The sequence below is a fragment of the Enterobacter cloacae complex sp. P17RS genome, assembly GCF_014895885.1.
GTDB classification, from domain to species: Bacteria; Pseudomonadota; Gammaproteobacteria; order Enterobacterales; family Enterobacteriaceae; genus Enterobacter; species Enterobacter bugandensis.
The window spans coordinates 56938-114608 of record NZ_JADBQK010000024.1; the positions used below are offsets into that span (position 1 = coordinate 56938).

Genomic DNA, 57671 nt, shown 5'->3' on the forward strand with positions numbered 1-57671 from the left:
TTCCGCATTCAGGCCCCATCCGTGCAGCAGCACAAGATGGCAATTTCCTGTCCCTACGGTCTGCCACCACAGCGTCTTCATCAGTTACTGTTCTCTTTTTTCACATGGAGGTTGCACATGCTAACAGTGCCTGGCTTGTGCTGGCTATGCAAAATGCCGCTTGCCCTCAGCGCGTGGGGCGTCTGTTCCGTCTGCACGCGTTCGCTGGAAAGGCATATCACAACCTGCCCGCAATGTGGTTTACCGGCGGCGAGCCGCGATTTGCCCTGCGGCCGCTGCCTGAAAAAATCCCCGCCGTGGAGCGCGCTGGTGGCCGTGGATGATTATGTTCCGCCGCTGAGCGGGCTTATTCACGCCCTGAAGTTTTCCGGCCAGAGTTCGCTGGCGCAGCCCCTTGCCCGCCTGCTTTTGCTGGCCGTTTTACAGGCGCGACGAACCCGCGCTTTGCCGAAAATCGACATGGTGGTGAATGTCCCCTTATACCGACGCCGGCACTGGCGGCGCGGCTATAATCAAAGCGACCTGCTCTGCCGCCCGCTCGCCCGGTGGCTGGGTTGTCGCTACGATGCCAGCGCGCTTACTCGCGTTCATGCCACCGCCATCCAGCATCAGCTCAACGCCCGGCTTCGCAAAAGGAACCTGAAAAACGCCTTTCGCCTTGAATTGCCGGTCCACGGCCTCCATATCGCCATCGTGGATGACGTCGTCACCACAGGCAGTACCGTTGCTGAACTTTCCCGACTGCTTTTGCAAAGCGGCGCCGCGTCGGTTCAGGTATGGTGTCTGTGCCGTACCTTGTAGCCCTTCTTCAATGGGCGTATGATTATACCCAGGTAATTTAGTCAACTATTAGGCCAAAGCTATGATCCGTATTTCCGATTCTGCACAAGCGCACTTTGCCAAACTGCTGGCAAATCAGGAAGAAGGGACGCAGATCCGCGTGTTTGTGATCAATCCAGGCACTCCGAATGCAGAATGTGGTGTCTCTTATTGTCCTCCGGACGCTGTGGAAGCAACTGACACTGCCCTTAAATTTGAACAGCTCACCGCTTACGTCGATGAACTGAGCGCGCCGTATCTTGAAGATGCGGAAATCGACTTTGTCACCGACCAGCTGGGTTCTCAGCTGACCCTGAAAGCGCCAAACGCCAAAATGCGTAAAGTCTCTGACGATGCGCCACTGATGGAGCGCGTTGAGTATCTGCTGCAGTCCCAGATCAACCCACAACTGGCCGGCCACGGCGGTCGCGTTTCCCTGATGGAAATCACGGAAGACGGCCTGGCGATCCTGCAGTTTGGCGGCGGCTGTAACGGTTGCTCCATGGTCGACGTGACCCTGAAAGAAGGGATCGAGAAGCAGCTGCTGAACGAATTCCCGGAACTGAAAGGCGTGCGCGACCTGACAGAGCACCAGCGTGGCGAGCACTCTTACTACTAATTCAGTACCCGTCTGTATTGCCCGGTGGCGCTGCGCTTACCGGGCCTGACTCCCTTGCCTTCCCCCTCTATATGTTGACCTGCGTCTCATAATTCAAATTTTGCCTCACCGGGTGATTCTCAACCACGATATGTTACCCGTATCATTCTCGTGGGCACTCAACACCCTTATAACAGCCGACTAAACTTAACTGTTTCGCAGGCATCAGTATGAGTGCCGTTAACCACTCTGTTCCCAGTTGGGACAACCGGAATTTGTCGTTGAAACAATGACGTTACCCATAACAATTCAAAGGCCAGGTAAATCATGCCATTAGTCATCGTTGCTATCGGTGTTGTGTTATTACTGCTCTTGATGATCCGCTTCAAAATGAACGGATTTATCGCTCTGGTTCTGGTGGCACTTGCAGTCGGTCTGATGCAGGGGATGCCGCTGGTTAAAGTTATCAGCTCTATCAAAGCCGGTGTCGGCGGCACGCTCGGCAGCCTGGCGCTGATCATGGGCTTCGGTGCCATGCTCGGTAAAATGCTGGCGGACTGCGGGGGCGCGCAGCGTATTGCCACCACGCTTATCGAAAAGTTTGGCAAGAAGAACATCCAGTGGGCGGTGGTGTTAACCGGTTTTACTGTCGGTTTCGCGCTGTTCTATGAAGTGGGCTTCGTGCTGATGCTGCCGCTGGTGTTCACCATCGCCGCCGCGGCCAACATCCCGCTGCTGTTCGTGGGTGTGCCAATGGCTGCTGCGCTGTCCGTGACCCACGGCTTCCTGCCGCCGCACCCGGGTCCAACCGCCATCGCCACCATCTTCCACGCCGATATGGGTAAAACCCTGCTGTTCGGTACGATTCTGGCGATCCCGACCGTAATTCTGGCAGGCCCGGTGTATGCCCGCTTCCTGAAAGGCATTGATAAGCCTATTCCGGAAGGCCTGTACAGCGCCAAAACCTTCACTGAAGAAGAGATGCCAGGCTTTGGCGTCAGCGTCTGGACCTCGCTGGTACCGGTGATCCTGATGGCAATGCGCGCCGTGGCGGAGATGATCCTGCCGAAAGGCCACGCTTTCCTGGCCGTTGCCGAGTTCCTCGGCGACCCGGTGATGGCAACGCTGATTGCGGTATTGATTGCGATGTTCACCTTCGGCCTGAACCGTGGCCGCTCCATGGATCAGATCAACGACACGCTGACCTCGTCCATCAAAATCATTGCCATGATGCTGCTGATTATCGGCGGTGGCGGTGCGTTCAAGCAGGTGCTGGTCGACAGCGGCGTGGACAAATACATCGCTTCCATGATGCATGAAACCAATATCTCTCCAATCCTGATGGCGTGGTCTATTGCTGCCGTGCTGCGTATCGCGCTGGGTTCTGCAACCGTTGCGGCGATTACAGCGGGCGGTATCGTTGCGCCGCTGATTGCCACCACGGGCGTCAGCCCTGAGCTGATGGTTATTGCGGTAGGCTCCGGCAGCGTGATTTTCTCTCACGTGAACGATCCGGGCTTCTGGCTGTTCAAGGAGTACTTCAACCTGACCATCGGTGAGACCATCAAGTCCTGGTCAATGCTGGAAACCATTATTTCGGTCTGCGGCCTGGTAGGGTGTCTGCTGTTGAATATGGCTCTCTGACTCTCCTGCTCGATCGGTTCCCTCTCCCCTTTGGGGAGAGGGCTAGGGTGAGGGGCAAATTACGACTTCTTACCCACCGCCTTTCTGCGCTTATCCAAATCTTTAATCAGCCTGTTCACCCCGTCATCGGCAAACATCGTCTCAAGCGTTGTGGACAGCTTGCGGCGCCAGTTCTTGTACTGATAGCTGGTGCCCGGAACGTTCACCGGCTCCGCCATATCAATCCAGTCTTCCGGCTGCAGGCCGAGCAAAGCGCTGTTGCTGTCGGCAATATAGCGTTGCAGGCCACGGTTGAGCGTTGGGGTCATTGCCATCAGCGACGCCTTATGTCCGGCACGCTTGGGCAGACAGCCATGCTTGTGCAGCGCGTCCAGCAGCCCCTGCTTCGCCAGCTCGCGGTCCTGATACAGTCCGCGCAGAACCTCTTCATCTGGATAGAGGCCCAGCGTTTTGCCGAGAGTCAGATCGCCGCTTTCCCAGTAGCCTCTGAGCGTAGGAAGATCATGCGTCGTCGCGACTGCCATTGACTGTTCAGGGTACGCTTTCGGCGCGCGGAAGGTTTTCTCATGGTCGTTTTCAAAATAGAGCACTTTGTAGGAATAAACCCCGCTGTCGCGGAGCTTGCTGACAATTTCCACCGGTACGGTACCGAGATCTTCACCGATCACCATGCACTGATGACGTTTACTCTCCAGCGCCAGGATCGACAGCAGATCGTCAACCGGATACTGCACGTACGCCCCGTGATCCGCCGTTTCACCGTACGGGATCCACCACAGGCGCAGCACGGACATCACGTGGTCAATGCGCAGCGCCCCGCAGTTCTGCATGTTCGCGCGCAGCAGGTCGATAAACGGCTCGTAGGCGCGCGCCGCCATCACGTGCGGATCCATCGGCGGCAGGCCCCAGTTCTGACCGAGCGGGCCGAGGATATCCGGCGGCGCGCCGACGGACGCTTTCAGGCAGTAAAGCTCACGGTCACACCAGGTTTCTGCGCCGCCTTCCGCCACGCCCACTGCCAGATCGCGATACAGGCCGATCGGCATCTTATAGCCCTGGCTCACCTGCCAGCAGGCGGCAAACTGGCTGTACGCCAGCCATTGCAGCCACAGGTAGAAGTCCACCTCGTCGGCATGATTTTTACAGAAGGCTTTGACTTCAGGGGTATCCACGGTCTGATACGCTTCCGGCCAGACCGGCCAGCCCCAGCGCATTTCGTCCTCTTTCACCTGATACGCGTGCAGCGCATCAAATGCCGCCTGCCAGTAGAGGCTTTCACCTTCCTGCATCACGAACTGGCGGAAGGCCGCCATCTGCTCGTCGTCGCGCTTCGCAAAGCCTTTCCACGCCAGGCGCAGAGCCGCCATTTTCAGCGCGGTCACGGAGGCATAATCTACCCAGTCCGCATCGCGGGCCTGCTTCAGCAGCTGCTGGGTGGTCTCAAGCTTCCACCACGCCTGCGCCTCTTTGCTGTTTTTGAAATCGTCTAACGCGTTAACGTCGATGTAAATCACGTTCAGCCAGCGTCGGGAAGACGGGCTGTACGGGCTCGCGCTTTCCGGGTTGGCCGGATAGAGAGCGTGGATCGGGTTGAGGCCGATAAACGCGCCGCCGCGCTCGCCCACGGATGCCAGCATGTTCTTCAGATCGCCAAAATCGCCGATCCCCCAGTTGCTGTCTGAACGCAGCGTATAGAGCTGCACGCAGGCGCCCCACAGCTTTTTGCCTTCGAGCAATGCCTGCGGCTCATAGCAGCGTTTTGGCGCGACGATCACCCGGCAGTGAAAACGCTGTTCGTCCTGGGTGAGCGTCAGGCTGTGATAGCCCTCCGGCAGCTTTGCCGGAAGATTTAACGTTTTGCCGCCGGTGGCGTGGCCTTTATGCTGATGCCCCTCTTCGGTGGTGAGCAGCCAGCTATACTCGCCGCGCCCCTCCACCGCAAGCGGCATCTTTTTGCCTGCGGTAAAGACCTTCACATTTGGCACCGGCGCAGCCGACGCGTTCGCGTCGGTTTTATGCATGGCATCCAGCAAACGTCTTTTGGTGTCCGCACCAATAGACTGCGGTTTGCCGTGCGCATTGATGTAACTGAGGCTAATTCCCGCCGCCTGCGCGGCACTGTCCAGACGTTTACTCTCCATCGCGCTTCCTTAGCGTTTTGCCTGCCAGATACGGGCCTGATAATCACGGATTGAGCGGTCAGAGCTGAACATGCCGCAGCGCGCGGTGTTCAGAATGCACGCCCGGGTCCACGCATCCTGGTCGCGGTACAGCACGTCGACCTGTTTCTGCGCTTCAACGTAGGCCGTGAAGTCCGCCATCACCAGGTACGGGTCGCCGCCGTGTTTGTCCATGCTGTGCAGCATCTGGTCAAACGCGTGCTTGTCGCCATCGCTGTATTTGCCGCTTTCCAGCTCCTTCAGCACCGCATCCAGCACTTTGTCTTTTTTACGCCATTTCACCGGGTCGTAGCCTTTGGCCTTGATGGCTTTCACTTCTTCAACAGTATGGCCGAAGATAAAGATGTTCTCTTCACCGACCTTCTCGGCGATTTCGACGTTCGCACCGTCCAGCGTGCCGACGGTCAGCGCGCCGTTGAGCGCCAGCTTCATGTTGCCGGTACCGGATGCTTCTTTCCCTGCGGTCGAGATCTGCTCGGAGATATCCGCCGCCGGGATCAGCATTTCCGCCGCCGAGACGCAGTAATCCGGCAGGAACACGACCTTCAGCTTGTCGCCCACTTTCGGATCGCTGTTGATCGCCGCCGCCACTTTATTGATGGCGAGGATAATGTTTTTCGCCAGGTAGTAGCCCGGCGCCGCTTTCGCCCCGAACAGGAACACGCGCGGCACGCGGTCGGCCTGCGGGTTCTCGCGGATCTCTTTGTACAGCGCCAGAATGTGCAGCAGGTTCAGGTGCTGACGCTTGTACTCGTGCAGGCGTTTGATCTGGATATCGAAAATGGCATTCGGGTTGATCTCAATCCCGGTACGCATTTTCACAAACTCCGCCAGGCGAACCTTGTTCTCCAGCTTGATCGCGCGGTACTGCTCGCGGAATTTCGCATCGTCGGCGTATTTTTCCAGGTTAATCAGCTGGTCCAGATCGTTAGCCCACTCTTTCTTCAGGGTCTTGTCCAGCAGGCCGGCCAGCAGCGGATTGCACTGCTTGATCCAGCGACGCGGCGTAATGCCGTTGGTCACGTTGTGGAATTTGGTCGGCCACAGCTGGTGATATTCCGGGAACAGATCTTTCACCACCAGATCGGAGTGCAGCGCCGCCACGCCGTTAACGGCAAAGCCGCTCACCACGCACATGTTCGCCATACGCACCTGTTTGTCGTGCACCACCGCCAGCTTCGCCCAGACGGCTTTGTCGCCCGGCCAGGTTTTCTCCACCAGCGTTTTGAACTGGTCGTTAATCTTGTTGATGATCTGCATGTGGCGCGGCAGCAGCGTTTTCACCAGCTTCTCATCCCAGCACTCCAGCGCTTCCGGCATCAGGGTGTGGTTGGTATAGGCGAAGGTGCGGCTGGTGATGGCCCAGGCGTCGTCCCAGCTCAGCTGATGCTCGTCAATCAGCACGCGCAGCAGTTCCGGGATGGCAATAGTCGGGTGCGTATCGTTAAGCTGAATGACTTCGAAGTCCGGCAGCTGCGCCAGCTTGCGGCCCGCCAGGTGATGGCGACGCAGAATATCCGCCACGGAGCAGGCGCACTGGAAGTACTGCTGCATCAGGCGCAGCTTTTTGCCCGCCAGATGGTTGTCGTTCGGATAGAGCACTTTCGTCAGCTTCTCGGCGTCGATCCCCTGCTGCTCAGCGCGCAGGAAATCGCCGTCGTTGAATTTGGTCAGGTTGAACGGATGCGCGTGCTTCGCCTGCCACAGACGCAGCGGCTGCGCCACGCCGTTACGGTAGCCGAGCACCGGCAGATCCCAGGCTTCACCGGTAATAGTGAACGCCGGTTCCCAGAGCCCCTGCTTCGTCACTTTCCCGCCGATGCCGACCTGCACGTCCAGCTGCGCGTTGTGGCGGAACCACGGGTAGGTATTGCGATGCCAGTCGTCCGGCGCTTCCATCTGGTGGCCGTCGGCAAACGACTGACGGAACAGGCCGTACTGGTAGTTCAGGCCATAGCCAATCGCCGACTGGCCGACCGTTGCCATAGAGTCAAGGAAACAGGCCGCCAGACGCCCCAGTCCGCCGTTGCCCAGCGCCGGGTCGATCTCTTCTTCCAGCAGGTCGGTCAGGTTAATGTCGTGCTCTTTCAGCACATCACCCACCTCCTGATACCAGCCGAGGTTCAGCAGGTTGTTGCCGGTCAGGCGGCCAATCAGGAACTCCATCGAGATATAGTTAACGTGACGCTGGCCTTTGACGGGCTTCGCCACGGGCTGAGCATCCAGCTGCTCTGCGAGCGCCCCGCTCACCGCCTGCCACCACTGGTGAGGCGTCATCTCGTTTGCAGCATGAAGGCCAAAACGCTGCCACTGACGCGTCAGGGCAGCCTGGAATTGAGCTTTGTTGAAGGTAGGCTGTGACATAGGGGATCGGCATCCTTTAGAAAGAAAACACAAGTTGGCGCTAGTGTGCCTGGCTCATTTCACCTCTTCCTCCTCCCGTGGGGGATTAGACAGGGAGGAGTAGCGGGGATGAGCGTAAAAGTGTGATCGAGGCCACTCTGAGAGCATAGCTGGAGTGTGCCCGGAAGATAAAAAAGTAACCGGGGAGAATGTCAAAGAAATGAAATGCGGTTTTGGATGAAATTAATCCACGCGGAAATGATTGCTTACGGAGAATAATATTTCAGCAATCGGCTCCTGCCTAAGGAGATTATTAATCTCACTCAACTTTACCCGAAGTTTATTAAATTCGACGTCATTATACCTTTCTGAAACCAGTTTCAGCCCAGCCTCGTGACATCCATACAAGCCAGCATTGACGCGGCATCAAAGCCTTTTCAAAAAAGTTCCAGTACTGGCCGGAATGTTTTGTGACAGAGTGCAAATTCAGAGCCACAAAAGCCAGACATAACTTGCAATAGTTCTCTTTCTGACCGACCTTATAGCTATTAATTACGAAGCGCAAAAAAAATAAATTCTCTCGTTCCCCACAGTGAAGTGAAACCTATGTTGATTCCGTCAAAATTAAGTCGCCCGGTTCGTCTTGACCATACAGTGGTCCGCGAGCGTCTGCTGGCTAAACTTTCCGGCGCGCATAATTTCCGACTGGCGCTGGTTACGAGCCCTGCAGGTTATGGAAAAACAACGCTCATTTCACAATGGGCCGCAGGTAAGAGCGATCTTGGCTGGTACTCCCTCGACGAGGGCGATAACCAGCAAGAGCGTTTTGCCAGCTATCTGATTGCCGCTATTCAACAGGCAACCAACGGACACTGCGTCGCCAGCGAGGCAATGGTGCAAAAGCGCCAGTACGCCAGTCTGTCCTCCCTTTTCTCTCAGCTGTTTATCGAACTGGCCGAATGGCATCGCCCGCTGTACGTGGTGATTGATGACTATCATCTGATCACGAACCCGGTTATCCATGAGTCGATGCGCTTCTTCCTGCGCCACCAGCCGGAAAACCTGACCCTGGTCGTGCTGTCACGCAACCTGCCGCAGCTCGGTATTGCCAACCTGCGCGTGCGCGATCAGCTTCTGGAAGTGGGCAGCCAGCAGCTGGCCTTTACCCACCAGGAAGCGAAACAGTTCTTTGACTGCCGCCTGACCTCACCCATTGAGGCCTCCGAAAGCAGCCGCTTGTGTGATGATGTCGCAGGCTGGGCCACGGCGCTACAGCTGATTGCCCTTTCTGCCCGGCAAAACAACAGCCCGACGCACCAGTCTGCGCGCCGTCTGGCCGGCATCAACGCCAGCCATCTTTCGGATTACCTGGTGGATGAGGTGCTGAACAGCGTCGATCCCTCCACCCGCAATTTCCTGCTGAAAAGCTCCCTGCTGCGCTCCATGAACGACGCGCTGATTGTGCGCGTAACAGGCTGTGAGAACGGTCAGCTGCAGCTGGAAGAGATTGAACGTCAGGGCCTGTTCCTGACGCGCATGGACGACCCCGGCGAGTGGTTCAGCTATCACCCGCTGTTTGGCAGCTTCCTGCGCCAGCGCTGCCAGTGGGAGCTGGCAACGGAATTGCCGGAAATCCACCGCGCCGCCGCTGAAAGCTGGATGGCGCAAGGCTTCCCGAGCGAGGCCATTCACCACGCGCTTGCCGCCGGTGACGCCAGCATGCTGCGCGATATCCTGCTTAACCACGCGTGGGGGCTGTTTAACCACAGCGAACTGACGCTGCTGGAAGAGTCGTTGAAAGCCCTGCCGTGGGAGAGCCTGCTGGAGAACCCGCGCCTGGTGCTGCTCCAGGCCTGGCTGATGCAGAGCCAGCACCGCTACAGCGAAGTGAATACCCTGCTGGCGCGCGCCGAGCAGGAGATGGAAAGCGAAATGGATATCACCCTGCACGGCGAATTTAACGCCCTGCGGGCACAGGTCGCGATTAACGACGGCGATGCGGATGAAGCGGAACGGCTGGCGATGATCGCGCTGGATGAACTGCCGCTGGCGAATTTCTACAGCCGGATTGTGGCTACCTCGGTGCACGGCGAAGTGCTGCACTGCAAGGGCGAACTGACGCGCTCCCTTTCGCTGATGCAGCAAACCGAGCAGATGGCGCGCCGCCATGATGTGTGGCACTACGCCCTGTGGAGCCTGATCCAGCAAAGCGAGATTTTATTCGCACAGGGGTTCCTGCAGGCCGCCTGGGAAAATCAGGAAAAAGCGTTCCAGCTGATTCGTGAACAGCACCTGGAACAGCTGCCGATGCACGAGTTCCTGTTGCGTATTCGCGCTCAACTGCTGTGGGCATGGTCGCGTCTGGATGAAGCAGAAAGCTGCGCCCGTCAGGGTGTGAACGTGCTCTCTGGCTTCCAGCCTCAGCAGCAATTGCAGTGTCTGGCCCTGCTGGTGCAGTGCTCGCTGGCGCGTGGCGATCTGGATAACGCCCGCAATCACCTTAACCGTCTGGAAAACCTGCTCGGCAACGGTCAGTACCACAGCGACTGGGTATCGAACGCCGACAAGGTTCGGGTGATTTACTGGCAGATGACGGGGGACAAAAAATCCGCCGCCAACTGGCTGCGCCAGACGCCTAAACCGGAATTTGCCAATAACCACTTCCTGCAAAGCCAGTGGCGCAACATCGCCCGCGTGCAGATCCTGCTGGGTGACTTTGAGCCTGCCGAAATTGTGCTGGAAGAGTTAAACGAAAACGCCCGCAGCCTGCGTCTGATGAGCGACCTGAACCGCAACCTGCTGCTGCTCAACCAGCTTTACTGGCAGGCGGGCCGCAAAAATGACGCCCAGCGCGTGCTGCTGGAAGCCTTGCAGCTGGCGAACCGCACCGGGTTTATTAGCCACTTCGTGATTGAAGGTGAAGTGATGGCGCAGCAGCTGCGCCAGCTGATTCAGCTCAACACGCTGCCGGAGCTGGATCAGCATCGCGCCCAGCGAATCCTGCGCGAGATTAATCAGCACCATCGCCACAAGTTTGCGCATTTCGACGAGAACTTTGTTGAACGCCTGCTGAACCACCCGGAAGTGCCGGAGCTTATTCGCACCAGCCCGCTCACCCAGCGCGAATGGCAGGTGCTGGGACTGATCTATTCCGGATACAGTAACGAGCAGATTGCCGGTGAGCTGGCGGTGGCGGCAACCACCATCAAAACGCACATTCGCAATCTGTATCAGAAGCTGGGCGTGGCGCACCGTCAGGACGCGGTACAGCATGCGCAGCAGCTGTTGAAGATGATGGGGTACGGAGTTTAGTTTTGTGCGGCCTGATGCCCTCACCCCGGCCCTCTCCCACAGGGAGAGGGAGAACGGCTTTTCAACACAACTCTAACTGCAAATTATTATCCTTAATCACCTGCATCACGCCCGCTGGCGGCATCACGTCGGTATAGACCGCATCCACCATGCTGATGCTGCCCATGTTCACCATCGCGTTTCGGCCAAACTTCGAATGGTCCACCACCAGCATCACGTGGCGCGAGTTCTCAATAATCGCGCGCTTGGTGCGCACCTCGTGGTAATCAAACTCCAGCAGCGAGCCATCGCTGTCGATGCCGCTGATCCCCAGGATGCCGAAGTCGAGGCGGAACTGAGAGATAAAGTCGAGGGTCGCTTCGCCAATAATTCCGCCGTCGCGGCTGCGCAGTTCGCCGCCCGCGAGGATGATGCGGAAATCATCTTTCTGCATCAACGTGTTCGCGACGTTCAGGTTGTTGGTCACCACGCGCAGGTTCTCGTGATCCAGCAGCGCATGAGCGACCGCTTCTGGCGTGGTGCCGATGTCAATAAACAGCGTCGCACCGTTCGGGATTTGGCTCGCCACTTTACGCGCAATGCGCTCTTTCTCTGCCGTCTGCGTGGCTTTACGGTCGTGCCAGGAGGTATTGACCGAGCTGGACGGCAGCGCCGCGCCGCCGTGGTGGCGCAAAATACGGTTCTGATCGGCCAGATCGTTCAGGTCACGACGGATGGTTTGCGGGCTGACGGCAAACTGCTCGACCAGCTCTTCGGTGCTGACGTATCCCTGTTTTTTGACCAGTTCGATAATGGCGTCATGACGTTGTGTTTGTTTCATCAATTATCCCTGAGAATTATGTTCGTTTTCGCGCATGGAGCGTGTCGGCAAGCGCCATTGCAAGACCGACGGCGAGGCCGGTGACGTGCGCACCATTGGCGATAGACATACCAAACAGATCAAACCATCCGGCAATTAGCCATATTAACGCAAAGGCTATTAATCCGCGTTGTAAATAGATGCCGCTTTCCGGGTCGCGCTCCCCGCGAAGCCAGACGTAGCCCATCAAAGCGTAGACGACACCCGACAGCCCGCCGAACCACGGGCCGCTGAATTTATGCTGTACATAGCCGCTCAGCAGGGCGCTGATTACGGTGATGACAATCAGCTTGCCGCTGCCGAGCCGCTTCTCAACGATACCGCCGAGATACCACCACCACAGCAGGTTAAAGAGGATATGCATCACCGAGAAATGCATCAGCGCGTGGGTAAAGTAGCGCCAGACGTCAAAATCCAGCGACGGATCATACGGCCACGCCAGCGCGATCATCACGCTCTGGTCGCCCACCACGTTCATAATAATGAAGACAATAATGCAGGCCGCCATCAGCAGCAGCGTAAACGGGCCCGCGCGCTCGCGAATCGTGGCAAGGAAGGGAAAGCGGCTGTAATGCAGTCCGCTGCCGGTCTGCCCGGATTGCCAGCTGGCCGCCAGATAACGCGGGTCGCCGGGGTTCTCAAGGAAACGCGCCAGCTCCTCGTTGACCCGCCCTGCCTGGCTCTCATCGGCCAGCCAGACGTCGGTCTGAGTATGTTGCTGAATGGTCAGAATAACGCCCTGCGTCGCCATATAGTCGACAAACGCCTGGGCGACGCGCGGGTTGGTAAAAGAGGTGATCATCAACATGGGCAGCGGTCGCTTATTTCCACACAAAAGGGGACAGTATAGCGGGATTAGCGCTCAAACGCGTATTCCACTTCTGCCGGGAAATGACGATGCCAGGCATCAAAGCCGCCGTCGACGCTGTATACCGCGTCATAGCCTTGCTGAATCAGATACTGCGCCGCGCCTTTGCTGCTGTTGCCGTGGTAGCACATGACCATAACGGGCGTTTCGAAGTCGTTATCGCGCATAAACGCGCCCAGCGTGTCGTTGGTCAGATGAAACGCGCCCGGCGTGTGGCCCATCGCAAAACTCTGCGGGTCGCGAATGTCCACCAGCACCGCTTTTCCCTGGTGCATCTTCTGGTGGGCTTCTTCTACGTTAATACATTCAAACTGATCCATGGTGTTCTCTTTACAGTGGTCAACGACAAGATTTTACCCCGTAGTGTACGTCCTGGCGGCGGGTAAACGCCATTATGTTATCCATATCACTCTAAATTGTTTTTTTGATGTTACCAAAAGCGCGTTCCTTTGCTATTATGAGCGATATCGAACATTTTTGAGCTTTAACGAAAGTGCATGAGGGTGTTATGGAAACCAAAGATCTGATTGTGATAGGCGGTGGCATCAACGGTGCCGGTATTGCGGTTGATGCCGCAGGACGCGGTTTATCCGTGCTGATGCTGGAAGCTAACGATCTCGCCTGCGCGACGTCGTCCGCCAGCTCCAAGCTGATCCACGGTGGCCTGCGCTACCTGGAACACTACGAATTCCGCCTGGTCAGCGAAGCGCTGGCCGAACGCGAAGTGCTGCTGAAAATGGCCCCGCATCTGGCGATCCCGATGCGCTTCCGCCTGCCGCACCGCCCGCACCTGCGTCCGGCGTGGATGATCCGCATCGGCCTGTTTATGTACGATCATCTGGGCAAACGCACCAGCCTGCCGGGTTCGAACGGTTTGCGTTTTGGCTCAGAATCGGTCCTTAAGCCGGAAATCGTGCGCGGTTTCGAATATTCAGACTGCTGGGTGGACGATGCGCGTCTGGTTCTGGCGAATGCGCAGATGGTCGAGAAGAAAGGCGGCGAGGTGAAAACCCGGACCCGCGCGACCGCCGCCCGTCGTGAAAACGGCCTGTGGATTGTGGAAGCGGAAGACGTGGATACCGGCGAGAAGTTCAGCTGGAAAGCGCGCGGCCTGGTGAACGCCACCGGCCCGTGGGTGAAGCAGTTCTTCGACGACGGCATGCACCTGCCTTCGCCGTACGGCATCCGCCTGATCAAGGGCAGCCACATTGTGGTGCCGCGCGTGCATACCCAGAAGCAGGCTTATATCCTGCAAAACGAAGATAAACGCATCGTGTTTGTGATCCCGTGGATGGACGAATTCTCCATCATCGGGACCACCGACGTGGAGTACAAAGGCGATCCGAAAAACGTTGAGATCGACGAGAGCGAAGTGAACTACCTGTTGAAAGTGTATAACGCACACTTTAAGAAACAGCTGTCGCGCGACGACGTGGTCTGGACCTACTCCGGCGTGCGTCCGCTGTGTGATGACGAATCCGACTCACCGCAGGCCATCACCCGCGACTATACGCTCGATATTCACGACGTTGACGGTCAGGCACCGCTGCTGTCGGTGTTTGGCGGCAAGCTGACTACCTACCGCAAGCTGGCCGAGCACGCGCTGGAAAAACTGGCGCCGTACTACAAAGGTATTGGCCCGGCGTGGACCAAAGAGGCAGTGCTGCCCGGCGGAGATATTGGCGGAAACCGCGACGATTACGCCGCGAAGCTGCGCCGTCGCTTCCCGTTCATTACCGAAGGGATGGCGCGCCACTACGCCCGCACCTACGGCAGCAATACCGAGCTGTTCCTGGGCGACGCGAAATCGCTTGCCGATCTGGGTGAACATTTCGGCCACGAGCTGTACGAGGCCGAGCTGCGCTACCTGGTTGAGCACGAGTGGGTTCGCCGCCTTGAAGATGCCATCTGGCGTCGTACCAAAGAAGGGATGTGGCTTAACGCCGAGCAGCAGTCTCGCGTGGCGCAGTGGCTGCAGCAGCATGCGGGGAAGCGTGAGCTGTCGCTGGCGTCGTGATGTAAAAAAGCCCGGTGGCGCCACCGGGCTTTGTTTTTACAACCGCACCGGATCAATATGCCAGATGTTCTCGGCATACTCCTTGATGGTCCTGTCAGACGAGAAATACCCCATGTTGGCGATGTTGTGCATCGCCGCGCTGGTCCACTTCTCCTGCTGACGGTACAGCTCGTCCACTTTATCCTGGCAGTCCACGTAGCTGCGATAATCCGCCAGCACCTGATAGTGGTCGCCAAAGTTAATCAGCGAATCCACCAGATCGCGATAGCGGCCCGGCTCGTCGGGGCTGAACACACCGGTCGCAATCTGCGTCAGGACCTGACGTAGCTCTTCATCCCCTTCATAGAACTCACGCGGGGAGTAGCCTTTCCTGCGCAGCGCCTCCACTTCTTCGGTGGTATTGCCGAAGATAAAGATATTCTCTTCTCCTACGTGCTCCAGCATCTCGACGTTCGCCCCGTCCAGGGTGCCGATGGTCAGCGCGCCGTTGAGGGCAAACTTCATGTTGCTGGTGCCGGACGCTTCCGTTCCCGCCGTGGAGATCTGCTCGGAGAGATCTGCCGCCGGGATGATCAGCTGCGCCAGGCTGACGCTGTAGTTCGGGATGAATACCACCTTCAGCTTGTCGCCAATCTCCGGATCCTGGTTCACCACCTTCGCCACGTCGTTGATCAGGTGAATAATGTGCTTCGCCATGTAGTAAGCGGAAGCCGCCTTACCGGCGAAGATCTTCACGCGCGGCACCCACTCTGCGGTTGGATCGGCCTTAATGCGGTTGTAGTGGGTGATCACGTGCAGCACATTCATCAGCTGACGCTTGTACTCGTGGATGCGCTTGATCTGCACGTCAAACAGCGCTTTTGGGTTTGCGACCACGTTGAGGTGCATCGCCAGCCAGACCGCCAGACGTTTCTTGTTCAGCAGCTTGGCTTCCCGCACGGCCTTGTTCACCGTCGGGAAATCAATATGTTGCTTAAGTTCGCTCAGCTGGCTCAAATCGGTGCGCCAGGTGCGGCCGATATTCTCATCCAGCACGTCAGAGAGCGGCTGGTTGGCCAGCGCCAGCCAGCGGCGCGGCGTAACGCCGTTGGTGACGTTGCAGAAGCGCGTCGGGAAGATCTTCGCGAAGTCCGCAAACAGGGACTGCACCATCAGGTTCGAGTGCAGCTCGGACACCCCGTTCACCTTGTGGCTGATCACCACCGCCAGCCAGGCCATGCGCACGCGACGACCGTTGGATTCATCAATGATCGAGGCACGGCTCAGCAGCCCGGTATCGTTCGGATACTGCTCCTGCAGCGTCTTGAGGAAGTAGTCGTTGATCTCGAAGATGATTTGCAGGTGGCGCGGCAGAATTTTGCCGAGCATGTCCACCGGCCAGGTCTCCAGCGCTTCGCTCATCAGGGTGTGGTTGGTGTAGGAGAACACCTGGCACGTCACCTCAAACGCGTCGTCCCAGCTGAACTTGTGCTCGTCGATCAGCAGGCGCATCAGCTCGGGAATGGAGAGCACCGGATGGGTGTCGTTAAGGTGAATCGCGGTTTTCTCCGCCAGGTTGGCGTAGGTTTTGTGCAGCTGATGGTGGCGGCTGAGGATGTCCTGAATCGTCGCGGAGACGAGGAAATACTCCTGACGCAGGCGCAGCTCGCGCCCGGAGTAGGTTGAGTCATCCGGATACAGCACGCGGGAGACGTTCTCGGAGTGGTTTTTATCTTCCACCGCCGCAAAGTAGTCGCCCTGGTTAAATTTACCGAGGTTGATTTCGCTGCTCGCCTGGGCATTCCACAGGCGCAGCGTATTGGTCGCATCGGTGTCATAGCCGGGGATGATCTGATCATAGGCCACGGCGAGGATCTCTTCGGTTTCCACCCAGCGGGACTTTTTCCCTTCCTGCTGTATGCGTCCGCCAAAGCGCACCTTGTAGCGCGTGTTGTGGCGCTTGAACTCCCACGGGTTGCCGTATTCCAGCCAGTAGTCCGGGGACTCTTTCTGGCGGCCGTCAACGATGTTCTGCTTGAACATGCCGTAGTCGTAGCGAATACCGTAGCCGCGCCCCGGCAGCGCCAGGGTTGCCAGCGAGTCAAGGAAGCAGGCGGCAAGACGCCCGAGACCACCGTTACCCAGCCCCGGGTCGTTCTCTTCGTCAATCAGCTCTTCTAAATCCAGCCCCATCTCTTCCAGCGCGGTTTTGACGTCGTCGTAGATACCGAGCGACAGCAGCGCGTTGGAGAGGGTGCGGCCAATCAAAAATTCCATCGACAGGTAGTAAACCTGCCGCGTCTCCTGCGAAAGCTGGGCGCGGTTAGAGCGCAGCCAGCGTTCGACCATGCGGTCACGCACCGCAAACAGGGTGGCGTTCAGCCACTCGTGCTTGTTGGCGATGACCGGATCTTTCCCGATGGTAAACATCAGCTTGTAGGCGATGGAGTGCTTTAACGCCTCAACGCTGAGCGTGGGGGAAGAGTAGCTAAATGGAGCGTTCATATCAGTAACTTCGCCTCGTTACATCAAGCGTTGATAAAGGTCGCGGTACGACTGCGCCGCAACGTGCCAGCTAAAGTCCATGGACATCGCCTGACGCTGAACGTAACGCCACAGGGATGGACGGGACCACAAGACGAACGCACGCCGGATCGCCCGAAGCAGCGACCAGGCATTACTGTCCTCAAAAACAAACCCGCTGGCGATGCCGTCCGCCAGGTTTTCGAGAGAGCTATCCGATACCGTATCCGCCAGCCCGCCCGTGCGGCGCACCAGCGGTAGCGTGCCGTATTTCAGGCCGTAGAGCTGCGTCAGGCCGCAGGGTTCGAAACGGCTCGGCACCAGAATCACGTCCGCGCCGCCCATAATGCGGTGCGAGAACGCTTCGTGATAGCCAATCTGCACGCCCACCTGCCCCGGATGTTCCGCGGCGGCGGCGAGGAAACCTTCCTGCAGCACCGGGTCGCCCGCGCCGAGCAGCGCCAGCTGTCCGCCCTGCTCCAGTAAACCGGGCAGCGCCTCCAGCACCAGATCCAGCCCTTTCTGGCTGGTCAGGCGGCTGACCACCGCAAACAGCGGCACCTTGTCGTTGACCTTCAGCCCCATCGCAATTTGCAGCTGCCGTTTGTTTTCGGCTTTATCTTCCACCGAGTCGCGGCCATAGCGCGCGGCCAGCAGGAGATCGGTTTCAGGGCTCCAGATCTGCTCATCCACGCCGTTCAGAATGCCCGACAGGCGGCCTTCACGATGGCGCTGCTGCAGCAGCCCTTCCAGACCGTAGCCAAACTCCGGCTGGGTAATTTCACGCGCGTAGGTGGGGCTCACCGCCGTGATGTGGTCGGCGTAGTACAGCCCGGCCTTCAGGAACGAAATTTGCCCGTTGAACTCCAGCCCGTGCATGTTATAGAACGACCATGGCAGATCGATGTCATTCATATGATGCGCATAGTACATGCCCTGATACGCCAGGTTGTGCACCGTAAACACCGATTTTGCCGGATGCCCTTTTGCCGCCAGATACGCTGGCGTCAGCCCGGCGTGCCAGTCGTGCGCGTGGACCACATCCGGACGCCAGAATGGATCCAGCCCGACGGCCATCTCCGCCCCCACCCAGCCGAGCAGCGCAAAGCGCAGCACGTTGTCGGTATAGGCGAACAGGTTGGTATCGTGATACGGGCTGCCCGGACGGTCGTACAGATGCGGCGCGTCGATCAGGTAGATCCCTACGCCGTTGTAGTGCCCAAACAGCAGGGTGATGCGTCCGGCAAACGTTTCACGGCGGGTCACGACCTTTGCATCAGGTATGCCGCGCCGGATATCCGGGAAGGCGGGCAGCAGGACGCGGGTATCGACTCCACCGGCGATTTGCGCCGCCGGTAATGCACCAAGAACATCCGCCAGGCCGCCCGTTTTTAACAACGGGAACATCTCAGAACATACGTGTAAAACCTGCATCATCGCTCCTGTTTGATCTGCAGCTTCCGCAACATTTCCCGTGTGACTAACACGATCCCCTCTTCAGAACGGTAGAAGCGACGCGCATCTTCTTCCGCGTTTTCACCAATCACCATTCCCTCAGGAATGACGCAGGCGCGGTCGATCACGCAGCGACGCAGACGACACGAACGCCCTACCCAGACATCCGGCAGCAGAACCGCCGAATCGATATTACAGAATGAGTTTATACGCACGCGCGGGAACAGCACGGACTGCACCACCACCGAACCTGAGATGATGCACCCGCCGGAGACCAGCGAGTTCAGGGTCATGCCGTGGCTGCCGGAGCGGTCCTGCACGAACTTCGCCGGCGGCAGGGATTCCATGTGGGTACGAATCGGCCAGTTCTGGTCGTACATATCCAGCTCAGGCGTCACGGACGCCAGATCGAGGTTGGCTTTCCAGTACGCTTCCAGGGTTCCCACATCACGCCAGTAAGGCTCCGCATTCGGGTCGGACTGCACGCAGGACAATGGGAAGGGATGTGCATAGGCCATGCCAGCTTTGGTGATTTTCGGGATGATGTCTTTACCGAAGTCGTGGCTGGAGCTTTCGTCTTTGTCGTCTTCTTCGAGCAGCTCATAAAGATAATCTGCATCAAAGACATAGATCCCCATGCTGGCGAGCGATTTGGTGTCATCGCCCGGCATGGTTGGCGGGTTCGCCGGTTTTTCAACGAAGTCGATAATCTTGTCGTCCGCATCCACGTGCATCACGCCAAACGCCGTCGCCTCGGCAACGGGCACCGGCAGACACGCCACGGTGCAGCGCGCCCCTTTTTCGACGTGGTCGATCAGCATGTGCGAGTAATCCTGCTTGTAGATGTGGTCACCCGCGAGGATCACGATGTATTCCGCGCTGTAGCGGCGAATAATGTCGAGGTTTTGGGTCACCGCATCCGCCGTGCCGCGGTACCAGTTTTCCCCGTGTACGCGCTGCTGCGCCGGGAGCAGATCGACAAACTCGTTCATCTCTTCGCTGAAGAATGACCAGCCGCGCTGAATGTGCTGCACCAGGGTGTGCGACTGATACTGAGTAATGACGCCAATGCGGCGAATGCCAGAGTTCAGGCAGTTTGAGAGCGCAAAGTCGATAATGCGGAACTTACCACCAAAGTGAACGGCCGGCTTGGCGCGCTTGATGGTCAAATCTTTCAGACGGGTACCACGCCCGCCCGCAAGTATCAGGGCAACGGTTTTTAATGGTAGCTGGCGCGCCAACATTAACGGATCGTTCTTCTCTAATCTAACCATGACTAACTCCTTTTTTATCATCTTTGGAATACGCACACTCCGTGCGCAGGCCCGTGCCAGACAGCCATTACTACCGGATTATCCGCTCCGGCAAAGGGGGGAACAGCTCGCCACTCCCCGTCAGGTAAAACAATCTCTGCGACGTCGTCCGTCGCGTTCAGCGTCACCAGCCACTTACCCGAAAGCAGGATTTGCAGGCAGGTGATGCCGTGTTGCCACTCTTGCGCGCTCAACGGCTGCGCGTCTTTATTCAGCCAGCTAACGTTGCCGTCGCCCTCTTCCCACCAGCTGTCGGCGGTAAGGGCGGGGATCTGCTGGCGAAGGTGGATTAGCGCCGCGGTGAAATGGGTCAACCCGCTGTTCGCCTCCCCCCAGTCGAGCCAGGTTAAGGTATTGTCCTGGCAATAGGCGTTGTTATTACCGTGCTGGCTGTGGCCGTGCTCGTCGCCCGCCAGCAGCATCGGTGTGCCCTGAGACAGCAAAAGCGTCGTCAGCAGCGCATGAACGCTGGCGCGTCGCCGCTCGATCACATCCAGACTTCCGCCTAACCCTTCTATACCATGATTGAAGCTATGGTTATTGTTAGTGCCATCGCGATTCTCTTCGCCGTTGGCCTCATTGTGTTTCTGATTGAAACAAACGCAGTCGCGCAGCGTAAAACCGTCATGCGCCGTCACCAGGTTGATGGTGGCCGACGGACGTTTTCCGTCGCGCTTAAAGAGATCGCTGGAGCCGGCAAAGCGTCCGGCGAACTCGCCCAGCGACAAATCGCGCGCCAGCCAGAAGCGGCGGATGGCATCGCGGTAGTGGTCGTTCCACTCGGCAAACAGCGGCGGGAAGTTCCCCACCTGATAACCGCCTTCACCAATGTCCCAGGGTTCCGCAATCAGCTTCACCGTTGAGAGCACCGGGCAGTTTTTTATCGCCTCAAACAGCGGTGCCTGCTGGCTAAATGCTGGAGTGCGCCCCATCACCGGCGCCAGGTCGAAACGAAAACCGTCCACGTGGAACGTCTCTACCCAGTATTTCAGGCATTCGTACGCGTAATGCGTAACGGCCGGATGGCTGAGGTTGAGGGTGTTACCGCACCCGGTCCAGTTCTCGTAATCGCCATCTTCCCTGATCCAATAATAGCTACGGTTATCGATTCCGCGCTGTGAGAGCGTCGGGCCGTCAAGATCGCTTTCCGCACTGTGGTTCAGCACCACGTCCAGAATGACCTCAATGCCCGCGGCGTGGAGCGCCTTCACCGCGTCGCGAAACTCGTCCCGCGCTTTCTCCGGATGCACCGCGTAGCGCGGGTCGAGAGCGAACATCGCCAGCGGGTTGTAGCCCCAGTAGTTGCTTAACCCAAGACGCTGAAGACGCGGCTCGCTGGCGAAATGCGCCACCGGAAGCAGCTCCAGCGCGGTGATGCCCAAATGCTTCAGGTAAGCGACCATGGTCGGATGCCCCAGCGCTTTGTAGGTGCCGCGCATCTCTTTGGGGATCGACGGGTGCAGGTAGGTCAGCCCTTTGACGTGCGCTTCATAGATGACGGTGTTACCCCACGGCGTGCGCGGCGGGGCATCGTCTTCCCAGTCGTAGAGATCGTGCACCACCGCGCTTTTCGGCGCGACGGGCGCGCTGTTGCGGTGGTCCGGTTCGCCGTAGCCGACGTGGAACAGCGGGTCGTCTTTAAACTCGCCGTCCACGCGGCGCGCGCACGGGTCAATCAGCAGTTTCGCCGGGTTAAACCAGTGCCCCTGAGAAGGCTCCCACGGGCCGTGTACGCGGAAACCGTAGTGCATTCCCGGACGCCCGCCGGACAGGTAACCGTGCCAGATGTCTCCCGTGCGGGACGGTAAATCGTAACGGTGCTCGTTACCCTCCCCGTCAAACACGCAGAGCTCCACCCGCTCCGCGTGAGCAGAAAAGAGCGTGAAGTTCACCCCCTTTCCGTCAAAACTCGCGCCGAGCGGTTCGGGTTTACCTGCCGTAAGCTGCGTCATTCTCCCTCCCGCATCAGCCAGATGGTGCCAAGCGGCGGCAGCGTCAGGCTCAGGGAGTTTGGACGCCCGTGGCTTTCAATCGCATCGCTCTGCACCAGCCCGCCGTTACCGGCGTTACTGCCGTGGTAATGCATGGAATCGGTATTCAGGATCTCGCGCCATTTGCCCGGCTGGTTAATGCCGAAGCGGTAGTGTTCGCGCGGCACCGGCGTGAAGTTGCTGGCGACGATAATCTCGTTGCCCGCTTTATCGCGACGTACAAAGACAAACACCGAGCGCTCGTGGTCGTCCACCACCAGCCACTCAAAGCCGTACGGGTCGAAGTCCAGCTCGTGCAGCGCTTTATGGTGGCGGTAGGTCAGGTTCAGGTCGCGCACCAAACGCTGTACGCCGTGGTGCCAGTTGTCGCCGCCCTCCAGCAGATGCCAGTCGAGGCTGGTGTCGTGGTTCCACTCGCGACCCTGGGCGAACTCATTGCCCATAAACAGCAGCTTTTTGCCCGGGAAGGCAAACATCCAGCCGTAGTAGGCGCGCAGGTTGGCAAACTTCTGCCACGCGTCGCCCGGCATGCGGTCGAGAATGGATTTTTTGCCGTGCACCACTTCATCGTGCGACAGCGGCAGCATGAAGTTTTCGGTGTAGTTGTAGAGCAGCCCGAAGGTGAGCTTATCGTGGTGATACTGACGATAAACCGGGTCGAGCTTCATGTAGTCGAGCGTGTCGTGCATCCAGCCCAGGTTCCACTTGTACCAGAACCCCAGGCCACCTGATGACGGAGGGCGGGAGACGCCCGCAAAGTCCGTCGACTCTTCCGCCATGGTCACGGCGCCTTCCACCTGCTCGCCAATGATGCGGTTGGTGTTGCGCAGAAATTCAATCGCTTCGAGGTTTTCACGGCCGCCATACTCGTTCGGGATCCACTCTCCCTCTTTGCGGCTGTAGTCGCGGTAGATCATCGAGGCCACCGCATCCACGCGCAGGGCATCAATGCCGAAGCGTTCGATCCAGTACAGCGCATTCCCCACCAGGTAATTCGACACTTCACGGCGACCGTAGTTGTAGATCAGCGTGTTCCAGTCCTGGTGATAGCCTTCGCGCGGGTCGCTGTGCTCGTACAGCTTCGTGCCGTCGAACTCTGCCAGCGCAAAATCGTCCGACGGGAAATGGCCCGGGACCCAGTCGAGGATCACGTTCAGCCCGGCGGCGTGCGCGGCATCAATGAAATAGCGGAAATCATCGCGCGTGCCGAAGCGCCGCGTGGGCGCATACAGCCCGGTGGGCTGATAGCCCCAGCTGCCGTCGAACGGGTGCTCGTTAACCGGCAGCAGTTCGAGGTGGGTAAAGCCCATCCATTTGGCGTACGGCACCAGCTGGTCGGCGAGCTCCCGGTAGCTGAGCCAGAAGTTGTTATCGGTGTGGCGGCGCCAGGAGCCGAGATGCACTTCGTAAACGGAGATCGGCGCATCAAAGCGGTTGGCCTGCTTGCGCTCCTCGGTCTGAACGACCTTCTCCGGCAGGCCGCAGATCAGCGATGCGGTATCCGGGCGCATCTGCGCCTCGAAGGCGTACGGGTCGGCTTTAATGCGCAGCTTGCCGTGCGCGTCGATCATCTCAAATTTGTAGAGCTGGCCGTTATGCGCCCCGGGGATAAACAGCTCCCAGATGCCCGTCTCACGGCGCAGGCGCATCGGGTGGCGGCGGCCGTCCCAGTAGTTGAACTGCCCAACGACGGAGACGCGCTGGGCGTTTGGCGCCCATACGGCAAAGCGCGTGCCGGTGATACCGTCCATGGTATCCGCGTGGGCACCCAGCGTTTCGTAGGGGCGTAAATGGGTCCCTTCGGACAGCAGCCAGGCATCCATCTCTTTTAAGAGCGGCCCAAAGCTGTAGGGATCGTCAATCAGGTTTTGCTGGCCGTGCCAGATAACGGCGAGCTGATAGCGAAAGGGGTTTTTACGGCGGGGCATGACGCCCGAGAAGAAGCCGCGCGAGTCGAGGCATTCCAGATTACCCACCTTGCGGCCGGTTTTGGGTTCGATAACCCACACTTCTGTCGCATCCGGCAACAGCGCCCGAACTTCCAGTCCGGCCTCTGTACGGTGCATCCCTAGCACAGAAAAGGGGTCAGCAAAATGACCCGCAATAAGCGCATTAATCACGTCTCTCGAAATACGATCGGACATGGTATTCATCCTGTTTTTTTATGTCGCCCTTTTTACGCGCTCCGGGACGACTTTTAATGTGACCTAAACGGTGCAGTTGATCCTCTCTGCTCCGCCCTACCCTCAGGTGAGAAATAAATCTTCCTTAAAGCATAGCCAACGTCGTGGTTCCTCCTGATAAAAAATAAGACATCTGCGTTTTACTCCCTGTAGTACGCAAAAAAAGGGGGTGACAATCACCCCCCGTGTTTAACAAATTATTACGCCAGCTGGCGCAGCATGCGGCGCAGCGGCTCGGCGGCACCCCACAGGAGCTGGTCGCCGACGGTGAACGCGGAGAGATACTCCGGCCCCATGTTCAGCTTGCGCAGGCGGCCAACCGGCGTGGTCAGCGTGCCGGTAACGGCAGCCGGGGTCAGTTCACGCATGGTGATATCGCGATCGTTTGGCACCACTTTCGCCCACGGGTTGTGCGCGGCCAGCAGCTCTTCCACGGTCGGAATAGACACATCTTTTTTCAGTTTAATGGTGAAGGCCTGGCTGTGGCAGCGCAGCGCGCCGATACGCACGCACAGACCGTCAACCGGAATGGTATTCGCGGTGGCGAGGATTTTGTTGGTCTCCGCCTGGCCCTTCCACTCTTCGCGGGTCTGGCCGTTATCCAGCTGTTTGTCGATCCAAGGGATCAGACCGCCGGCCAGCGGTACGCCAAAGTTATCCACCGGCAGCTCGCCGCTGCGGGTCAGCTGAGTGACTTTGCGCTCGATGTCGAGGATGGCGGACGCCGGGTTTGCCAGCTCGGTCGCGACGCTTTGGTGCAGCTGGCCCATCTGGGTCAGCAGCTCGCGCATGTGGCGCGCGCCGCCGCCGGACGCGGCCTGGTAGGTCGCCACGGAGACCCACTCCACCAGGTCCTGCGCGAACAGGCCGCCGAGTGACATCAGCATCAGGCTGACGGTGCAGTTGCCGCCAACAAAGGTTTTCACGCCGTTGTTCAGGCCGTCGGTGATGACGTCCTGGTTAACCGGGTCGAGAATAATGATGGCATCGTCTTTCATGCGCAGTGAAGAGGCCGCGTCAATCCAGTAGCCCTGCCAGCCGCTTTCACGCAGCTTTGGATAGATTTCGTTGGTATAATCGCCGCCCTGGCAGGTCACAATAATGTCGAGTGCCTTCAGCGCTTCCAGATCGTAAGCGTCCTGCAACGTGCCTGTGGTACCACCAAAGGACGGAGCAGCCTGGCCGAGCTGGGAAGTGGAGAAGAAGACCGGGCGGATAGCGTCGAAATCGCGCTCTTCAACCATGCGTTGCATGAGTACAGAGCCGACCATACCGCGCCAGCCGATGAAACCAACGTTTTTCATAGCATTTTTTTCCTGCTGAGGGTGTGTGCTGATTGTGCAAGCCAGTATTGAACTGGGATATGCTTCACATTACAAAATGCTGCCAAAGTCGCAAGCGAAATTAATCGATGATTGCCCGGCAATCAGAAATACAGCTAATTATCATAATAACCATAGAGAGTTTCAGGGATAATTTACATGAGTGAAATCATTTCAGCAGCGGTTTTATTGATCCTGATAATGGATCCACTGGGCAACCTGCCCATCTTCATGTCGGTGCTGAAGCACACCGAGCCGAAGCGCCGCCGGGCGATCATGATCCGCGAGCTGCTTATCGCCCTGCTGGTGATGTTTATCTTCCTGTTTGCCGGTGAAAAAATTCTCGCGTTCCTGAACCTGCGCGCCGAAACGGTTTCCATTTCCGGCGGGATTATTCTCTTCCTGATTGCCATTAAGATGATCTTCCCGAGCGCCGAAGGCAGCAGCAGCGGCCTGCCCGCAGGCGAAGAGCCGTTTATCGTGCCGCTGGCGATTCCCCTCGTCGCGGGGCCAACCATTCTGGCGACGCTGATGCTGCTGTCGCATCAGTATCCGAATCAGATGAGCCATCTGGTGATTGCCCTGCTGATTGCCTGGGGCGGAACATTTATTATTCTGCTGCAGTCGTCGCTGTTCCTGCGCCTGCTGGGTGAGAAAGGGGTGAACGCGCTGGAGCGTCTGATGGGGCTGATTCTGGTAATGATGGCGACGCAGATGTTCCTGGACGGCATCCGGGCGTGGATGAAAGGATGACTTTCTCCCTCTCCCCGTGGGAGAGGGCCGGGGTGAGGGCATCAGGCCGCAGAGGACAGCCCACCTACCCCTTACGAATCAAATACCGGTACGGCAGCGCCTCGGTCTGCTGCGCCACCAGTTCATGCTCCATAAAGGTACAAAAACCGGGAATATCGCGCGTGGTGGCCGGATCGTCAGCAATAATCAGCAGCGTTTCACCGGTCTGCATGTTACGCACGGTCTTACGTACCATCATTACCGGCTCCGGGCAGCGAAGGCCCTGGGCATCAAGGGTGTGGTCTGGGCTGGAAAACAGGTCGGTCATGATCTTCTCGGTCAGATAAAAACGGCAGTAGTTTACGCCCCGGCGCGGGCAATGCAAACCAGGTTAACGATTGCGCAAAAACCAACCATTGCAATGTCCAGCCAAAGCAGTATCATGCTGCGGTTTTTATTGGGTTCCCTCACCCCAACGTATAAAAAGGTCACAATATGACGCAGTTCTCTGAATCACAGCGCGTAAAAGCGTTGTTCTGGCTTTCGCTTTTCCATTTGCTGGTGATCACCTCCAGCAACTACCTGGTGCAGCTCCCGATCTCCATTTTTGGTTTTCATACCACCTGGGGCGCGTTCAGCTTTCCGTTTATTTTCCTCGCCACCGATCTGACCGTGCGTATCTTCGGCGCACCGCTGGCACGCCGCATTATCTTTGCGGTCATGCTTCCGGCGCTGTTCATCTCGTACGTGATCTCCTCCCTGTTTTACATGGGAAGCTGGCAAGGCTTTGAGGCGCTGACACACTTCAACCTGTTTGTCGCCCGTATCGCCGCGGCAAGCTTTATGGCCTACGCGCTGGGGCAGATCCTCGACGTGCACGTGTTTAACCGCCTGCGTCAGAATCACCGCTGGTGGATGGCACCGACCGCGTCCACGCTGTTCGGCAACGTGAGCGATACGCTGGCCTTCTTCTTCATCGCCTTCTGGCGCAGCCCGGATGCCTTTATGGCCGAGCACTGGATGGAGATCGCGCTGGTGGACTACTGCTTCAAGGTGCTCATCAGCATTGTTTTCTTCCTGCCGATGTACGGCGTGCTGCTGAATATGCTGCTGAAAAGGCTGGCAGATAAATCTGAAATCACGGCATTGCAGGCTGGTTAAGGGTTCGCTTTATCAGTTGTGATAAGATGGGTGAATGAGCCGCTATGGCCGTTTATCGAAAGGAAGAAGTCAATGCGCAATCTGGTTAAATATGTCGGGATTGGCCTGCTGGTTGTGGGTCTTGCAGCCTGTGATAACAGCGACACGAAAACGCCTGCTCAGGGCGCATCCGCAGAAAGCAACGCGACCGGTCAGCCGGTGAATCTGATGGATGGCAAACTCAGTTTCTCTCTGCCAGCCGATATGACTGACCAGAGCGGCAAGCTGGGCACCCAGGCGAATAACATGCACGTTTACTCCGACGCAACCGGCCAGAAAGCGGTCATTGTGATTGTGGGCGACGACACCAGCGAAGACCTGGCCGTCCTGTCCAAACGTCTGGAAGACCAGCAGCGCGGCCGCGACCCGCAGCTGCAGGTGGTAACCAATAAATCCATCGAGCTGAAAGGCCATAAGCTGCAGCAGCTGGACAGCATCATCTCCGCTAAAGGCCAGACCGCCTGGTCTTCTGTGGTGCTGGGCAAGGTTGATAACAAACTGCTGACCCTGCAGATCACCCTGCCAGCGGAAGATCAGCAGAAAGCGCAGACGGCTGCTGAAAACATCATTAACACCATCGTGATCCAGTAACCCTTCACGACGATGACGTGGCCTCCGGTGCCTGCACCGGGGGCCATTTTTTTAGCCGCCACGTCAGCAGCAGGGCAATTATCACCAGACCCGCCGCGGCAAGATAGATCACCGGTACCCCCGCCCAGGCCATCACCAGCCCCGCCAGCGGCCCGGTTATGCCTAAAGACATATCCATAAATACCGTATAGGTCGCCAGCGCCGCCCCCTGATTCTGCTGCGGCACCGCTTTAACCGCCACCACGCCCAGTGCCGGGAAGACCAGAGAGAAACCGGCTCCCGCCAGGAAGACGCCAATTTTCGCCATCCAGGGCGCGCTGGCGATGCCGGTTAACAGCAGCCCGACAATCTCTACCGTAAAGCAGATCATCGCTACGTTCAGCCCGCCCAGACGGTTGATACCGTTCGGGAAAAGCAGGCGGGCGCCAACAAACGCACTGCTGAAGAGGGTTAACGCAAAGGCCGCGCCCTCCCAGCCTTTGGCGTCATAAAACAGGGTAATGAAGGTCGCAATGACGCCGAAGCCGGTGGTCGCCAGGGCCAGCGCCATGCCGTACGGCCAGACGCGCCCCAGCACGGCCCGAAACGGCAGCGGCTTGCCCTTGCTGGCCTTCACCTTCGGGCGCGGCAGCGCAAACAGTATCGCCACAAGCGCGACCGCTATAATGGTCAGCGACAGTCCATACAGACCGCCAAAGGCGTAACAGGCCACGCCAAGCGGCGCGCCGAGCGCCATCGCCCCGTAGGTGACGATCCCGTTCCACGAGATAACCCGGCCAATGTGTGGTGCACCGACAACCCCCACACCCCATAGCGTCGAGCCGGTTCCTGCCAGGCTTTGCCCAATCCCGAGAATGACGCGGCCCAGGCAAAGCAGCGCCAGGCTGACCAGCGGCCAGTGGCTGGTAGCGGCAGCCAGCAGGTAGCTCAGACCACTGAGGAAACAGCCGCACAATCCCACTACCACAATGCTTTTGGGACCGAACAGGTCGGCGTAGCGCCCGGCGTGCGGGCGGCTAAGGAGCGTGGCGAAATACTGGAGGCTGATGACCAGCCCCGCCCAGAACGCGCTAAAACCCATCACGTCATGGACGTAGCCCGGCAGAACCGCCAGCGGCAGGCCGATCGTTAAATAGCTGGCAAAGTTGAAGATAACGACGGAAACAATGCGCAGATTGAGGCGCAATCCGCTCAGCGCCGGTTCGGCGGCAGGTTCTGGCATGGGGTTCTACCTGAATTTTTTGCAACAGTGTTTCACTATTACCACGGAGCAATAAGAAAATCAGCCCCGACTTTCAGATTATCGGTGCCAGACGAAGCGGCCCTAAGGCACTACACTTATCGGGTCATCTTATTAAGGAACGCGCATGTTAGCTCCCCAGCCCGATAAAGCAGGACTCCACATCTTATTAAAACTCGCCTGTCTGGTGGTTATCCTTGCGGGTATACATGCTGCCGCTGACATTATCGTCCAGCTCCTGCTGGCGCTCTTTTTTGCCATTGTCCTCAATCCGCTGGTGACCTGGTTTTTACGCCGGGGCGTGAGCCGCCCGGTGGCCATCACCATCGTGGTTATCGTGATGCTGATTGGCCTGACGGCGCTCTTCGGCGTACTGGCGGCATCGCTGAGCGAATTCTCCACCATGTTGCCGCAGTACAATAAAGAGCTGACGCGTAAAATCGTCGCGCTGCAGGAGATGATGCCCTTTCTTAACCTGCATATTTCCCCAGAACGGATGCTGCGCAGGATGGATTCCGAGAAGGTCATGACCTACGCCACCACGCTGATGACCGGTCTTTCCGGCGCGATGGCCAGCATTTTGCTGCTGGTCATGACGGTGGTGTTTATGCTGTTCGAAGTGCGCCATGTTCCGTATAAGCTGCGCTTTGCTTTAAATAACCCGCAAATACACATTGCCGGCCTACACCGCGCCTTAAAGGGCGTCTCCAAATATCTGGCGCTGAAAACGCTGCTAAGCGTCTGGACCGGGATTATTGTCTGGCTGGGGCTGATGCTGATGGATGTTCAGTTCGCGCTGATGTGGGGGGTGCTGGCGTTTCTGCTGAACTACGTGCCGAATATTGGCGCGGTGCTTTCCGCCGTGCCGCCGATGATTCAGGCGTTTCTGTTTAACGGTTTCTACGAATGTATGCTGGTCGGAGCGCTGTTCCTCGTCGTGCATATGGTGCTGGGCAACATTCTTGAACCGCGCATGATGGGGCACCGGCTGGGCATGTCGACGCTGGTGGTGTTTTTATCCTTGCTGATTTGGGGATGGCTGCTGGGCCCTGTCGGCATGCTGCTGTCGGTCCCGCTGACCAGCGTATGTAAAATCTGGATGGAAACCACCAAAGGGGGCAGCAAGCTGGCGATCCTGCTTGGGCCGGGGCGGCCGAAAAGCCGGTTGCCGGGGTAATGTATCTGTCTGTGTAAACGGGTTTATACCGTCAAATACCGCGACGCTCACCGTCGCGGTATTTTTATTTGCGTTAAGGCTTATTCCTTCCGTTTTTTATCAACTCACCCAGATTTCGCTTAAATGCAACACCCCCTTAAAGCAAATTAAAAAAAAACGGAATGATTAATTATTTTGCGTGATATTATACCCCGCCTTAGCGACGACGTAATGTAAACATTAATATTGATTAAAAACACACCTGACTTAATCCTTAATCCTTAAGCCTGGTGATGCTTATTTGTAAAAAACACTACCTTTAATTGTTATTATTGATATGGAGTTGTTGATGAAAAAGCTCGTTAAATGGTGCGCTGCCGCCGTATTCGTTGGCGCACTGGCTGGCTGTGCGCGTACCGCCCCTATTGCTCAGGTTCACTCTGTCGTGAGCGCAGGTCATACTGCCGATCAGGTGAAAACAGCCATTTTGAAAGCAGGCCAGAAGCGTGACTGGATCATGACGGAAGCGGGCCCGGGCGTGATTAAGGGCCGTCTGCAGGCACGCGATCACTCGGTCCAGGTGCGTATCCTCTACTCTGCGACAAGTTATTCAATTAATTACGAAAGCAGCCTGAACCTGAAAGCGGCAGACGGTAAAATTCACAAAAATTATAACCGCTGGGTGAACAACCTCGACCACGATATTCAGCTGAACCTTTCTGCGGGTGCCGCGCTGTAATATTTTTCTAAAGTCGGGCCGGACATGGCCCGATAACCTCATTTCTTACCCTGAAAGGTTACGCAACAATGTACGAAAAGGACACGCTCAGCGCGCTGGATGCCATTACCGAAGCGCAACGCATCGCTTTTGCGCCGATGTTATTTCAGACCGCGCTTTGTCTGCGTAACTCGGGCGTTCTCGCCTGGCTCGATAAACAGGGTAATAAGGGGGCGAGCCTCGACGAAATAACCGAAAACAGTACCCTGAGCAGTTATGCCGTCAGCGTATTGTTAGACATGGGATTAAGCGGGCGGATAATTACTTATAAAGAAGGTCATTATTTCCTGGCGAAAGTGGGCCATTTCTTACTCCACGATACCATGACCCGCGTTAATATGGATTTCACGCAGGACGTCTGTTACCAGGGGTTATTTCATCTGGCCGATGCCCTGCAGAAAGAAAAACCGGCTGGATTATCCGTGTTTGGCGACTGGCCAACCATCTATCCGGCTTTATCCCAGCTTCCTGCCCCGGCAAAAGAGAGCTGGTTTGCCTTCGATCATTACTATTCCGACGCCGCTTTTGACGCTGTGTTGCCATATATATTCGCAAGCTCGCCGACAAAATTGTACGATGTGGGCGGAAATACAGGTAAATGGTCGTTACGCTGCTGCCGCTATGACGACAATGTTGCCGTGACGATCCTCGATCTCCCGCAGCAGATAGCGCTGGCGCAGGAAAACATCGAAAAAGCAGGTTTTTCTCATCGTATTGGATTCCATGCTGTCGATATGCTTAGTCCGTCGGCATTGCCGGGAGATGCCGACGTCTGGTGGATGAGCCAGTTCCTCGACTGTTTCTCTCCGGATCAGATTGTCGCCATGCTGACGCGCGTCGCAGAGGTCATGAAGCCTGGCGCACGGTTGTGCATCATGGAGCTTTTCTGGGATGCCCAGAAATATGAAGCGGCGGCTTTCAGCCTGAATGCCACCTCGCTCTATTTCACCTGTATGGCGAATGGCAATAGCCGGTTTTACAGCGTAGAGAAGTTTTATCACTACCTGGAAAGGGCGGGCTTCAGCATAGCACAGCGGCTGGATAACCTTGGGGTAGGTCATACCCTGTTAATTTGCACCAAACGTGAACAATAGCGCAGCCTGGCTGCCCTTTGAATACGGTATTCCGCGGACGCGCGTAGATGAAATTTTCACTGAACATTATTGACTGGCAGGCAAGAGCGCCAGGACTAAGCGATGCCGCAGAGTGGCAGGCGTGGTCGCGCCTGCAGTCGACCATCGACCCGACGGCTCCTCTACCCCGCCTGACCGCGTTACCGATGATGACCGCGCGCCGCCTTAACTCAGGCAGTAAGCTGGCGGTGGATATTGGTCTTGCCATGCTGCAAAGCCACGCCATAGACGCCGTCGTCTATTCCAGCCGCCACGGCGAGCTGGAGCGCAATTACCGTATTCTGCATACGCTGGCGACCGGGCAGGCCGTCTCGCCTACCGACTTCGCCATGTCCGTGCATAATTCCGCGGTGGGCAATCTCACGATCGCCGCTCGCCAGCCTGTTGTCTCATCATCCATTTCCGCCGGGCTGGACACCTTCCAGCAGGCCCTGTGTGAAGTGCTGAGCCTGCTGCATGCGGGCTACTCCCGCGTCCTGCTGGTGGATTTTGACGGCGCGCTGCCGGAATTTTACCATCCGGCGTTACCGCCGCAGATGCCTACCTGGCCGTACGCGGTGGCGCTGGTGATTGAAGCCGGCAGCGAATGGCAGTGCGAAACCCGCAGCGGCAGCACGGGCGAGGAAGCCGCCCTGCCGCAAAGCCTGATGTTCCTGCAACGCTATCTCCGCGAGGAACGGCAGTTTGTGGTGCCCGGCGAACGTTTGCTGTGGCAGTGGGCGCGCCAATGAACCGCCTGACCGCCCGGATCAACTGGCTATGGCGTCTGGTCATGACCGGATTCTGCTTCGTGCTGTTTGGCGCGGGCGGGCTGCTGTTGTCGCTGGTCTGGTTCAACCTGCTGCTGATTGCCCAGCGCGATCGCGCCAAACGCCGTCGCCTGGCGCGCCGCAGCATCGCGGCCAGCTTCCGCTTCTTCTTAACCGTTGCCCGCGGCACCGGGGTGCTGGACTATCGCATCCACAATCTTGATGCTCTGCGCGGCGATCGGGGCTGCCTGGTGGTGGCTAACCACCCTACGTTAATTGACTACGTGATTCTGGCGTCGGTAATGCCCGAAACCGACTGTCTGGTGAAAAGCGCGTTACTGCGCAATCCGTTTGTCAGCGGCGTTATCCGCGCGGCGGATTATCTGATTAACAGCGAGGCCGAGCCCCTGCTCGCCGCCAGCCAGCAGCGTCTGGCCCAGGGCGACACGCTGTTAATCTTCCCGGAAGGGACGCGTACCCGCCCAGGTGAGGCGATGTCCCTCCAGCGCGGCGCGGCAAATATCGCCGTGCGCTGCGGCAGCGATCTGCGGATCGTACTCATCCACTGCAGCGAGCACCTGCTGGATAAAAAAAGCCGCTGGTATGATGTACCGCCCGCAAAACCTGTCTTTACCGTCGATGTGCGCGATCGCGTGAACATCGACGAATTTTACGATGCAAGGCAACAAGAACCGGCACTGGCGGCAAGGCAGTTAAACCGGCACCTGCAGCATCGATTAACATCAGGCCTTCAATCTTTGTCAGGAATTAATGATGCAAGCGCTTTATCTTGAAATTAAGAATCTCATTATCACCACGCTGAATCTGGACGAGCTTACCGCAGAGGATATTGATACCGATGCCGCGCTGTTTGGCGACGGGCTGGGTCTCGACTCTATCGACGCGCTGGAGCTGGGTCTGGCGGTGAAAAACCAGTATGGCGTGGTGCTTTCTGCCGAAAGCGAAGAGATGCGCCAGCACTTCTTTTCCGTCGCCACCCTGGCGTCCTTTATCCACGCCCAACGCGCCTGAGATGTGAACTATGACCGAACAAGAAACCATTTATCAGGAAGTCTGCGGCCTTCTGACCAAACTCTTTGAAATCGACCCGCAGGACATTACGCCCGAAGCCCGTCTTTACGAAGACCTGGAGCTGGACAGCATTGACGCGGTGGACATGATTGTCCATCTGCAGAAGAAAACCGGTAAGAAAATCAAGCCGGAAACCTTCAAATCGGTTCGTACCGTTCAGGATGTGGTAGACGCCGTCGAACAGCTGCTGCGCGAAGAGTAAGACACCGTGCGTGGTGGACGGACGTTCCCGGTCATCCCACTTCTGACGGGGCTGATGCTGCTGGCGTGGCCCTTCCTGATTGGATTTGGGCTGACGCATAACAGCCTGCCGTGGCTGCTGCCGGTGATGGCGCTGCTGTTGCTGCTGCGGCTGCGTCAGGCGCGGCGTAACACCGGCCCGATGCGGTATGTGGTGCAGTGCGTGGCGCTGGCGGGGATCGCGCTCTGCGCGGCAAGCTACCTGCTGAAAACCCACCAGTGGCTGCTGTTTTACCCTGTGGTCGTTAATCTTGTAATGCTCGCCGTGTTCGGCGGTTCGCTCTGGACAGCGATGCCGCTGGTCGAACGCCTGGCGCGCCTGCGAGAGCCCAATTTGCCGCCGGAGGGCGTGCGCTATACCCGCAGGGTGACCCTCGTCTGGTGCGGATTTTTCATCGGCAACGGGGCGATGGCGCTGTATACCGTCCTGCACGGCGACATGCATCTGTGGACGCTGTGGAACGGTATGGTGGCTTACATCCTGATGGGGACGCTGATGGCGGCAGAGTGGCTGGTGCGCCAGCGGGTGATAAAAAAAGAGATGCACAATGAATAACCCCCTTCCGCTGGGCCAGTGGTTAAACGCGCCCCGCCCTGACGACACGCCCGTCGCCTGGCTCGACGATCGTACCTGGACGCTGGGCCAGCTGCGCCACGACGTGACGTTACTGGTCGACACCCTGCGTCAGCAGGAAGGCGAGCGCTGGGCGCTGTGCTTTGAAAACAGCTACCTGTTTATCGTTGCGCTGCTGGCCTCGCTGCATGCTGGTAAAACGCCGGTCATTCCCGGCCATAGCCGCGTTTCGCTGCTTGAGGAGCAGCAGCCGCTGTTTAGCGGCGTCCTGAGCGATCGGTCCCTCGATATTGACGGGCAGCTGATTGTGGTAGCCTCCCGCCACCAGACGATCGCCCGCTGGGTACCCCTGCCGGAGATTAACGAAAACCGCTTCGTCGAGCTGTTCACCTCCGGCTCCACGGGAGCGCCGCGCCGGGTGGTTAAGCACATCGTCAGCCTGGATCGCGAAGCCCGCCTGCTGGCTGACCGCTTCGGCGAACGCCTGGCTGGCTGTAGCGTTGTGGCCTCCGTCGTCCCGCAACATCTCTACGGCCTGACATTTCGCATCGTACTGCCGATGGCGATGGGCCTGCCGCTGCATGCCGCGATGCTCTACTACGCAGAGCAGCTGGCCGCCCTTCCTCATGACCGGCATTACCTGTTCATCAGCAGTCCGGCGTTCCTGAAGCGCCTGGATACCGAGCTGGCCGCGCCGCCCGTCAGGATGCTGATTTCCGCGGGCGGAATGCTGCCCTGGCGTGACGTCTCCACCACGGTTGGCTGGCTTAACATCTGGCCGGACGAAATTTATGGCAGCACCGAAACCGGGATCCTCGCCTGGCGCCATCGCGTGGAAGATAACCTGCCGTGGCTACCCTTCCCCGGCGTAAACTTCCATCAGGAAAATGACGCCTGCCGCGTCACTTCGCCACTTATCCATGAGGCTGAAGGACTCCAGCTGGACGATATCCTCCACTTCGACAGTGCGGGGCTTTTCAGCATCGCCGGTCGTCGCGGGCGGGTGGTCAAAATTGAAGAAAAGCGCATCTCGCTTAACGAGATCGAGCGTCGCCTGCTGGAGCTCGACGGCGTTTGCGAGGCGGCTGCGCTGCCGGTTACGCGCGGGGGCCGTCAGGGGATTGGCGTCCTGCTGGTGCTGGATGAGGCGGTTCGTCAGCGCTGGCATCTGCAGGATAAAAAAGCGCAGGAGTTCGCCTGGCGACGCGCCCTGCTGCCGTGGCTTGAGCCGGTCGCCGTTCCACGCTACTGGCGCATTGTCGATGAGATGCCGGTAAACAGTATGAACAAGCGTGTCTATGCGCAGTTAGAGGAGTTATTTCATGAAACTTCATGAAATCGAGCGCCATCAGGCACAGCCGGAGAAGCTGGAGATCGTGTTGCATCTCGACGCCTCTCTGTTCTGGTTTCAGGGCCATTTTGCCGTACAGCCGCTGCTGCCCGGCGTTGCGCAGCTTGACTGGGTGATGCACTACGCAACGACCTTACTGGCACCGGGCTACCGCTTTCACAGCATTCAAAACGTGAAGTTCCAGGCGCCTCTGCTGCCGGAAACCACGGTGACGCTGGTGCTTGAGTGGCATGCCGGGCGCAAACTGCTGACCTTCAGCTACCTGCGTCATGACGGGGCTGAACGCCATACCGCCAGCAGCGGGAAAATTCGTCTATGTCAGTAACCTTCCGCCCCTGCGTGCTGATCCCGTGCTACAACCACGGCGCCACAATGGCCAGCGTGCTGTCGCGCCTCTCGCCGTTTGGCCTGCCGTGCCTGGTGGTGGATGACGGCAGCGAAGCCGCCACCCGCCAGGAGCTTGAGCGGCTGGCGGCGGAACAGCCGCAGATGACGCTGGTCCGTCTGGCGCAAAACGCCGGCAAAGGTGCCGCGGTCATCAGGGGGCTGGAGGAGTGCGCGCGTGCGGGCTATACCCACGCCCTGCAGGTGGACGCGGACGGCCAGCATGCCATCGAAGATATTCCCAAAATGCTGGCGCTGGCGGAGCGCCACCCGGACGCGCTGATTTCCGGCCAGCCCGTTTACGATGATTCCATCCCGCGCTCGCGGCTCTACGGGCGCTGGGTCACCCACGTCTGGGTATGGATTGAGACCTTATCCCTGCAGCTTAAAGACAGCATGTGCGGCTTTCGGGTCTACCCGGTCTCGCCCACGCTGCGGCTCGCCGCGCGTGAAACGCTCGGTAAACGGATGGACTTTGACACCGAAGTGATGGTCCGTCTCTACTGGCAGGGCAACACCAGCGTCTTTCTGCCCACCCGCGTGACCTATCCGCAGGACGGGTTGTCCCACTTCGACGCGTTGAAAGATAACGTGCGGATCTCCCTGATGCATACCCGGCTGTTCTTCGGCATGCTTCCGCGCATTCCCGGCCTGCTCTTCCGTCGACGCGGCCAACACTGGGCGCAGCAGCAGGAGGTTAAAGGCCTGTGGGGCATGCGCCTGATGCTGCGTGTCTGGCAGCTGCTGGGGCGGCGGGCGTTTACCGTGCTGCTGTGGCCGGTTATCGGCGTCTACTGGCTGATCGCGCGTCCGGCGCGGCAGGCTTCGCGGCAGTGGATTGCACGCGTGAAGCAGGTGCTGATGCAGCGGAACATGCCTGTTCCAGAACGGCTCAACAGCTTTTTCCATTTCATGCGCTTCGGCAACGCGATGCTGGACAAAGTCGCCAGCTGGCGCGGCGAGCTGAAGTTTAAGCGCGACGTGGTCTTTGCTCCCGGCGCGAGCGAAACGCTTAATATCGCGGCGCCGCAGGGCAAGCTGCTGCTGGCCTCGCATCTTGGCGACGTAGAAGCCTGCCGGGCGCTGGCCCAGCTGGACGGCAGCAAAACCATCAACGCCCTGGTCTTCAGCGAGAACGCCCGGCGTTTTAAGCAAATTATGAGCGAAATGGCGCCCCAGGCCGGCGTGAATTTGATGTCGGTCACCGACATCGGCCCGGACACCGCCATTGCCATCAAAGAGAAGCTTGAGCGCGGAGAATGGGTCGCGATCGTGGGCGACCGCATCGCCGTCAACCCGCAGCGTGGCGGCGAGTGGCGGGTGATCTGGAGCCAGTTTATGGGCCAGCCCGCACCGTTCCCTCAGGGGCCGTTTATCCTGGCCTCCATCCTGCGCTGTCCGGTGGTGTTGATTTTCGCCCTGCGCCAGCAGGGTAAGCTCGTCCTGCACAGCGAGCCGTTTGCCGACCCGCTGATCCTGCCGCGCGGGGAACGCCAGCAGGCGCTGCAGGCTACCGTCGATCGCTACGCGCAGCGGCTGGAGCATTACGCCCTGATGTCGCCGCTCGACTGGTTTAATTTTTTCGATTTCTGGCATCTGCCAGAGTCCAGAGAGAAGGAGTAAAGGGTGCTGACCGATCCCCGCTTTACGACTGAAGTTGAGATCACCGTTCCGTTCCACGACGTCGATATGATGGGCGTGGTCTGGCACGGCAACTATTTCCGCTACTTTGAGATCGCCCGCGAGGCGCTGCTCAATCAGTTTGACTATGGCTATCGCCAGATGAAAGCCTCCGGCTACGTCTGGCCCGTTGTCGACACGCGGGTGAAATACCGCGATGCGGTGACCTTTGAGCAGCGCATTCGCGTTCGCGCGCAGATTGAAGAGTATGAAAACCGCCTGCGCATTGCCTATCAAATTTTCGATGCGCAGAGCGGCAAACGCACCACCACCGGCTACACCATCCAGGTGGCGGTGGAAGAAGCCACCCGCGAAATGTGCTTTGTCAGTCCGGCAGTACTGTTTGAACGTATGGGAGTCATGCCATGAAATGGTTGCCTTTGCTGGCGCTGATCGTCAGCCCGCTGGTCAGCGCCGTGACGCTGGATGAACTGCAGCAGCGTTTCACCGAGCAGCCCGTGGTGCGCGCGCACTTCGAACAGGTCCGCACGATAAAAGATATGCCGCAGCCGCTGCGCTCGCAGGGCGAGATGCTGATCGCCCGCGACAGCGGCCTGCTGTGGGATCAAAAAGCGCCGTTTCCGATGACGCTGCTGCTGGACGACAAGCGGATGGTTCAGGCGATCAACGGCCAGCCGCCGCAGACCATCACCGCCGACAATAATCCGCAGATGTTCCAGTTCAACCACCTGCTGCGGGCCCTGTTCCAGGCCGACCGCAAGGTGCTGGAAGAGAACTTCCGCATCGATTTTAAAGACCTGGGCGCGGGCCGCTGGTCGCTGGTGCTTACCCCAAAAACGACGCCGCTGGACAAGATTTTCGCCACCCTCGATCTGGGCGGCGCGACCTATCTTGAGACGATCCGCCTGAACGACAGGCAGGGCGACCGTACCGATATCGCCCTTTCAAACCACCAATTGACGCCCGCCAGCCTGACCGATGACGAACGCCAACGCTTTGCCGCACCGTAAATCCCTGCGCCCGGCGCTGCTGTGGGCCACGGTATGTCTGGTTATGCTGGGCGTGCTGCTGTCGCTGCTGCCCGGCGCGCGGCTGAACAGCAGCGTGCTGGCCATGCTGCCGAAGCAGACGCTGGGGGCGATCCCTCCGGCGCTCAACGACGGGTTTATGCAGCGTCTCGACCGCCAGCTGGTCTGGCTGGTCAGCCCCGGCAAAGAACCCGATCCGCGCGTGGCGCAGCAGTGGCTTGAACTGCTGCACAGCAGCGACGCGCTCCGCGAGGTCAAAGGCCCGATGGACGCCGCCGGGCAAAAGGCCTGGGGAGAGTTCTTCTGGCAGCACCGCAACGGGCTGATTGATCCGACCACCCGCGCCCGCCTGCAAAACGGCGGAGAAGCGCAGGCGCAGTGGATTTTATCCCAGCTCTACTCCGCCTTCTCCGGCGTCAGCGGTAAAGAGCTGCAAAACGATCCGCTGATGCTGATGCGCGGCTCGCAGCTCGCCCTGGCGCTAAACGGCCAGAAGCTGCGGCTGATGGACGGCTGGCTGGTCACGCAAGATGAAGCGGGAAACTACTGGTATCTGCTGCACGGCGAACTGGCGGGCTCATCATTTGATATGCAGCAGACCCACCGGCTCGTGACGACGCTTAACGCGCTGCAACAGACGCTGAAAGCGCGTTACCCGCAGGCGCAGCTGCTTTCGCGCGGGACGGTGTTCTACAGCGATTATGCCAGCCAGCAGGCTAAACGCGACGTCTCAACGCTGGGCATCGCCACCCTGCTTGGGGTGTTCCTGCTGATCGTGGCGGTGTTCCGCTCTCTGCGCCCGCTGCTGCTGAGCGTGCTCTCCATTGCCATCGGCGCACTGGCGGGCACGGTGGTGACGCTGCTGCTCTTTGGCGAACTGCACCTGATGACGCTGGTGATGAGCATGAGCATCATCGGTATTTCGGCCGACTATACGCTTTACTACCTGACCGAACGGATGGTGCACGGCGCGGATCACTCCCCCTGGCAAAGCCTGGCCAAAGTGCGCAATGCGCTACTGCTGGCGCTGCTGACGACCGTCGCCGCCTACCTGATTATGATGCTGGCCCCCTTCCCCGGGATCCGCCAGATGGCGGTATTTGCCGCGACGGGGCTGAGCGCCTCCTGCCTGACGGTAGTTTTCTGGCATCCGTGGCTGTGCCGGGGTTTGCCGGTGCGCCCGGTTCCCTTTATGGTCCTGATGTTGCGCTGGCTGGCCGCCTGGCGACGCAGTAAAAAACTGTCCGTTGGTCTGCCCGTCGCGCTGGCGCTGCTCTCCGCAGTGGGAATGAGCACCCTGAAGGTGGACGACGACATCGCCCAGCTGCAGGCGCTGCCGAAAGATATTCTGGCGCAGGAGAAAACCATTACCGCCCTGACCGGCCAAAGCGTCGATCAGAAATGGTTTGTGGTGCATGGCGCTTCGCCCCAGCAAACGCTGGAGCGGCTGGAAGCCTTTACTCCCGCGCTGGCCGAGGCGCAAAAGGCGGGGGATCTCACCCGTTGGCGCACCCTGCCGCTGAACTCGCTGGCCCGCCAGAAAAGCGACCTTGCGCTGCTGCGGGACGCCGCGCCTGCGGTGACGAACGTGCTGAAAAGCGCAGGGCTCAACGCCGTTTCCCCCAATCTGGACGCCATGCCGGTCAGCGTGGACGCGTGGCTTGAAAGTCCGGCCAGCGAGGGCTGGCGTCTGCTCTGGCTGACCCTGCCGGGCGGGGAAAGCGGCGTGCTCGTGCCGGTGGACGGCGCAAAAAACAGCGCGGCGCTCGGTGAGCTGGCCGCGCGCTATGACGGCGTCGTCTGGGTGGACCGCAAGGCCAGCTTTGACAGCCTGTTTGCCCTCTACCGCACGCTGCTGACGGGGCTACTGTTTGCGGCGCTGGCGGTGATTGCCTGCGGGGCGATGCTGCGCCTCGGCTGGCGCAAAGGGTTGATAAGCCTGGTGCCGTCCGTACTGTCGCTGAGTTGCGGCCTGGCGGTCCTGGCCGCAACGGGCCACCCGGTAAATCTGTTTTCACTGCTGGCGCTGGTACTGGTGCTCGGCATTGGTATTAACTACACGCTGTTCTTCAGCAACCCGCGCGGTACGCCGCTGACTTCGATGCTGGCGATTACCCTGGCCATGATGACCACCCTGCTGACGCTGGGCATGCTCGTCTTCAGCGCCACCCAGGCCATCAGCAGCTTTGGTATTGTGCTGGTGAGCGGTATTTTCACCGCCTTCCTGCTGGCACCGCTGGCGATGCCGGATAAGAAAGAGAGAAAACGTAAATGAACGCTGTTTATCGCGCCGTCGCGCTGGCCGCGGTGTTGCTGCTGGCAGGCTGCAGCCATTCGACCGATACCAAGGAGACGCGGCCTCAGGCCTGGCTTCAGCCTGGCACCAAAGTCACTCTGCCGCCGCCCGGCATCAGCCCGGCGGTAAGCTCCCAGCAGCTGCTGACCGGCAGCTTTAACGGGCAAACGCAGTCCCTGCTGGTGATGCTCAACGCGGATGCGCATAAGGTCACGCTGGCCGGCCTCTCTTCCGTGGGCATTCGCCTGTTCCTGGCAACGTACGACGAGAGCGGTATTCATACCGAGCAGTCGATCGTCGTGCCGCAGCTGCCGCCCGCCAGCCAGGTGCTGGCCGACGTGATGCTCAGCCACTGGCCGATTAGCGCCTGGCAGCCGCAGTTGCCGAAGGGCTGGACGTTAACGGACAATGGCGATCGGCGCGAGCTGCGCAACGCCAGCGGCAAGCTGGTGACGGAGATTGTCTATCTCCAGCGCAAAGGCAAGCGCGAGCCGATCAGCATCGAGCAACACGTATTCAAATACCACATCACCATTCAATATCTGGGTGACTGAGATGATTTATATATCCGCTGTTGGCATGGTCAACGCGCTGGGCAACTCGCCTGATGAAATTGCCGCCAACCTGGCTGCGGGCGTGGCGCCGGGCATGCACGCCCGGACCGGCTGGCTGCAGGGAATGCCCGAAGCGGTACTGGGCGGGGTGGAAGGCGAACTGCCGCTCATCCCGGACACCTTCTCTGCACACCGCACCCGCAACAACCAGCTGCTGCTGGCCGCGCTGGCGCAGATTCAGCCCGCCGTTGACGAGGCCATCGCTCGCGTTGGTCGCGACCGCGTGGCCGTGGTGCTGGGAACCAGCACCTCCGGGCTGGATGAAGGCGATGAGCACGTGCGTCTCATGACCGACGGCGAGATCAGCACGCGCTGGCAGTATCCGCAGCAGGAGCTGGGCGATCCGTCCCGCTTTCTCGCCAACTGGCTGCAGCTTGAAGGCCCGGCTTATACGATCTCCACCGCCTGCTCCTCCAGCGCGCGGGCGATGATCGGCGGCAAACGCCTGATCGAAGCAGGGCTGGTGGATATCGCCATTGTCGGCGGAGCAGACACCCTGAGCCGGATGCCCGTGAACGGCTTTAACAGTCTTGAATCCTTCTCCCCCACGCTCTGCGAGCCGTTTGGCCGGGACCGCCGGGGGATCACCATCGGTGAAGCGGCGGCGCTGATGGTATTAAGCCGGGAACCCGCGGACGTGGCGCTGCTCGGCACGGGCGAATCCAGCGATGCGTACCATATTTCCGCCCCGCATCCGCAGGGCGACGGGGCGATAAGGGCTATCACTCAGGCGCTCAGCGAAGCGGGCATGCAGCCGGACGACATCGGCTACATCAACCTGCACGGCACGGCCACGCCGCTCAACGATCAGATTGAATCACAGGTGGTTCACGATCTCTTCGGAGAAAGCGTGCCGTGCAGTTCAACCAAACACCTTACCGGCCACACGCTGGGCGCTGCCGGCATTACCGAAGCGGCTTTGAGCTGGCTTATCCTGACGCGCGATCTGCCCTTGCCGCCGCAGGATTTTTCCCGCTACGCTCCGGACGAGACGCTGGCGTCGTGCGGCCTGCTGCACCAGAGCACCGCCCTGAAAAAGCCGGTGATTTTGTCTAACTCGTTCGCGTTTGGCGGCAATAACGCCAGCATTCTGCTGGGGAGAACGTCATGAGCTATCTATCACCCGAAGCCTATTTGCCGCACGATGCGCCCATGATGCTGCTGGGGTCCGTTGAAAATGTGACGGATGACATGGCGGTCTGCCGCGTAGCGGTTGACAGGCAAAGCGTGCTGGCACCGTTTCTCAATGCCGATGGCGACCTGCCGGGCTGGTACGCGCTCGAGCTAATGGCGCAGACCGTTGGCGTCTGGTCGGGCTGGCATCGTCAGCAGCAGGGGCAGGAACATATCGCGCTGGGCATGGTGCTCGGCGCGCGCGAGCTGGTCTGCGCCAGCGGGCGTTTCGCCAAAGGCTTAACGCTGGACATTACCGTTAAGCTGCTGATGCAGGACGAACGCTTCGGCAGTTTTGAATGCACGATTTGCGCAGGTGAAGAGACGCTGGCCACGGGCCGGGTCAATACCTTCCAGCCGACTGCAGAAGAATTAACATCGCTTTTTAATCAGGGATCCCACGCATGAGTCGTTCCGTACTGGTCACAGGGGCCAGCAAAGGCATTGGTCGCGCCATCGCCCGCCAGCTTGCCGCTGACGGGTTTACCGTCGGCGTGCATTACCATCGTGATGCCGCAGGCGCGCAGGAGACGCTGGACGCCATCACGCAGGCGGGCGGCAGCGGCCGTTTACTCTCGTTTGACGTAGGCAACCGCGAGCAGTGCCGTGAAGTGCTTGAGCAGGAAATTGATGCCCATGGCGCATGGTATGGCGTGGTCAGCAACGCCGGAATTACCCGCGATGGCGCTTTTCCGGCACTGAGTGAAGACGACTGGGACAGCGTGATCCACACCAATCTCGACAGCTTTTATAACGTCATACACCCCTGCATTATGCCCATGATCGGCACCCGTCAAGGCGGGCGCATTATTACCTTATCCTCCGTCTCCGGCGTGATGGGCAACCGCGGCCAGGTGAACTACAGCGCGGCCAAAGCGGGCATTATCGGCGCCACCAAAGCGCTGGCGATCGAGCTGGCAAAACGCAAAATCACCGTGAACTGTATTGCGCCAGGGCTGATTGATACCGGCATGATTGAAATGGAGGAGGCCGCGCTTAAGGAAGCGATGTCCATCATCCCAATGAAACGTATGGGCCAGGCAGAGGAGGTCGCCGGGCTGGCAAGCTATCTGATGTCGGATATCGCGGGCTACGTCACCCGCCAGGTCATTTCGATTAACGGAGGAATGCTATGACGCGTCGCGTGGTGATTACGGGCATGGGCGGCGTCACCGCCTTTGGCGAGAACTGGCAGTCCGTTTCCAGCCGGCTGCTGGCGTATGAAAACGCCGTGCGTAAAATGCCGGAATGGCAGGTTTATGATGGCCTGCACACCCTGCTGGGCGCGCCGATCGACGATTTCGCGCTGCCGGAACACTATACCCGCAAGCGTATTCGCGCCATGGGCCGCGTGTCGCTGATGTCGACCCGCGCCACCGAGCTGGCGCTGGAGCAGGCGGGGCTGATTGGCGAAGCGGTGCTCACCAACGGGCAAACCGGCATCGCCTACGGTTCTTCGACAGGCAGCACCGGCCCGGTCAGCGAATTCGCGACCATGCTTACCGAAAAGCACACCAATAACATCACCGGGACAACCTACGTCCAGATGATGCCGCACACCACCGCGGTGAATACCGGCCTGTTCTTTGGACTACGTGGCCGCGTGATCCCAACGTCGAGCGCCTGTACCTCCGGCAGCCAGGCGATTGGCTACGCCTGGGAGGCAATTCGCCACGGCTATCAGACCGTGATGGTCGCGGGGGGCGCGGAAGAGCTTTGTCCGTCTGAAGCGGCGGTGTTTGACACGCTGTTTGCCACCAGCCAGCGCAACGACGAACCCAAAACCACCCCCTCGCCGTTCGATACGCAGCGCGATGGTCTGGTGATTGGGGAAGGCGCAGGCACCCTGATTCTGGAGGAGCTTGAGCACGCCAGAGCGCGTGGGGCCACCATCTACGGTGAGATCGTGGGCTTTGCCACCAACTGTGACGCGGCCCATATCACCCAGCCGCAGCGTGACACCATGCAGATATGCATGGAGCAGTCGCTGGCGATGGCGGGGTTAAGCGCCCGGGATATGGGGTATATCTCCGCGCACGGTACCGCCACCGACCGCGGCGATATCGCCGAAAGCCAGGCCACGGCCGCCATCTACGGTGACAGCGTGCCGGTTTCCTCGCTGAAGAGCTATTTTGGCCACACGCTGGGGGCCTGCGGCGCGCTGGAAGCGTGGATGAGCCTGCAGATGATGCGCGAAGGCTGGTTTGCCCCGACGCTCAATTTAACGCAGCCGGATGAGCAATGCGGGGCTTTAGATTATATTATGGGAGAAGCCCGTCAGATTGACTGCGAGTATCTGCAGAGCAATAACTTCGCGTTTGGCGGCATCAATACCTCGATTATCATTAAACGCTGGGCGTAACTATGTACCGGTTTGTACTGGGAAAAATTTCCACCCTTTGCGCGGACCCGCTGGCGTCAACGCTTGCAGATAAGGCACCTCAGGGTGCACGACAGGCCTCCTGGCTGGCGGGTCGGACGCTGCTCGCCAGAACATTATCCCCTCACCCGCTCCCCGACATCATTTACGGCGAGCAGGGGAAGCCGGCTTTTGCGAAGGGGGAGCCGCTGTGGTTCAACCTGAGCCATAGCGGTGATGATATCGCCCTGCTGATGAGCGATGAAGGCGAAGTGGGCTGCGATATCGAAGTGATTCGCCCCCGCAAGAACTGGCAGGCGCTGGCCAACGCCGTTTTCAGCCTGACAGAGCATGACGAGCTGGAGCGTGAAGCGCCCGAGGAACAGCTTTCTGCCTTCTGGCGTATCTGGACGCGCAAAGAAGCGATTGTGAAACAGCGCGGCGGCAGCGCCTGGCAGATTGTCAGCATCGACAGCACGGCGCAGTCGCACTCGGTCAGCCAGCTGCAGCTCGGTTCTCTGAGCCTTGCCGTCTGTACCTCGACCCCTTACACCCTGACCACCGAGTCGATTATTCACGTCGGGGCAGGAAAATCACCAGTACACCCAGCATAATCAACGCGACGCCCAGCAGCCCATGCCAGGAGAAGTGCTCCCCCCAGCCGGGCAGCAGGATTGCCGCGCCCCACACCAGGATATAGCTGAGGCTCAGCAAGGCATACGCTTTGCTGAGCGCCATGCGATGCAGCGCCAGATACCAGCAGCCCATGGAGGCAACGTATCCCGTTAACCCCAGCAGCAGCGCGCCCGTGCCGGACGAAACGTGCCACAGCGCGGAGATAAACGTCAGAAAATCGCTGACCGGCGGCAGAGCCTGCATGGCATCGCGCAGCAAAAGCTGTGCGGCGCTGACTAACAGCACGCTGCATAACGCCCAGAACGCGCCTTTCACAGGCTTCCTCCCAGCACGATAATCCCCATGATAATGAACCCGACCCCCAGCCAGTGGTGCATAGCAACGTGCTCGCGCCAGAAGACCTTCGCCGCCAGCGTCACCCAGACAAAATTGAGGCTTAGCATAGGGTAAGCTACGCCGACGGGCAGGCGCTGCAGCACCACCAGCCAGACCAGCATTCCGCAGCCCAGTGCCAGCATCGCCAGGCCAAGCCACCGCATGATGTGCGCGCCACGCCGTCCGCCTTTCGCCGGACGGGTAGCCTGTTTCTGGCACAGCTGTCCCGCGCAGCTCAGCAGGCTTGCCAGTATGAGCCAGGTCCAGGTCATCACTTCGGCAGATACTCCAGCAGGGCCAGACGCCCCTGGATATAGAGATTGTCCGGCTGCGGTAAATTCGCCTCTGCAATATCGTCACGTTTAGACAGCAGCATCACCAGCGACACGCTTCCCTGCTTACGATGCGTTGCCAGCCACTGCGCGAAGTCGTCTTCACTGACAAAGCGATCTTTCGCATCGGGATAATCCAGCCCGTAGCGCAGCTCGCCGCTCTGAGCAAACAGCGTGATGTCACTGCGCTTCAGCTCCCACGCCAGGCCCGCGGCCACGCCAACGTTATTGGTCAGCACAAAGCGGCTGCCCTGTAGCGGCTCGCGCACGGTATCCACCAGCGACTGCGGCTGCTTGGAATCCACCACCAGGTTCGGAATGGCAAAACCAATCAACAACGCCAGACCCGCAGGACACAGCGCCGCCAGCCACCAGCGCCGCTGGCTCTGCCGCAGCGTAAACCAGCCTACCGCGCCCCAGATGAGGAACGCCACCACCGCGCAGAAGACTTTATACAGTTCGACCGATGTCCAGACCGGATGCTTAGCCAGCCCCCACGGCGAAACCGCCAGCGCCGCCACCACGCCGATAGCGCCAAACGCCAGGTTAATGCCGCCGTTAATGCGCAACGCTTTGGCCCCTTTTTCCGCCGCGAGGCAAGCATAGCGCGCCATCAGGATAGCCAGCGGGGCAAAACAGGGCAGGATATAGGTCGGCAGCTTGCCTTTAGCGATGCTGAAAAACAGCAGCGGCATCACCACCCACCCCAGCAGGTAGAACCCGCCGCCCGCGTTTTGTCTGTCATTCCAGCCAAGACGCAGCGCGCCTGGCAACAGCGCCAGCCACGGCAGGCTGCCCGCGAGCAGGAACGGCAGGTAATACCAGAACGGAGCTTTATGCTGCGCGTCGCTCTGGGCAAAACGCTGAATATGCTCAACCCAGAAGAAGTAGCGCCAGAAATCAGGCTCGCGGTGCGCAATGGCCAGCCCCCACGGCAGAACAATCAGCACGCAGCTCAGGACCGCGAGCCAGCCAAAAATCAGCACCTCTTTCCAGCGCTTTTGGGCAATCACCCACGGCAGCACGCCGATCACCGGTACCGCCAGCGCCAGAAAGCCTTTGGTCATCACCCCCATGCCGCAGGCCAGCCCAAGCAGCACATAGCCGCCCGCTTTTCCGGCCACGGTGCGCGCCTGTGAGGCGAGCCAGAAGCTGCACATCGCCGCCACCAGCCACAGGGTGACGATGGGATCCAGCACCGCATAGGTGCCGATGCCATACACCAGGAACAGGGTCAGGAAGATCAGGCCGGAGAAAATGGCCGTACGCTTATCCCGCCAGAGACGCCAGGCCATCCAGATCACCAGCAGCGCCGCGAGCCCGGTGGAGAAGATCGACCCGGCGCGTACGGCAAAGTTCGTGTGCCCGAACAGCCATTGTCCGATAGTGTTGATCCAGTAGCCGGCAATCGGCTTTTCAAAGTAGCGCAGCCCGAGGAAATGCGGGACAACCCAGTCACCCGATGCCAGCATTTCGCGGCTGATTTCCGCATAGCGCGTTTCATCAGGCTGCCACAGCAGGCGAATATCGACCGGAATGAAGTAATAAACGATAAACAGTGCGAAAAGCGCTACGCCATAACGGGCTGTTTTCATGGGACCGGACTCACGGTTTGTTGATAGCCAAGCCAGCCTTCCCGGCCAGCCAGTTCATTACGGACGACTTTACCCACGGGCAGGGTGCTGAGGTCGTCCGGCAGCAGCTCGCTCAACGGACAGAACGCAATGCCTTCCTGAGCGGCCATCGTCAGCAGCGCATCGAAATCATGCTGCCAGGCAATCCCTTCCACTTCGGCATGGATGGTATAGACCGGCGTTCCGGCGTCACGATGGATGCGGTCCAGAATGTAGCGATTAAATGCTTCCGCCTTCACCTCGCGCCCCACCACCTCATCCCACGTAGGAAGCGTGACAGGAATTTGCACAGTACCGTAGCGATTTTCGCCCAACAGCGGCAAAAACGGCCCGGTTCCACGACAGTCGCTGTTGTAGCGAAACGCGAAATGCTCTTTGGCTTTGACCACCCGCTGGTCGGCACGCCATCCCGCCACGGCGGAGCAGCGCACGGGCTGACCGATGATGGCCTCAAGTTCCAGCATTCCACGCTCGACCTCACGGGACAGGCGCGGGATATCCCAGACGCCCGCCCACGCCTGCCAGGCGTGATGATCCCAGGCATGCAGGCCGACCTCGTGTTGCTGCGCCGCCGCGCGGATAACCGCTTCATTACCCGCGCCGATGCGTCTGCCGGGCCAGGCGGTGCCAGCCAGCAAAATATCCCAGCCGTAGAGGGATGCCGCGCGCGAGCGCAGCATTTTGAACAGAAATGCCGGTTTAACCAGACGCCATAAATGGCGTCCCATGTTGTCAGGCCCCACGCTGAAGAAAATGCTGGCACGCACGCCGTGCCTGCTCAGCAGTTCCAGCAGTCTGGGCACGCCGTCACGCGTTCCCCTGAAGGTGTCGACATCAATGCGTAAACCGACTTTTTTCATGAGGCCTGTTCCGATAGCTCCACGGTGCGCAGGAAGAAGTCGAGCGTTTCATCAATGGTCTGCTCCATCTTCACCGTCGGCGTCCAGTTCAGGCAGCGCTTCGCGTTGCGGATGCTTGGCTTACGGTGCTCGACGTCCTGGTAGCCCTTACCGTAGTAGCTGCTGCTTTCCACTTCGCGGAAACCGGCAAACGGCGGGAAGCGATCGCGCAGCGGGTGGCGCTCAAAGCTGGCCAGTAGCATCTCTGCCAGCTCGCGAATGCTCGCCTCGTTTTCCGGGTTACCGATGTTAATGATCTCACCGTTGCAGCGGTTATCTTTGTTCTCAATGATGCGGAACAGGGCTTCGATACCGTCGCTGATGTCCGTAAAGCAGCGTTTCTGGCTCCCGCCTTCAATCAGCTTGATAGGCGAGCCTTCGACCAGGTTCAGGATCAGCTGAGTGATCGCGCGGGAGCTGCCGATTCGCGCTGCGTTCAGGTTATCCAGACGCGGGCCCATCCAGTTAAACGGACGGAACAGGGTAAAGCGCAGACCCTCTTTCTCGCCGTAGGCCCAAATCACGCGGTCCAGCAGCTGCTTGGAGACAGAGTAAATCCAGCGCTGCTTGTTGATCGGCCCGACCACCAGGCTGGAGGCATCCTCATCGAAGTTTTTGTCGGTACACATGCCGTACACTTCAGAGGTGGACGGGAAGATGATGCGCTTGTCGTATTTCACGCAGTCGCGGATGATCTTCAGGTTCTCTTCGAAATCCAGCTCGAACACGCGCAGCGGGTTACGGGTGTACTCGATTGGCGTGGCGATGGCGACCAGCGGCAGCACCACGTCGCATTTTTTAATGTGATATTCGATCCACTCGGAGTGAATGCTGATATCCCCTTCCACAAAGTGGAAGCGCGGGTTGTTGAGGAAACGGCTGATGGCGTCAGAGCCGATATCCAGACCGTAAATCTCGTAGTTATCGTCTTTGAGCAGACGTTCGGTCAGGTGGTTCCCGATAAAGCCGTTCACGCCGAGGATCAGCACGCGCGTGCGGCGCTTGATGGCAACCACCGGCGCGCTGGTGATCAGCGCCCCGGCCACCAGACCCAGAGACTGCGCCAGCTGCGTGCCCTGAACGTACAGGCCGTTGTCGGTCTGCCCGGTGACGATCTCCAGCGCCTGCTCGCCGCAGCTCACAATCAGCGGGGAGACGGAGACGACGGTGCCCGGCTTAGCGGCCGGGATATCGTCACGCACGCGGGATTTCCAGACGATAAATTTGCTTACGCCTGCAAAGCTATACGCGCCCGGCCACGGGTCGGTCACGGCGCGCACCAGGTTGTGCAGCTGGCGGGCGGGTTTATTCCAGTCCAGGCGACCATCTTCCGGCGCGCGGCGGCCAAAGCAGCTGGCCTTGCTTTCGTCCTGCTCGGTCTCGCTGAAGGTGCCGTTGAGGATGGCTGGCAGCGCGTCACGCAGCAGGCTTTGCGCCGCGGTGCAGAGTTTATGATGCAGCTCAAGCGCGGTTTCATCCGCGTCGATTGCCACGCGCTGCTGGGCGACGATGGCCCCGGCATCCGCGCGGCGCACCATGCGGTGCAGCGTCACGCCCGTTTCCGTTTCGCCGTTGACCAGCACCCAGTTCAGCGGCGCGCGGCCACGGTAGGCGGGCAGCAGAGAGCCGTGAAGGTTAAACGCCCCTTTTGCGGCCAGGCCTAAGATCTCGTCGCAGATCAGGTTGCGATAGTAGAACGAGAAGATGACATCAGGTGCGAGCGCGCGGATGCGATCCACCCACAGCGGGTGGTTGACGTCGTCCGGGGCATACACCGGAATACCGCGCTCGGCGGCGATACGCGCCACGGAGCCGAAGAAGTGATTCTCCCCCGCCGCATCCGGATGGGTAAAGATTGCAGCAATGTCATAGCCCGCTTCCAGCAGGGCCAGCGTGCCCGCGCACCCCATATCGTGATAGGCAAATACAACGGCTTTCATGGGTGGTTTTCCTCTTGAGATGCTTTGTGTTCCTGACGGACAACACGTTGAATAAAGTAGCGCGGACGTGCGCGAACATCGTTATAGATACGGCCTATGTATTCACCGAGCAGGCCCATTCCGACGAACTGGGCGCCGATGAACATAAACAGCACGGCAAAAAGCATGAAGACCCCTTCCGCCGCCCACTGCGGGCCAAAGACCAGCCGCAGCACCACCAGCAGGACGGACAGCGTAAAGCCGGCCAGGGCGATGATGCTGCCGAACACGCTCAGCAGGCGCAGCGGCGTGGTGGTCAGGCAGGTGACTAGGTCGTACATCAGGTTGATGAGACGCATAAAGCTGTACTTCGATTCCCCGTGCTCGCGCTCGGCGTGCAGGACCGGAATTTCCGTTGCCTTGCGGGCAAAGGTGTTGGCGAGGATCGGAATAAAGGTGCTGCGCTCATGGCAGTGCAGCATGGCGTCGACAATATGGCGGCGGTAGGCGCGCAGCATGCAGCCGTAATCGCCCATTGCTTTACCGGTGGTGCGCTGAATAAGACGGTTGATGGTGCGCGACGCCAGCTTGCGGAACAGGCTGTCCTGACGGTTCTGACGCACCGTGCCGACCACGTCATAGCCTTCGTCGGCTTTCGCCACCAGGCGCGGGATCTCCTCCGGCGGGTTTTGCAGATCCGCGTCCAGGGTGATAATCAGATCGCCCGTAACGTGGCTGAACCCGGCCATAATGGCGGAGTGCTGGCCATAGTTACGGTTGAGCAGCACGGCGACAATATGGCTGCCTTCGGCCTGGGCGGCTTCGGTCAGCATCAGCGCGGAATCATCACTGCTGCCGTCGTCCACCAGCAGAATTTCATAGGCTTTGCCCAGCGTATCGCAGGCTGCCGTGGTGCGGCGGATCAGCTCGGGCAGGCTCTCCTGCTCGTTATAAACAGGGATGACCACAGAAACTTTTTGTACAGGCGGTGCGCTGAACATATCAATGTCCTGCAAGCTGATGGAGCGCGGTAATGACGCGGGTTGTGTCGTCATGAGTCATGTCCGGGAAAAGAGGGAGAGAACAAATACGCGCGCTGTTCCATTCCGAATTCGGAAGCGATACATCAGGAAAACGCTCGCGGTAGTATTTTTGGGTGTGCGCCGCGCGGAAATGAAGGCCGGTGCCGATGCCTTGCTCCTTCAGCGCGGCCATCAGGTTGTCGCGTGAGATCCCGCAGCGCGCTTCATCAACGCGAATAATAAACAGGTGCCAGGCGTGAACGTGCGGCCATGACGGAATGCTCAGCGGCAGGAACGGCGTATCGGCAAGCTCGCGCAGGTAGCGTTGCGCGATTGCCTCGCGGCGTAGGTTGGCCTCTTTCAGCTTGCCCAGCTGTACCAGCGCCAGCGCGGCATTGATATCTGCAAGGTTGTACTTAAAGCCCGGGGAGATCACTTCGGCCTGCGGCGCGCGGCCGTGCGTCTGGCGGTCATAGGCATCCACGCCCAGGCCGTGGAATTTCAGGCTGCGGATCCGCGCGGCAAGCCGGGCGTTATCCGTGACGACTAAACCACCTTCCGCGCAGGTCATGTTTTTGATGGCATGGAAGGAAAAAATCGCCGTGCCTTTCCAGCCCACGTGACGGTTCTTGTAGTACGTTCCGGCGGCATGGGCCGCGTCTTCAATCACCGGAATACCGTGACGCTCACCGACGGCATGAATGGCGTCGATATCACACGGCGCGCCGGCGTAATGCACGGGAATAATCGCTTTGGTACGCGGGGTAATGGCGGCTTCAACCGCTTCCGGTGTCACCATCAATGTCTCTTTGTCCACATCGATCATGACCGGCGTGGCGCCCAGCAGCACGATCATATTCAGCGTGGAGACCCAGGTTTGGGAGGGGGTAATGACCTCATCGCCCGGACCAATATCCAGCGCCATCAGCGTGACGTGCATGCCCGCCGTCGCCGAGCAGACGGCAATCGCGTGCTGGTTCCCCGTCAGCTGACAAAATGCCGCTTCAAGTTCCTGATTTTTAGGCCCGGTGGTGATCCAGCCGGAGGTTAAAACCTCCTGCAACGCCGCTAATTCCTCACTACCCATCGACGGGCGGGAAAAAGGCAAAAAATCACTCATCATTAATTTCCTTGCAATAAGAATGGCACGCGCTTGATATTAACCAATTACTTTTTCGTTTATTTCAACGAACCATAAACTCATATCAAGGTATCGTTCATTTCTTAGGGAAAAATTAAGATGCGTAATTAAGATGTAACTAAATCAATATTAATTCATTCATAAACAATGGCTTACTTAATTATGAATTATTTATTTCGTGATCAAACTCAATTTTTACAAAATGTTATTTTAAACCGAACATCAACAAACAAAAAAAATCCCGGTTATTTCTTTAAAAGCAGAAATAACCGGGAACTTTTCTTTTTAGTTAATTGTCGCGCTTATTTTAAGTTATCGGGAAAGTTTTTCGGTAACTCGCTGGCCGCGCAGGCAATCACGCTTTCGTTGTTCGCACCGCAGTCGCGTACAAAGGTGATGGTGGCAAATTCGTCAATCACTTCTGTTGGATATGCCGGCCCCGCATCGCGATAGCTGTTCATCAGCGGAATATGGTCGTTCTGGAAGCAGACGGTTTTTTCCGGGTTGTTCATGACCCAACGCGGGAAGAAGATAGTGCCGTGGAACAGTTTGTCGACCAGGTTCACAATCAGGCTAACGTCCGTACCGGTTGGCTCGGTCCAGGAGATTTTATAGATGCTCTCCCCTACCCGCACGATGTAAGCCTGCTGATCTTTAACCCAACGGTTCGCCACCAGACCGCTGTGAATACGGTAGTCGAGAGTAGTCTCGTTTTTGACGTAAATTTCGTAATTCCAGCCGTTGTCATAGGTATAAACCAGATGTTTGCCAACGAAGCCGCTTAAGTCGTGTTTGTCGAATGTGTTCATAAGATGTCTCCTTCGTTTTGATGAGACGATCTTAAGCCTTCAAAAAATGAATGAATAACGCTATGTTTTAATCAAATTCATCCAATTTTTAGATAAATTATGCACAAGACGACGCTGGAACAGTGGGCCCTACTGGAAAAAGTGGTGGATGCGGGCAGCTTTGCCAAAGCTGCGGAAGAAACCCACCGCAGTCAGTCCTCGGTGAGCTATAACCTGTCGCTGCTGCAGGAGCGGCTGGGCGTGGCGCTGCTGGCGCCGGAGGGGCGCAGGGCGGTGTTGACCCCGGCCGGTGAACTGCTTCTCGGCCAGGTGAAACCGCTGCTGAAAGCGTTTTCGTATGTCGAGACGCGCGCGGCGACCCTTCGTAACGGGATGCGCACGCGGCTGGACCTGGTGGTGGACTCGATTTTCCCACGCCGCCGCCTGTTCGCCATTCTGCGTCAGTTCCAGCAGCAGTATCCGCAAACTCAGGTCCGCCTCACGGAGGTGCTGGAAAATACCCGCGCCGATGCCATGAACAACGAGGCCGATGTGATGGTTTTAACCCGCCGCCAGGACATTACCGGGCTCGGCGAATGGCTGATGAACATTGACTTTGTCGCCGTGGCGCATCACCGGCATCCCCTCTTTAGCCTCGACGCGCCGCTGAATGATGAGATGCTACGCCCGTGGCCGCTAATCCAGATTGCGGACAGCCAGAACGCCGCGCGGGCTGCCGGCGAGTCGTGGACGTTCTCGACCATCGACGCTGCCATAGAGGCGGTCGTCTCGCAGGTCGGCTACGGCTGGCTGCCAGAGGAACGCATTCAGCCCCAGCTGGAGCAAGGCGTACTGAAACTCCTCCCGCTGAGCCACGGCGTTCGTCGGGCCACACCGCTGCATCTGATCGTGAAGCGCACCCTCGCCCCGCTGGATGAGCAGGTTGAAACCCTGCTGCGCCTTTTTAGCCAGGAGCCGTCATCATCACCTGCTACGCTTTAAGGTCCGAACGTTAAAACGATAAGGAGCTGATGATGAAAATCGACTTTGCAGGGAAAGTGGCCCTGGTCACCGCCTCAACCGGCGGGATCGGGTTTGCCATTGCCAGAGGCCTGGCAGAAAGCGGCGCGGAAGTGATCGTTAATGGCCGCAGCACCGACTCGGTGAACAAAGGTATTCAGCAGCTGCAGCAGGTTGTGCCTGGCGTGCAGGTGCGTGCAGCCATTGCCGATCTCAGCACCGCGGAAGGGGTTGAATCGCTGCTGAAGGTCACGAGCGACGTCGATATTCTGGTGAACAACGCCGGGATTTACGGCCCGCAGGATTTCTATGGCACCGACGATGAAACCTGGGAGCGCTACTGGCAGACCAACGTGATGTCCGGCGTGCGCCTCTCCCGCGCCCTGCTGCCGGGCATGGTGAAAAAAGGCTGGGGCCGCGTGGTGTTTATCTCCTCCGAGTCAGCCTGCAATATCCCGGCAGACATGATCCACTACGGGGTGACCAAAACGGCACAGCTTTCGCTGGCGCGCGGGCTGGCGAAGTTCGTGGCGGGAAGCGGCGTGACGGTGAACAGCGTGCTGCCGGGCCCGACGATGTCCGACGGTTTCGCTGAAATGATGAAAGATGAGATCGAGAAAACCGGTAAATCGCTGGAGCAGCTGGCGAAAGAATTTGTCATGACCAACCGCCCCAGCTCGGTTATCCAGCGCGCCGCCACCGTTGAAGAGGTGGCTAATATGGTGATTTATGTCTGTTCGAAGCAGGCCTCCGCCACCTCAGGCGCGGCATTGCGCGTCGATGGTGGCGTGGTGGATGACATTATTTAATGTCGTCAGGCGGCGCTGCCCGCGACACGACGGGCGGTAATGTAACGATCCTGCCAGTAGTCATCAGTCAGGGTTGAGACCGTTACGCCCTGGCTGCTGGAGGCATGAATAAACTGGCTGTTACCGATATACACGCCAACGTGTCTGCGGTTCGGGCCCGTCTGGAAGAAGACCAAATCTCCCGCCTTCAGACGGTATTGCGCTACCTGTACACCGCGATGGATCTGCTCGCTCGTCGTGCGCGGCAGATAAAGATGCGCCGCATCGCTGAACAGATGCTGCATAAGCGCGGAGCAATCCACTCCGCGGTGCGTGGTGCCGCCCCACTGATAGTGAGTCCCTTTCCATTTCTGGTATTGAGCCAGTATCCGGGAGCGGAGTGGGCCTGTCTCCTGGCGAAGCAGGGCCGACTTCACCGGCGATTCCGCAAATGTGCTATCGGCGGAGATCATCGATGCGGGCAACTGAAAACTCAGTGCGGAAAACGAAGCAAAACTTAACGTGAGGATTGAAATAAGCGATCTGAATGTCATATCTAAACAGGAGCTAAGAGTGAATTTTTCCTTACCTGTGGAGGCCAACGTTCCCCCGAAATATCTTTCGATGTGGCGATAATATAGACTGCTCACTTTTTCACCAATCAGTATTGAGGCCAAAATTGGACTCACTTTCAGATCGCAAGATTGAGAAAAAAAAGGGTGGTGATGTAAGGACTGTTCAGATAAAGCAGGTAAACTGATCGACAGAATGTGTAATTCAGCTAAGACGTATTTATGACCAATATGATTGCCGACGAGACGGTGGCGAAATCCAGCGTGCTCTCTGTCTTTGACTTTGACGGGACGCTCACGCACCACGACAGCTTTATCCCTTTCCTGCGTTTTGCCTTTGGGAAACGCTACTTTGCGGGTCGTCTGGTGCGCATGGCGCTGCCCACGCTCCACTGCGTGCGCCGCAAGCTGACGCGTGATGAGCTGAAGGAAGTGCTGATTAAAACGTTCCTGACGGGCGTGGACGAACACTGGCTACGCCAGCAGGCGGAAGCCTTTTGCGAAAAATACTGGAACAAGCTGATGCGCCCCGAAGGGGTTCTGGCGGTGGCGGCTGAGGTGAATTCCGGCGCGGAAGTGACGATCTGCTCTGCGTCGCCGGCGCTGGTGCTCCAGCCGTGGGCGGACAGGCTCGGCATTAAGCTGATTGGCACGCAGCTGGAAGTGAAGGACGGCAAGCTGACGGGACGCATTACGGGCAATAACTGCCGCTGCGCCCAGAAAGTGGCGAGGCTGGAGAAGGTGTATGGCGATCTGAACGACTATCATCTGCGAGCCTGGGGCGACACCCGCGGCGACCACGAACTGC

54 protein-coding genes (2 of these 54 only partly in view) are annotated in these 57671 nt (G+C 58.7%); 31 read left to right on the forward strand and 23 right to left on the reverse strand.

What is annotated here, in order from left to right:
* Positions 1-81, reverse strand: the beginning of a protein-coding gene (gene bioH, locus IM265_RS17780; RefSeq protein WP_028014677.1) for a pimeloyl-ACP methyl ester esterase BioH. Its footprint begins 693 nt before the window's first position; only the first 81 of its 774 coding nucleotides appear in the window; the start codon lies at positions 79-81; its stop codon lies beyond the left edge, outside the window.
* A gap of 36 nt (positions 82-117) precedes the next feature.
* Between bioH and gntX the strand changes: the two genes are divergently transcribed.
* From gntX to gntT, 3 genes are all read left to right on the forward strand, one after another.
* Positions 118-801 carry a DNA utilization protein GntX gene (gene gntX / locus IM265_RS17785; protein WP_150145203.1) on the forward strand — a complete coding sequence of 228 codons (684 nt, stop codon included), beginning with the start codon at positions 118-120 and terminating at the stop codon, positions 799-801.
* A gap of 61 nt (positions 802-862) precedes the next feature.
* On the forward strand, positions 863-1438 hold the full coding sequence (gene nfuA / locus IM265_RS17790) for a Fe-S biogenesis protein NfuA (protein ID WP_003861601.1): 576 nt from the start codon (positions 863-865) through the stop codon (positions 1436-1438).
* A 306-nt stretch (positions 1439-1744) separates the two neighbouring features.
* Entirely contained in the window at positions 1745-3061 is a 1317-nt protein-coding gene (gene gntT / locus IM265_RS17795) for a gluconate transporter (RefSeq protein ID WP_028014680.1), read from the forward strand.
* Between the two features lie 59 nt (positions 3062-3120).
* Here gntT and malQ read toward each other — a convergent pair whose 3' ends face one another.
* Positions 3121-5202 carry a 4-alpha-glucanotransferase gene (gene malQ / locus IM265_RS17800; protein ID WP_193031684.1) on the reverse strand — a complete coding sequence of 694 codons (2082 nt, stop codon included), beginning with the start codon at positions 5200-5202 and terminating at the stop codon, positions 3121-3123.
* A 9-nt stretch (positions 5203-5211) separates the two neighbouring features.
* Entirely contained in the window at positions 5212-7605 is a 2394-nt protein-coding gene (gene malP / locus IM265_RS17805) for a maltodextrin phosphorylase (RefSeq protein WP_193031686.1), read from the reverse strand.
* A gap of 585 nt (positions 7606-8190) precedes the next feature.
* On the opposite strand from malP, the gene malT reads away from it, so the two are divergent.
* Entirely contained in the window at positions 8191-10896 is a 2706-nt protein-coding gene (gene malT / locus IM265_RS17810) for an HTH-type transcriptional regulator MalT (protein WP_193031688.1), read from the forward strand.
* A gap of 61 nt (positions 10897-10957) precedes the next feature.
* Here malT and IM265_RS17815 read toward each other — a convergent pair whose 3' ends face one another.
* Genes IM265_RS17815 through glpE form a run of 3 tightly spaced genes read right to left on the reverse strand, consistent with a single transcriptional unit; the run spans position 10958 to position 12943 of the window.
* On the reverse strand, positions 10958-11716 hold the full coding sequence (locus IM265_RS17815) for a DeoR/GlpR family transcriptional regulator (protein ID WP_008503060.1): 759 nt from the start codon (positions 11714-11716) through the stop codon (positions 10958-10960).
* A gap of 16 nt (positions 11717-11732) precedes the next feature.
* Entirely contained in the window at positions 11733-12563 is an 831-nt protein-coding gene (glpG, locus tag IM265_RS17820; RefSeq protein WP_045259371.1) for a rhomboid family intramembrane serine protease GlpG, read from the reverse strand.
* 47 nt (positions 12564-12610) lie between these two features.
* The gene (gene glpE, locus IM265_RS17825) at positions 12611-12943 is read right to left on the reverse strand and encodes a thiosulfate sulfurtransferase GlpE (protein ID WP_028014686.1); all 333 of its coding nucleotides are present in this window, start codon (positions 12941-12943) and stop codon (positions 12611-12613) included.
* A 188-nt stretch (positions 12944-13131) separates the two neighbouring features.
* Here glpE and glpD point away from each other — a divergent pair, with 188 nt between their 5' ends.
* A complete protein-coding gene (gene glpD / locus IM265_RS17830; protein WP_041911900.1) occupies positions 13132-14640 on the forward strand; it encodes a glycerol-3-phosphate dehydrogenase in 1509 nt (502 codons plus the stop codon).
* 36 nt (positions 14641-14676) lie between these two features.
* On the opposite strand, the gene glgP is transcribed toward glpD, so the two are convergent.
* The 6 genes from glgP to asd all read right to left on the reverse strand — a co-directional run bounded on the left by glgP (position 14677) and on the right by asd (position 25388).
* A complete protein-coding gene (glgP, locus tag IM265_RS17835) occupies positions 14677-17124 on the reverse strand; it encodes a glycogen phosphorylase (protein ID WP_041911899.1) in 2448 nt (815 codons plus the stop codon).
* Between the two features lie 18 nt (positions 17125-17142).
* Entirely contained in the window at positions 17143-18576 is a 1434-nt protein-coding gene (glgA, locus tag IM265_RS17840) for a glycogen synthase GlgA (RefSeq protein WP_041911898.1), read from the reverse strand.
* On the reverse strand, positions 18576-19871 hold the full coding sequence (gene glgC / locus IM265_RS17845; protein ID WP_028014690.1) for a glucose-1-phosphate adenylyltransferase: 1296 nt from the start codon (positions 19869-19871) through the stop codon (positions 18576-18578). The genes glgA and glgC overlap by 1 nt, the downstream gene beginning before the upstream one ends.
* A 17-nt stretch (positions 19872-19888) precedes the next feature.
* A complete protein-coding gene (glgX, locus tag IM265_RS17850) occupies positions 19889-21862 on the reverse strand; it encodes a glycogen debranching protein GlgX (RefSeq protein ID WP_193031690.1) in 1974 nt (657 codons plus the stop codon).
* Complete coding sequence (gene glgB / locus IM265_RS17855; protein ID WP_045259374.1) at positions 21859-24045, reverse strand: 1,4-alpha-glucan branching enzyme; 2187 nt, start codon at positions 24043-24045, stop codon at positions 21859-21861. Before glgB ends, glgX begins: the two co-directional genes overlap by 4 nt.
* 239 nt (positions 24046-24284) lie before the next feature.
* Positions 24285-25388: an aspartate-semialdehyde dehydrogenase gene (gene asd / locus IM265_RS17860; RefSeq protein WP_022649649.1), complete on the reverse strand. Its 1104-nt coding sequence runs from the start codon at positions 25386-25388 to the stop codon at positions 24285-24287.
* A 177-nt stretch (positions 25389-25565) separates the two neighbouring features.
* Between asd and yhgN the strand changes: the two genes are divergently transcribed.
* Complete coding sequence (gene yhgN, locus IM265_RS17865; protein WP_003861574.1) at positions 25566-26159, forward strand: NAAT family transporter YhgN; 594 nt, start codon at positions 25566-25568, stop codon at positions 26157-26159.
* 64 nt (positions 26160-26223) lie between these two features.
* Here yhgN and tusA read toward each other — a convergent pair whose 3' ends face one another.
* A complete protein-coding gene (tusA, locus tag IM265_RS17870) occupies positions 26224-26466 on the reverse strand; it encodes a sulfurtransferase TusA (protein ID WP_008503071.1) in 243 nt (80 codons plus the stop codon).
* A gap of 167 nt (positions 26467-26633) precedes the next feature.
* On the opposite strand from tusA, the gene IM265_RS17875 reads away from it, so the two are divergent.
* Together IM265_RS17875 and IM265_RS17880 are read left to right on the forward strand one after the other, a co-directional pair.
* Positions 26634-27299 (forward strand): 7-cyano-7-deazaguanine/7-aminomethyl-7-deazaguanine transporter, encoded by a 666-nt coding sequence (locus tag IM265_RS17875; RefSeq protein WP_028014693.1) that lies wholly within the window; start codon positions 26634-26636, stop codon positions 27297-27299.
* Between the two features lie 72 nt (positions 27300-27371).
* A complete protein-coding gene (locus tag IM265_RS17880) occupies positions 27372-27929 on the forward strand; it encodes a DcrB family lipoprotein (RefSeq protein WP_028014694.1) in 558 nt (185 codons plus the stop codon).
* A 4-nt stretch (positions 27930-27933) separates the two neighbouring features.
* Here the strand turns inward: IM265_RS17880 and IM265_RS17885 are convergent, their stop codons facing one another.
* Positions 27934-29151, reverse strand: coding sequence for an MFS transporter (locus tag IM265_RS17885; RefSeq protein WP_193031692.1), 1218 nt, complete (start codon positions 29149-29151; stop codon positions 27934-27936).
* A 145-nt stretch (positions 29152-29296) separates the two neighbouring features.
* Between IM265_RS17885 and IM265_RS17890 the strand changes: the two genes are divergently transcribed.
* The 20 genes from IM265_RS17890 (at position 29297) to acpT (ending at position 46351) form a co-directional block, all read left to right on the forward strand.
* Entirely contained in the window at positions 29297-30346 is a 1050-nt protein-coding gene (locus IM265_RS17890) for an AI-2E family transporter (RefSeq protein WP_041911893.1), read from the forward strand.
* A 328-nt stretch (positions 30347-30674) separates the two neighbouring features.
* On the forward strand, positions 30675-31064 hold the full coding sequence (locus IM265_RS17895) for a hypothetical protein (RefSeq protein WP_193031694.1): 390 nt from the start codon (positions 30675-30677) through the stop codon (positions 31062-31064).
* A gap of 68 nt (positions 31065-31132) precedes the next feature.
* Positions 31133-32197 (forward strand): class I SAM-dependent methyltransferase, encoded by a 1065-nt coding sequence (locus tag IM265_RS17900; protein WP_193031696.1) that lies wholly within the window; start codon positions 31133-31135, stop codon positions 32195-32197.
* A gap of 47 nt (positions 32198-32244) precedes the next feature.
* Positions 32245-32967 carry a beta-ketoacyl synthase chain length factor gene (locus tag IM265_RS17905; RefSeq protein WP_041911891.1) on the forward strand — a complete coding sequence of 241 codons (723 nt, stop codon included), beginning with the start codon at positions 32245-32247 and terminating at the stop codon, positions 32965-32967.
* The gene (locus IM265_RS17910) at positions 32964-33779 is read left to right on the forward strand and encodes a 1-acyl-sn-glycerol-3-phosphate acyltransferase (RefSeq protein ID WP_048960820.1); all 816 of its coding nucleotides are present in this window, start codon (positions 32964-32966) and stop codon (positions 33777-33779) included. Before IM265_RS17905 ends, IM265_RS17910 begins: the two co-directional genes overlap by 4 nt.
* Positions 33760-34017 (forward strand): phosphopantetheine-binding protein, encoded by a 258-nt coding sequence (locus IM265_RS17915; protein WP_028014701.1) that lies wholly within the window; start codon positions 33760-33762, stop codon positions 34015-34017. Before IM265_RS17910 ends, IM265_RS17915 begins: the two co-directional genes overlap by 20 nt.
* Positions 34018-34027: 10 nt before the next feature.
* Positions 34028-34279: an acyl carrier protein gene (locus IM265_RS17920; protein WP_024908875.1), complete on the forward strand. Its 252-nt coding sequence runs from the start codon at positions 34028-34030 to the stop codon at positions 34277-34279.
* Positions 34280-34285: 6 nt separating this feature from the next.
* Positions 34286-34873, forward strand: coding sequence for a hypothetical protein (locus IM265_RS17925; protein ID WP_045259379.1), 588 nt, complete (start codon positions 34286-34288; stop codon positions 34871-34873).
* Positions 34866-36227, forward strand: a complete 1362-nt coding sequence (locus IM265_RS17930; protein WP_182034975.1) for an acyl-CoA synthetase — start codon at positions 34866-34868, stop codon at positions 36225-36227. Before IM265_RS17925 ends, IM265_RS17930 begins: the two co-directional genes overlap by 8 nt.
* Positions 36214-36567 (forward strand): hydroxymyristoyl-ACP dehydratase, encoded by a 354-nt coding sequence (locus IM265_RS17935; protein WP_182034973.1) that lies wholly within the window; start codon positions 36214-36216, stop codon positions 36565-36567. Before IM265_RS17930 ends, IM265_RS17935 begins: the two co-directional genes overlap by 14 nt.
* Complete coding sequence (locus IM265_RS17940) at positions 36558-38249, forward strand: glycosyltransferase (RefSeq protein WP_182034971.1); 1692 nt, start codon at positions 36558-36560, stop codon at positions 38247-38249. Before IM265_RS17935 ends, IM265_RS17940 begins: the two co-directional genes overlap by 10 nt.
* A 3-nt stretch (positions 38250-38252) precedes the next feature.
* Positions 38253-38675: a thioesterase family protein gene (locus tag IM265_RS17945; RefSeq protein ID WP_182034969.1), complete on the forward strand. Its 423-nt coding sequence runs from the start codon at positions 38253-38255 to the stop codon at positions 38673-38675.
* On the forward strand, positions 38672-39277 hold the full coding sequence (locus IM265_RS17950; protein WP_045631452.1) for an outer membrane lipoprotein carrier protein LolA: 606 nt from the start codon (positions 38672-38674) through the stop codon (positions 39275-39277). The genes IM265_RS17945 and IM265_RS17950 overlap by 4 nt, the downstream gene beginning before the upstream one ends.
* Complete coding sequence (locus IM265_RS17955; RefSeq protein ID WP_182034967.1) at positions 39246-41570, forward strand: MMPL family transporter; 2325 nt, start codon at positions 39246-39248, stop codon at positions 41568-41570. Before IM265_RS17950 ends, IM265_RS17955 begins: the two co-directional genes overlap by 32 nt.
* The gene (locus tag IM265_RS17960) at positions 41567-42145 is read left to right on the forward strand and encodes a DUF3261 domain-containing protein (protein ID WP_049138150.1); all 579 of its coding nucleotides are present in this window, start codon (positions 41567-41569) and stop codon (positions 42143-42145) included. The genes IM265_RS17955 and IM265_RS17960 overlap by 4 nt, the downstream gene beginning before the upstream one ends.
* Before the next feature lies 1 nt (position 42146).
* A complete protein-coding gene (locus IM265_RS17965; RefSeq protein ID WP_182034963.1) occupies positions 42147-43316 on the forward strand; it encodes a beta-ketoacyl-[acyl-carrier-protein] synthase family protein in 1170 nt (389 codons plus the stop codon).
* Positions 43313-43786 carry a 3-hydroxy-fatty acyl-ACP dehydratase gene (locus IM265_RS17970; RefSeq protein ID WP_045259387.1) on the forward strand — a complete coding sequence of 158 codons (474 nt, stop codon included), beginning with the start codon at positions 43313-43315 and terminating at the stop codon, positions 43784-43786. The genes IM265_RS17965 and IM265_RS17970 overlap by 4 nt, the downstream gene beginning before the upstream one ends.
* Positions 43783-44514 carry a 3-ketoacyl-ACP reductase FabG2 gene (locus IM265_RS17975; RefSeq protein WP_028014712.1) on the forward strand — a complete coding sequence of 244 codons (732 nt, stop codon included), beginning with the start codon at positions 43783-43785 and terminating at the stop codon, positions 44512-44514. The genes IM265_RS17970 and IM265_RS17975 overlap by 4 nt, the downstream gene beginning before the upstream one ends.
* On the forward strand, positions 44511-45740 hold the full coding sequence (locus IM265_RS17980) for a beta-ketoacyl-ACP synthase (protein WP_028014713.1): 1230 nt from the start codon (positions 44511-44513) through the stop codon (positions 45738-45740). The genes IM265_RS17975 and IM265_RS17980 overlap by 4 nt, the downstream gene beginning before the upstream one ends.
* 2 nt (positions 45741-45742) lie before the next feature.
* A complete protein-coding gene (acpT, locus tag IM265_RS17985) occupies positions 45743-46351 on the forward strand; it encodes a 4'-phosphopantetheinyl transferase AcpT (RefSeq protein WP_100171197.1) in 609 nt (202 codons plus the stop codon).
* On the opposite strand, the gene arnF is transcribed toward acpT, so the two are convergent.
* From arnF to IM265_RS18025, 8 genes are all read right to left on the reverse strand, one after another.
* On the reverse strand, positions 46308-46688 hold the full coding sequence (gene arnF, locus IM265_RS17990) for a 4-amino-4-deoxy-L-arabinose-phosphoundecaprenol flippase subunit ArnF (protein ID WP_028014715.1): 381 nt from the start codon (positions 46686-46688) through the stop codon (positions 46308-46310). The genes acpT and arnF overlap by 44 nt on opposite strands.
* Positions 46685-47020, reverse strand: coding sequence for a 4-amino-4-deoxy-L-arabinose-phosphoundecaprenol flippase subunit ArnE (gene arnE / locus IM265_RS17995; protein ID WP_049138155.1), 336 nt, complete (start codon positions 47018-47020; stop codon positions 46685-46687). The genes arnF and arnE overlap by 4 nt, the downstream gene beginning before the upstream one ends.
* The gene (gene arnT, locus IM265_RS18000; protein WP_192979069.1) at positions 47020-48675 is read right to left on the reverse strand and encodes a lipid IV(A) 4-amino-4-deoxy-L-arabinosyltransferase; all 1656 of its coding nucleotides are present in this window, start codon (positions 48673-48675) and stop codon (positions 47020-47022) included. The genes arnE and arnT overlap by 1 nt, the downstream gene beginning before the upstream one ends.
* Complete coding sequence (arnD, locus tag IM265_RS18005) at positions 48672-49574, reverse strand: 4-deoxy-4-formamido-L-arabinose-phosphoundecaprenol deformylase (RefSeq protein WP_193031698.1); 903 nt, start codon at positions 49572-49574, stop codon at positions 48672-48674. Before arnD ends, arnT begins: the two co-directional genes overlap by 4 nt.
* The gene (arnA, locus tag IM265_RS18010) at positions 49571-51553 is read right to left on the reverse strand and encodes a bifunctional UDP-4-amino-4-deoxy-L-arabinose formyltransferase/UDP-glucuronic acid oxidase ArnA (RefSeq protein ID WP_041911877.1); all 1983 of its coding nucleotides are present in this window, start codon (positions 51551-51553) and stop codon (positions 49571-49573) included. Before arnA ends, arnD begins: the two co-directional genes overlap by 4 nt.
* Positions 51550-52533: an undecaprenyl-phosphate 4-deoxy-4-formamido-L-arabinose transferase gene (gene arnC / locus IM265_RS18015; RefSeq protein WP_041911876.1), complete on the reverse strand. Its 984-nt coding sequence runs from the start codon at positions 52531-52533 to the stop codon at positions 51550-51552. The genes arnA and arnC overlap by 4 nt, the downstream gene beginning before the upstream one ends.
* A gap of 1 nt (position 52534) precedes the next feature.
* Entirely contained in the window at positions 52535-53674 is a 1140-nt protein-coding gene (gene arnB, locus IM265_RS18020) for a UDP-4-amino-4-deoxy-L-arabinose aminotransferase (protein WP_193031724.1), read from the reverse strand.
* Positions 53675-53997: 323 nt separating this feature from the next.
* Entirely contained in the window at positions 53998-54504 is a 507-nt protein-coding gene (locus IM265_RS18025; protein WP_193031700.1) for a phenolic acid decarboxylase, read from the reverse strand.
* Between the two features lie 99 nt (positions 54505-54603).
* On the opposite strand from IM265_RS18025, the gene IM265_RS18030 reads away from it, so the two are divergent.
* The gene (locus tag IM265_RS18030) at positions 54604-55485 is read left to right on the forward strand and encodes a LysR family transcriptional regulator (RefSeq protein ID WP_045259394.1); all 882 of its coding nucleotides are present in this window, start codon (positions 54604-54606) and stop codon (positions 55483-55485) included.
* A gap of 32 nt (positions 55486-55517) precedes the next feature.
* On the forward strand, positions 55518-56312 hold the full coding sequence (locus tag IM265_RS18035) for an SDR family NAD(P)-dependent oxidoreductase (RefSeq protein WP_193031726.1): 795 nt from the start codon (positions 55518-55520) through the stop codon (positions 56310-56312).
* Positions 56313-56317: 5 nt separating this feature from the next.
* Here IM265_RS18035 and IM265_RS18040 read toward each other — a convergent pair whose 3' ends face one another.
* Positions 56318-56845, reverse strand: coding sequence for an NlpC/P60 family protein (locus tag IM265_RS18040; protein WP_193031702.1), 528 nt, complete (start codon positions 56843-56845; stop codon positions 56318-56320).
* A gap of 240 nt (positions 56846-57085) precedes the next feature.
* On the opposite strand from IM265_RS18040, the gene IM265_RS18045 reads away from it, so the two are divergent.
* Positions 57086-57671, forward strand: the 5' portion of a protein-coding gene (locus IM265_RS18045) for an HAD family hydrolase (protein ID WP_028014726.1). It continues 77 nt past the right edge of the window; 586 of the gene's 663 nt are visible here — the first part of the coding sequence; it begins with the start codon at positions 57086-57088; the stop codon falls past the right edge of the window.

Coding starts and splice junctions, on each gene's coding strand:
- gntX (WP_150145203.1), top strand. CDS start 118: ATGCTAACAGTGCCTGGCTTGTGCTGGCTATGCAAAATGCCGCTTGCC.
- nfuA (WP_003861601.1), top strand. CDS start 863: ATGATCCGTATTTCCGATTCTGCACAAGCGCACTTTGCCAAACTGCTG.
- gntT (WP_028014680.1), top strand. CDS start 1,745: ATGCCATTAGTCATCGTTGCTATCGGTGTTGTGTTATTACTGCTCTTG.
- malQ (WP_193031684.1), bottom strand. CDS start 5,202: ATGGAGAGTAAACGTCTGGACAGTGCCGCGCAGGCGGCGGGAATTAGC.
- malP (WP_193031686.1), bottom strand. CDS start 7,605: ATGTCACAGCCTACCTTCAACAAAGCTCAATTCCAGGCTGCCCTGACG.
- malT (WP_193031688.1), top strand. CDS start 8,191: ATGTTGATTCCGTCAAAATTAAGTCGCCCGGTTCGTCTTGACCATACA.
- IM265_RS17815 (WP_008503060.1), bottom strand. CDS start 11,716: ATGAAACAAACACAACGTCATGACGCCATTATCGAACTGGTCAAAAAA.
- glpG (WP_045259371.1), bottom strand. CDS start 12,563: ATGTTGATGATCACCTCTTTTACCAACCCGCGCGTCGCCCAGGCGTTT.
- glpE (WP_028014686.1), bottom strand. CDS start 12,943: ATGGATCAGTTTGAATGTATTAACGTAGAAGAAGCCCACCAGAAGATG.
- glpD (WP_041911900.1), top strand. CDS start 13,132: ATGGAAACCAAAGATCTGATTGTGATAGGCGGTGGCATCAACGGTGCC.
- glgP (WP_041911899.1), bottom strand. CDS start 17,124: ATGAACGCTCCATTTAGCTACTCTTCCCCCACGCTCAGCGTTGAGGCG.
- glgA (WP_041911898.1), bottom strand. CDS start 18,576: ATGCAGGTTTTACACGTATGTTCTGAGATGTTCCCGTTGTTAAAAACG.
- glgC (WP_028014690.1), bottom strand. CDS start 19,871: ATGGTTAGATTAGAGAAGAACGATCCGTTAATGTTGGCGCGCCAGCTA.
- glgX (WP_193031690.1), bottom strand. CDS start 21,862: ATGACGCAGCTTACGGCAGGTAAACCCGAACCGCTCGGCGCGAGTTTT.
- glgB (WP_045259374.1), bottom strand. CDS start 24,045: ATGTCCGATCGTATTTCGAGAGACGTGATTAATGCGCTTATTGCGGGT.
- asd (WP_022649649.1), bottom strand. CDS start 25,388: ATGAAAAACGTTGGTTTCATCGGCTGGCGCGGTATGGTCGGCTCTGTA.
- yhgN (WP_003861574.1), top strand. CDS start 25,566: ATGAGTGAAATCATTTCAGCAGCGGTTTTATTGATCCTGATAATGGAT.
- tusA (WP_008503071.1), bottom strand. CDS start 26,466: ATGACCGACCTGTTTTCCAGCCCAGACCACACCCTTGATGCCCAGGGC.
- IM265_RS17875 (WP_028014693.1), top strand. CDS start 26,634: ATGACGCAGTTCTCTGAATCACAGCGCGTAAAAGCGTTGTTCTGGCTT.
- IM265_RS17880 (WP_028014694.1), top strand. CDS start 27,372: ATGCGCAATCTGGTTAAATATGTCGGGATTGGCCTGCTGGTTGTGGGT.
- IM265_RS17885 (WP_193031692.1), bottom strand. CDS start 29,151: ATGCCAGAACCTGCCGCCGAACCGGCGCTGAGCGGATTGCGCCTCAAT.
- IM265_RS17890 (WP_041911893.1), top strand. CDS start 29,297: ATGTTAGCTCCCCAGCCCGATAAAGCAGGACTCCACATCTTATTAAAA.
- IM265_RS17895 (WP_193031694.1), top strand. CDS start 30,675: ATGAAAAAGCTCGTTAAATGGTGCGCTGCCGCCGTATTCGTTGGCGCA.
- IM265_RS17900 (WP_193031696.1), top strand. CDS start 31,133: ATGTACGAAAAGGACACGCTCAGCGCGCTGGATGCCATTACCGAAGCG.
- IM265_RS17905 (WP_041911891.1), top strand. CDS start 32,245: ATGAAATTTTCACTGAACATTATTGACTGGCAGGCAAGAGCGCCAGGA.
- IM265_RS17910 (WP_048960820.1), top strand. CDS start 32,964: ATGAACCGCCTGACCGCCCGGATCAACTGGCTATGGCGTCTGGTCATG.
- IM265_RS17915 (WP_028014701.1), top strand. CDS start 33,760: ATGCAAGCGCTTTATCTTGAAATTAAGAATCTCATTATCACCACGCTG.
- IM265_RS17920 (WP_024908875.1), top strand. CDS start 34,028: ATGACCGAACAAGAAACCATTTATCAGGAAGTCTGCGGCCTTCTGACC.
- IM265_RS17930 (WP_182034975.1), top strand. CDS start 34,866: ATGAATAACCCCCTTCCGCTGGGCCAGTGGTTAAACGCGCCCCGCCCT.
- IM265_RS17935 (WP_182034973.1), top strand. CDS start 36,214: ATGAAACTTCATGAAATCGAGCGCCATCAGGCACAGCCGGAGAAGCTG.
- IM265_RS17940 (WP_182034971.1), top strand. CDS start 36,558: ATGTCAGTAACCTTCCGCCCCTGCGTGCTGATCCCGTGCTACAACCAC.
- IM265_RS17950 (WP_045631452.1), top strand. CDS start 38,672: ATGAAATGGTTGCCTTTGCTGGCGCTGATCGTCAGCCCGCTGGTCAGC.
- IM265_RS17955 (WP_182034967.1), top strand. CDS start 39,246: ATGACGAACGCCAACGCTTTGCCGCACCGTAAATCCCTGCGCCCGGCG.
- IM265_RS17960 (WP_049138150.1), top strand. CDS start 41,567: ATGAACGCTGTTTATCGCGCCGTCGCGCTGGCCGCGGTGTTGCTGCTG.
- IM265_RS17965 (WP_182034963.1), top strand. CDS start 42,147: ATGATTTATATATCCGCTGTTGGCATGGTCAACGCGCTGGGCAACTCG.
- IM265_RS17970 (WP_045259387.1), top strand. CDS start 43,313: ATGAGCTATCTATCACCCGAAGCCTATTTGCCGCACGATGCGCCCATG.
- IM265_RS17975 (WP_028014712.1), top strand. CDS start 43,783: ATGAGTCGTTCCGTACTGGTCACAGGGGCCAGCAAAGGCATTGGTCGC.
- IM265_RS17980 (WP_028014713.1), top strand. CDS start 44,511: ATGACGCGTCGCGTGGTGATTACGGGCATGGGCGGCGTCACCGCCTTT.
- acpT (WP_100171197.1), top strand. CDS start 45,743: ATGTACCGGTTTGTACTGGGAAAAATTTCCACCCTTTGCGCGGACCCG.
- arnE (WP_049138155.1), bottom strand. CDS start 47,020: ATGACCTGGACCTGGCTCATACTGGCAAGCCTGCTGAGCTGCGCGGGA.
- arnT (WP_192979069.1), bottom strand. CDS start 48,675: ATGAAAACAGCCCGTTATGGCGTAGCGCTTTTCGCACTGTTTATCGTT.
- arnD (WP_193031698.1), bottom strand. CDS start 49,574: ATGAAAAAAGTCGGTTTACGCATTGATGTCGACACCTTCAGGGGAACG.
- arnA (WP_041911877.1), bottom strand. CDS start 51,553: ATGAAAGCCGTTGTATTTGCCTATCACGATATGGGGTGCGCGGGCACG.
- arnC (WP_041911876.1), bottom strand. CDS start 52,533: ATGTTCAGCGCACCGCCTGTACAAAAAGTTTCTGTGGTCATCCCTGTT.
- arnB (WP_193031724.1), bottom strand. CDS start 53,674: ATGAGTGATTTTTTGCCTTTTTCCCGCCCGTCGATGGGTAGTGAGGAA.
- IM265_RS18025 (WP_193031700.1), bottom strand. CDS start 54,504: ATGAACACATTCGACAAACACGACTTAAGCGGCTTCGTTGGCAAACAT.
- IM265_RS18030 (WP_045259394.1), top strand. CDS start 54,604: ATGCACAAGACGACGCTGGAACAGTGGGCCCTACTGGAAAAAGTGGTG.
- IM265_RS18035 (WP_193031726.1), top strand. CDS start 55,518: ATGAAAATCGACTTTGCAGGGAAAGTGGCCCTGGTCACCGCCTCAACC.
- IM265_RS18040 (WP_193031702.1), bottom strand. CDS start 56,845: ATGACATTCAGATCGCTTATTTCAATCCTCACGTTAAGTTTTGCTTCG.